Origin of the sequence: Geoalkalibacter ferrihydriticus DSM 17813 (genome assembly GCF_000820505.1) — a bacterium.
GTDB classification, from domain to species: domain Bacteria; phylum Desulfobacterota; class Desulfuromonadia; order Desulfuromonadales; family Geoalkalibacteraceae; genus Geoalkalibacter; species Geoalkalibacter ferrihydriticus.
Genome location: NZ_JWJD01000002.1, coordinates 1 through 56,960 on the forward strand (window position 1 = coordinate 1; position 56,960 = coordinate 56,960).

Annotated in this window: 56 protein-coding genes, 1 tRNA gene, 1 other RNA gene and 5 pseudogenes (1 of these 63 running past the window's edge); 15 read left to right on the forward strand and 48 right to left on the reverse strand. The window is 54.4% G+C overall.

What is annotated here, in order from left to right; genetic code table 11:
- Nucleotides 1-122 precede the first annotated feature (122 nt).
- Nucleotides 123-1,297 (reverse strand): IS3 family transposase gene (locus GFER_RS18160; protein ID WP_412171499.1). Its coding sequence is split into 2 segments (ribosomal slippage): nt 123-1,027 and nt 1,027-1,297, totalling 1,176 coding nucleotides; the frame shifts between segments, so codons are not numbered across the junction.
- Nucleotides 1,298-1,766: 469 nt separating this feature from the next.
- Between GFER_RS18160 and GFER_RS06240 the strand changes: the two genes are divergently transcribed.
- Entirely contained in the window at nt 1,767-2,438 is a 672-nt protein-coding gene (locus GFER_RS06240) for a recombinase family protein (RefSeq protein ID WP_235264023.1), read from the forward strand.
- Nucleotides 2,439-2,499: 61 nt separating this feature from the next.
- On the opposite strand, the pseudogene GFER_RS19715 reads toward GFER_RS06240, so the two are convergent.
- A pseudogene (locus GFER_RS19715) lies at nt 2,500-2,631 on the reverse strand (IS3 family transposase); the annotation flags it as partial.
- 117 nt (nt 2,632-2,748) lie between these two features.
- Between GFER_RS19715 and GFER_RS06245 the strand changes: the two are divergent.
- The 3 genes and pseudogenes from GFER_RS06245 to GFER_RS06250 all read left to right on the forward strand — a co-directional run.
- The gene (locus tag GFER_RS06245; RefSeq protein WP_040097627.1) at nt 2,749-3,006 is read left to right on the forward strand and encodes an AbrB/MazE/SpoVT family DNA-binding domain-containing protein; all 258 of its coding nucleotides are present in this window, start codon (nt 2,749-2,751) and stop codon (nt 3,004-3,006) included.
- Nucleotides 3,000-3,295 (forward strand): annotated as a pseudogene (locus GFER_RS19720) (type II toxin-antitoxin system PemK/MazF family toxin); the annotation flags it as partial. The gene GFER_RS06245 and the pseudogene GFER_RS19720, both read left to right, overlap by 7 nt.
- Before the next feature lie 74 nt (nt 3,296-3,369).
- Nucleotides 3,370-3,933 (forward strand): annotated as a pseudogene (locus tag GFER_RS06250) (IS91 family transposase); the annotation flags it as partial.
- Between the two features lie 439 nt (nt 3,934-4,372).
- Here GFER_RS06250 and GFER_RS06255 read toward each other — a convergent pair.
- On the reverse strand, nt 4,373-5,851 hold the full coding sequence (locus GFER_RS06255; protein WP_040097629.1) for a DNA/RNA helicase domain-containing protein: 1,479 nt from the start codon (nt 5,849-5,851) through the stop codon (nt 4,373-4,375).
- 341 nt (nt 5,852-6,192) lie between these two features.
- On the opposite strand from GFER_RS06255, the pseudogene GFER_RS19725 reads away from it, so the two are divergent.
- Both GFER_RS19725 and GFER_RS06265 read left to right on the forward strand, forming a co-directional pair.
- Nucleotides 6,193-7,015: pseudogene (locus tag GFER_RS19725) on the forward strand (tyrosine-type recombinase/integrase); the annotation flags it as partial.
- A 22-nt stretch (nt 7,016-7,037) separates the two neighbouring features.
- Complete coding sequence (locus GFER_RS06265; RefSeq protein ID WP_052446066.1) at nt 7,038-8,087, forward strand: IS91 family transposase; 1,050 nt, start codon at nt 7,038-7,040, stop codon at nt 8,085-8,087.
- Between the two features lie 264 nt (nt 8,088-8,351).
- Here GFER_RS06265 and GFER_RS06270 read toward each other — a convergent pair whose 3' ends face one another.
- The 6 genes and pseudogenes from GFER_RS06270 to GFER_RS18180 form a co-directional block, all read right to left on the reverse strand.
- Nucleotides 8,352-8,876, reverse strand: coding sequence for a hypothetical protein (locus GFER_RS06270; protein WP_040097634.1), 525 nt, complete (start codon nt 8,874-8,876; stop codon nt 8,352-8,354).
- A 55-nt stretch (nt 8,877-8,931) separates the two neighbouring features.
- On the reverse strand, nt 8,932-9,720 hold the full coding sequence (locus GFER_RS06275; RefSeq protein ID WP_040097636.1) for a hypothetical protein: 789 nt from the start codon (nt 9,718-9,720) through the stop codon (nt 8,932-8,934).
- 83 nt (nt 9,721-9,803) lie between these two features.
- Entirely contained in the window at nt 9,804-10,073 is a 270-nt protein-coding gene (locus GFER_RS19730; RefSeq protein WP_074669474.1) for a hypothetical protein, read from the reverse strand.
- Between the two features lie 193 nt (nt 10,074-10,266).
- Entirely contained in the window at nt 10,267-11,802 is a 1,536-nt protein-coding gene (locus GFER_RS06280) for an IS1182 family transposase (protein ID WP_040097638.1), read from the reverse strand.
- 166 nt (nt 11,803-11,968) lie between these two features.
- Nucleotides 11,969-12,688 (reverse strand): hypothetical protein, encoded by a 720-nt coding sequence (locus tag GFER_RS06285; RefSeq protein WP_040097640.1) that lies wholly within the window; start codon nt 12,686-12,688, stop codon nt 11,969-11,971.
- 180 nt (nt 12,689-12,868) lie between these two features.
- Nucleotides 12,869-12,985 (reverse strand): annotated as a pseudogene (locus tag GFER_RS18180) (tyrosine-type recombinase/integrase); the annotation flags it as partial.
- A gap of 63 nt (nt 12,986-13,048) precedes the next feature.
- Here GFER_RS18180 and GFER_RS18605 point away from each other — a divergent pair.
- Complete coding sequence (locus GFER_RS18605) at nt 13,049-13,612, forward strand: hypothetical protein (protein ID WP_139171987.1); 564 nt, start codon at nt 13,049-13,051, stop codon at nt 13,610-13,612.
- Nucleotides 13,613-13,835: 223 nt separating this feature from the next.
- A complete protein-coding gene (locus GFER_RS18185; protein WP_074669473.1) occupies nt 13,836-15,041 on the forward strand; it encodes a tyrosine-type recombinase/integrase in 1,206 nt (401 codons plus the stop codon).
- A 20-nt stretch (nt 15,042-15,061) separates the two neighbouring features.
- Here GFER_RS18185 and ssrA read toward each other — a convergent pair.
- From ssrA to GFER_RS06340, 12 genes are all read right to left on the reverse strand, one after another.
- Nucleotides 15,062-15,418, reverse strand: a transfer-messenger RNA (tmRNA) gene (ssrA, locus tag GFER_RS18190).
- A 114-nt stretch (nt 15,419-15,532) separates the two neighbouring features.
- On the reverse strand, nt 15,533-15,988 hold the full coding sequence (gene smpB, locus GFER_RS06290; protein WP_040097643.1) for an SsrA-binding protein SmpB: 456 nt from the start codon (nt 15,986-15,988) through the stop codon (nt 15,533-15,535).
- Nucleotides 15,978-16,454 (reverse strand): SoxR reducing system RseC family protein, encoded by a 477-nt coding sequence (locus GFER_RS06295; protein ID WP_052446068.1) that lies wholly within the window; start codon nt 16,452-16,454, stop codon nt 15,978-15,980. Before GFER_RS06295 ends, smpB begins: the two co-directional genes overlap by 11 nt.
- 300 nt (nt 16,455-16,754) lie before the next feature.
- Nucleotides 16,755-18,158: a glutamate--tRNA ligase gene (gene gltX / locus GFER_RS06300; protein ID WP_040097645.1), complete on the reverse strand. Its 1,404-nt coding sequence runs from the start codon at nt 18,156-18,158 to the stop codon at nt 16,755-16,757.
- Nucleotides 18,159-18,317: 159 nt separating this feature from the next.
- Nucleotides 18,318-19,118: an AmmeMemoRadiSam system protein B gene (gene amrB / locus GFER_RS06305; RefSeq protein ID WP_040097647.1), complete on the reverse strand. Its 801-nt coding sequence runs from the start codon at nt 19,116-19,118 to the stop codon at nt 18,318-18,320.
- A gap of 14 nt (nt 19,119-19,132) precedes the next feature.
- Nucleotides 19,133-19,954, reverse strand: a complete 822-nt coding sequence (locus tag GFER_RS06310; protein ID WP_040097649.1) for a sulfite exporter TauE/SafE family protein — start codon at nt 19,952-19,954, stop codon at nt 19,133-19,135.
- A gap of 74 nt (nt 19,955-20,028) precedes the next feature.
- A tRNA-Cys gene (locus GFER_RS06315) sits at nt 20,029-20,102 on the reverse strand.
- Between the two features lie 83 nt (nt 20,103-20,185).
- Nucleotides 20,186-20,413: a hypothetical protein gene (locus GFER_RS06320; RefSeq protein ID WP_040097651.1), complete on the reverse strand. Its 228-nt coding sequence runs from the start codon at nt 20,411-20,413 to the stop codon at nt 20,186-20,188.
- Nucleotides 20,414-20,448: 35 nt separating this feature from the next.
- Nucleotides 20,449-21,501 carry an RNA 3'-terminal phosphate cyclase gene (gene rtcA, locus GFER_RS06325; protein ID WP_040098516.1) on the reverse strand — a complete coding sequence of 351 codons (1,053 nt, stop codon included), beginning with the start codon at nt 21,499-21,501 and terminating at the stop codon, nt 20,449-20,451.
- An 84-nt stretch (nt 21,502-21,585) separates the two neighbouring features.
- The gene (locus GFER_RS06330) at nt 21,586-22,101 is read right to left on the reverse strand and encodes a ferritin-like domain-containing protein (RefSeq protein WP_040097653.1); all 516 of its coding nucleotides are present in this window, start codon (nt 22,099-22,101) and stop codon (nt 21,586-21,588) included.
- A 123-nt stretch (nt 22,102-22,224) separates the two neighbouring features.
- Nucleotides 22,225-24,612, reverse strand: coding sequence for a DUF748 domain-containing protein (locus tag GFER_RS06335; RefSeq protein ID WP_040097655.1), 2,388 nt, complete (start codon nt 24,610-24,612; stop codon nt 22,225-22,227).
- A 23-nt stretch (nt 24,613-24,635) separates the two neighbouring features.
- Entirely contained in the window at nt 24,636-25,100 is a 465-nt protein-coding gene (locus GFER_RS06340) for an EVE domain-containing protein (protein ID WP_040098518.1), read from the reverse strand.
- Nucleotides 25,101-25,368: 268 nt separating this feature from the next.
- Here GFER_RS06340 and hcp point away from each other — a divergent pair, with 268 nt between their 5' ends.
- A complete protein-coding gene (gene hcp, locus GFER_RS06345; RefSeq protein ID WP_139171999.1) occupies nt 25,369-27,000 on the forward strand; it encodes a hydroxylamine reductase in 1,632 nt (543 codons plus the stop codon).
- Between the two features lie 80 nt (nt 27,001-27,080).
- On the opposite strand, the gene GFER_RS06350 is transcribed toward hcp, so the two are convergent.
- Complete coding sequence (locus GFER_RS06350; protein WP_040097659.1) at nt 27,081-28,499, reverse strand: phosphoglucomutase/phosphomannomutase family protein; 1,419 nt, start codon at nt 28,497-28,499, stop codon at nt 27,081-27,083.
- Between the two features lie 249 nt (nt 28,500-28,748).
- Nucleotides 28,749-29,039 (reverse strand): CxxCxxCC domain-containing protein, encoded by a 291-nt coding sequence (locus GFER_RS06355; protein ID WP_052446069.1) that lies wholly within the window; start codon nt 29,037-29,039, stop codon nt 28,749-28,751.
- Between the two features lie 158 nt (nt 29,040-29,197).
- Between GFER_RS06355 and GFER_RS06360 the strand changes: the two genes are divergently transcribed.
- Nucleotides 29,198-29,485 (forward strand): PxxKW family cysteine-rich protein, encoded by a 288-nt coding sequence (locus tag GFER_RS06360; RefSeq protein ID WP_040097663.1) that lies wholly within the window; start codon nt 29,198-29,200, stop codon nt 29,483-29,485.
- Nucleotides 29,486-29,575: 90 nt separating this feature from the next.
- Here GFER_RS06360 and GFER_RS06365 read toward each other — a convergent pair whose 3' ends face one another.
- The 15 genes from GFER_RS06365 to rimI all read right to left on the reverse strand — a co-directional run bounded on the left by GFER_RS06365 (nt 29,576) and on the right by rimI (nt 45,756).
- On the reverse strand, nt 29,576-30,271 hold the full coding sequence (locus GFER_RS06365) for an LrgB family protein (protein ID WP_040097665.1): 696 nt from the start codon (nt 30,269-30,271) through the stop codon (nt 29,576-29,578).
- Nucleotides 30,264-30,614 (reverse strand): CidA/LrgA family protein, encoded by a 351-nt coding sequence (locus GFER_RS06370; RefSeq protein ID WP_040097667.1) that lies wholly within the window; start codon nt 30,612-30,614, stop codon nt 30,264-30,266. The genes GFER_RS06365 and GFER_RS06370 overlap by 8 nt, the downstream gene beginning before the upstream one ends.
- 18 nt (nt 30,615-30,632) lie before the next feature.
- Nucleotides 30,633-31,436 (reverse strand): tetratricopeptide repeat protein, encoded by an 804-nt coding sequence (locus GFER_RS06375; protein ID WP_052446072.1) that lies wholly within the window; start codon nt 31,434-31,436, stop codon nt 30,633-30,635.
- A gap of 45 nt (nt 31,437-31,481) precedes the next feature.
- Complete coding sequence (locus GFER_RS06380; RefSeq protein WP_052446074.1) at nt 31,482-32,795, reverse strand: DUF512 domain-containing protein; 1,314 nt, start codon at nt 32,793-32,795, stop codon at nt 31,482-31,484.
- 98 nt (nt 32,796-32,893) lie between these two features.
- The gene (hfq, locus tag GFER_RS06385; protein WP_040097669.1) at nt 32,894-33,127 is read right to left on the reverse strand and encodes an RNA chaperone Hfq; all 234 of its coding nucleotides are present in this window, start codon (nt 33,125-33,127) and stop codon (nt 32,894-32,896) included.
- A gap of 22 nt (nt 33,128-33,149) precedes the next feature.
- Nucleotides 33,150-34,079, reverse strand: a complete 930-nt coding sequence (miaA, locus tag GFER_RS06390) for a tRNA (adenosine(37)-N6)-dimethylallyltransferase MiaA (protein ID WP_040098525.1) — start codon at nt 34,077-34,079, stop codon at nt 33,150-33,152.
- Nucleotides 34,080-34,090: 11 nt separating this feature from the next.
- Complete coding sequence (mutL, locus tag GFER_RS06395) at nt 34,091-35,902, reverse strand: DNA mismatch repair endonuclease MutL (protein ID WP_040097670.1); 1,812 nt, start codon at nt 35,900-35,902, stop codon at nt 34,091-34,093.
- Between the two features lie 143 nt (nt 35,903-36,045).
- On the reverse strand, nt 36,046-36,948 hold the full coding sequence (locus GFER_RS06400; protein WP_040097671.1) for an ExeA family protein: 903 nt from the start codon (nt 36,946-36,948) through the stop codon (nt 36,046-36,048).
- A 28-nt stretch (nt 36,949-36,976) separates the two neighbouring features.
- On the reverse strand, nt 36,977-39,067 hold the full coding sequence (locus GFER_RS06405; RefSeq protein ID WP_040097672.1) for a tetratricopeptide repeat protein: 2,091 nt from the start codon (nt 39,065-39,067) through the stop codon (nt 36,977-36,979).
- 183 nt (nt 39,068-39,250) lie between these two features.
- Complete coding sequence (locus GFER_RS06410; RefSeq protein ID WP_040097673.1) at nt 39,251-39,961, reverse strand: pseudouridine synthase; 711 nt, start codon at nt 39,959-39,961, stop codon at nt 39,251-39,253.
- A gap of 26 nt (nt 39,962-39,987) precedes the next feature.
- Nucleotides 39,988-40,674, reverse strand: coding sequence for a site-2 protease family protein (locus GFER_RS06415; RefSeq protein ID WP_040097675.1), 687 nt, complete (start codon nt 40,672-40,674; stop codon nt 39,988-39,990).
- Nucleotides 40,675-40,711: 37 nt separating this feature from the next.
- Nucleotides 40,712-43,393, reverse strand: coding sequence for a CBS domain-containing protein (locus GFER_RS06420; RefSeq protein WP_040097677.1), 2,682 nt, complete (start codon nt 43,391-43,393; stop codon nt 40,712-40,714).
- Nucleotides 43,394-43,453: 60 nt separating this feature from the next.
- The gene (locus GFER_RS06425) at nt 43,454-44,356 is read right to left on the reverse strand and encodes a dihydroorotate dehydrogenase (protein WP_040098527.1); all 903 of its coding nucleotides are present in this window, start codon (nt 44,354-44,356) and stop codon (nt 43,454-43,456) included.
- A gap of 38 nt (nt 44,357-44,394) precedes the next feature.
- Entirely contained in the window at nt 44,395-45,252 is an 858-nt protein-coding gene (locus GFER_RS06430; protein ID WP_040097679.1) for a dihydroorotate dehydrogenase electron transfer subunit, read from the reverse strand.
- 42 nt (nt 45,253-45,294) lie between these two features.
- Nucleotides 45,295-45,756, reverse strand: a complete 462-nt coding sequence (gene rimI, locus GFER_RS06435) for a ribosomal protein S18-alanine N-acetyltransferase (RefSeq protein ID WP_139171985.1) — start codon at nt 45,754-45,756, stop codon at nt 45,295-45,297.
- A gap of 145 nt (nt 45,757-45,901) precedes the next feature.
- On the opposite strand from rimI, the gene purM reads away from it, so the two are divergent.
- The 4 genes from purM (at nt 45,902) to rpmB (ending at nt 48,410) form a co-directional block, all read left to right on the forward strand.
- On the forward strand, nt 45,902-46,987 hold the full coding sequence (gene purM / locus GFER_RS06440; protein WP_052446077.1) for a phosphoribosylformylglycinamidine cyclo-ligase: 1,086 nt from the start codon (nt 45,902-45,904) through the stop codon (nt 46,985-46,987).
- Nucleotides 46,988-47,002: 15 nt separating this feature from the next.
- Nucleotides 47,003-47,665, forward strand: a complete 663-nt coding sequence (gene purN / locus GFER_RS06445) for a phosphoribosylglycinamide formyltransferase (RefSeq protein WP_040097684.1) — start codon at nt 47,003-47,005, stop codon at nt 47,663-47,665.
- An 18-nt stretch (nt 47,666-47,683) separates the two neighbouring features.
- Nucleotides 47,684-48,148, forward strand: a complete 465-nt coding sequence (locus GFER_RS06450) for a 2-thiouracil desulfurase family protein (protein ID WP_200889299.1) — start codon at nt 47,684-47,686, stop codon at nt 48,146-48,148.
- A 70-nt stretch (nt 48,149-48,218) separates the two neighbouring features.
- Complete coding sequence (rpmB, locus tag GFER_RS06455; protein WP_040097689.1) at nt 48,219-48,410, forward strand: 50S ribosomal protein L28; 192 nt, start codon at nt 48,219-48,221, stop codon at nt 48,408-48,410.
- Nucleotides 48,411-48,474: 64 nt separating this feature from the next.
- Here rpmB and GFER_RS06460 read toward each other — a convergent pair whose 3' ends face one another.
- Together GFER_RS06460 and GFER_RS06465 are read right to left on the reverse strand one after the other, a co-directional pair.
- Nucleotides 48,475-48,861: a RidA family protein gene (locus GFER_RS06460; RefSeq protein ID WP_040097692.1), complete on the reverse strand. Its 387-nt coding sequence runs from the start codon at nt 48,859-48,861 to the stop codon at nt 48,475-48,477.
- 309 nt (nt 48,862-49,170) lie between these two features.
- The gene (locus GFER_RS06465) at nt 49,171-51,327 is read right to left on the reverse strand and encodes a RelA/SpoT family protein (protein WP_040097694.1); all 2,157 of its coding nucleotides are present in this window, start codon (nt 51,325-51,327) and stop codon (nt 49,171-49,173) included.
- On the opposite strand from GFER_RS06465, the gene GFER_RS18610 reads away from it, so the two are divergent.
- Nucleotides 51,326-51,598 carry a hypothetical protein gene (locus GFER_RS18610; RefSeq protein ID WP_139171983.1) on the forward strand — a complete coding sequence of 91 codons (273 nt, stop codon included), beginning with the start codon at nt 51,326-51,328 and terminating at the stop codon, nt 51,596-51,598. The two genes, GFER_RS06465 and GFER_RS18610, sit on opposite strands and share 2 nt — an antisense overlap.
- Nucleotides 51,599-51,604: 6 nt before the next feature.
- Here GFER_RS18610 and rpoZ read toward each other — a convergent pair whose 3' ends face one another.
- The 8 genes in view from rpoZ to GFER_RS06505 are tightly spaced (at most 40 nt apart) and all read right to left on the reverse strand, a layout consistent with a single transcriptional unit that may run on beyond the window.
- On the reverse strand, nt 51,605-51,811 hold the full coding sequence (gene rpoZ, locus GFER_RS06470; RefSeq protein WP_040097697.1) for a DNA-directed RNA polymerase subunit omega: 207 nt from the start codon (nt 51,809-51,811) through the stop codon (nt 51,605-51,607).
- Between the two features lie 40 nt (nt 51,812-51,851).
- Entirely contained in the window at nt 51,852-52,490 is a 639-nt protein-coding gene (gmk, locus tag GFER_RS06475) for a guanylate kinase (RefSeq protein ID WP_040097699.1), read from the reverse strand.
- Entirely contained in the window at nt 52,480-53,355 is an 876-nt protein-coding gene (locus tag GFER_RS06480; protein ID WP_040097701.1) for a YicC/YloC family endoribonuclease, read from the reverse strand. Before GFER_RS06480 ends, gmk begins: the two co-directional genes overlap by 11 nt.
- A 7-nt stretch (nt 53,356-53,362) precedes the next feature.
- The gene (gene rfbC, locus GFER_RS06485; protein ID WP_040097704.1) at nt 53,363-53,929 is read right to left on the reverse strand and encodes a dTDP-4-dehydrorhamnose 3,5-epimerase; all 567 of its coding nucleotides are present in this window, start codon (nt 53,927-53,929) and stop codon (nt 53,363-53,365) included.
- Nucleotides 53,930-53,943: 14 nt separating this feature from the next.
- A complete protein-coding gene (gene rfbA, locus GFER_RS06490; protein ID WP_040097707.1) occupies nt 53,944-54,813 on the reverse strand; it encodes a glucose-1-phosphate thymidylyltransferase RfbA in 870 nt (289 codons plus the stop codon).
- Nucleotides 54,810-55,733, reverse strand: a complete 924-nt coding sequence (gene rfbD, locus GFER_RS06495) for a dTDP-4-dehydrorhamnose reductase (RefSeq protein WP_074669472.1) — start codon at nt 55,731-55,733, stop codon at nt 54,810-54,812. The genes rfbA and rfbD overlap by 4 nt, the downstream gene beginning before the upstream one ends.
- The gene (gene rfbB / locus GFER_RS06500; protein WP_040097709.1) at nt 55,730-56,800 is read right to left on the reverse strand and encodes a dTDP-glucose 4,6-dehydratase; all 1,071 of its coding nucleotides are present in this window, start codon (nt 56,798-56,800) and stop codon (nt 55,730-55,732) included. Before rfbB ends, rfbD begins: the two co-directional genes overlap by 4 nt.
- A gap of 33 nt (nt 56,801-56,833) precedes the next feature.
- Nucleotides 56,834-56,960: the final stretch of a nucleotide sugar dehydrogenase gene (locus tag GFER_RS06505; RefSeq protein WP_052446079.1), read on the reverse strand. Its footprint extends 1,190 nt past the window's final position; only the last 127 of its 1,317 coding nucleotides appear in the window; its start codon lies beyond the right edge, outside the window; its stop codon occupies nt 56,834-56,836.

The window sequence follows — 56,960 nt, forward strand, 5'->3', positions numbered from 1 at the left end:
CTCTGATGCGCCTGGGGAATCTAAGCGGCACCTCCGAGCACGCTTTCGGCTGGCCTCATGTTGTTGTCTTTGCTCTGGTTTTGATGCTCTGGGGTCGGTCGTCAATAGCGGACACCAAACCTTTATGCTGCTCGTAGTTCTTTGAAATATTGCTGCTCGTAGGCGGCCGGTGACAGATAGCCCAGCCGCAACTGTCGTCTTTTACGGTTGTAGAAGATTTCGATGTACTCGGTGATCTCCCGAATTGCCTCTTGCTTGGTGGCATACCGGCGATGGTGCACCAACTCGTTTTTCAGCGCCCCCCAAAAGCTCTCGATCGGGGCATTGTCGTAGCAGTTGCCGCGGCGGCTCATGGAGACCTCCATGCCGAACTGCTCAAGTAATTTGCGGTACTCCAAGGCGCAATACTGGCTGCCCCGGTCGGAGTGGTGGATCAAGCCTGCCGCCGGCCGCTTGGCTGCGACAGCGCGGAAAAGGGATTGACTGACCAAATTCTTCGTCATTCTCTCGCCCATTGCGTAGCCTACGACCTCTCCGGTGAAGAGATCTTTGTGGCCGGCAAGATACAGCCACCCCTCGGCGGTTGGGATATAGGTGATATCGGTCACCCAGACCTGATTCGGGGCTTCGGCCACAAAGTTCTGGTCTAGAAGATTTTCGGCAACCGGCAGCGTGTGGTCGGAATTCGTCGTTGCCTTGAACTTCTTTACCTGCTTGCAGCGGATGCCATGAGCCCTGCGGATGCGTTTGATCCGGTGGACTCCGACCCGAATGCCATGCTCGGCGAGGTCGCTCTGGAGTCGTTCAGGACCATAAGTTTCTCGGTTTCTCTTGTGAGCCGCCTTGATTTCGATGACCAGCCGTGCCTCCTGTCTCTGGCGTGGTGAATCTGGTCGCTTCAGCCAGTCGTAATAACCGCTGGTTGATACTTCCAGGCTCCGGCAGAGCTGAGGAACAGGATAGTCGGATCGAAGCTCTTTGATTACCGCGTACCGGGCAGCGACTCCTTGGCAAAGTACGCGGCGGCTTTTTTTAAGATGTCGCGCTCCTGCTTAACCTGGGCCAACTCGCGCTTGACCCGGTCGAGTTCCAGCTCGACATCCGTCAATGGGCGCTGCTGTCCTCCAATATTGCTGAGTTTGCCGGCCTTGTAGGCTCTGACCCAGTTCTCCAAAGTGGACTTTGGCAGGCAAAGCTGGCGAGACGCCTCATAGACAGATACGCCGCTCTCAACGACCAGTTTCACGGCCTCGCTCCTGAACTCTTTGGAGTAGCGGCCATTCGATCTCTTGCTCATGTTGAACACCTCCGCTGATAGGGTACACGTTGGTGTCCGATTTTTTCAACTTACCCCANTGAACTCTTTGGAGTAGCGGCCATTCGATCTCTTGCTCATGTTGAACACCTCCGCTGATAGGGTACACGTTGGTGTCCGATTTTTTCAACTTACCCCAGCTTTAAGCGGCCCCATTTGGGGCCCATTTGAGGCCCATTTGGACCAAAGAGCACTTTTAATCGAAAGACATGCGAAGATATAATGTTTTTCCGGTTGCTGCGGCCCCCTCGGAAAGAATTTGGCTGCTGGTTGCGGGGATCTTTGCGTTTGCCTTGGATCTTCAGGGTGCTGCGATGGCGCTTTTGGTACTCCCGGATCTGCTTGCGTTCCATCTTGTTCTACGCAAGGCGGCGAGGTGTTGCTTGGCTGGCTTGTAAATGGCAGATCTGTGCCAGTGCAAAAAGTATAGTTTTGGCACTGCCGCTTCCAAGTGAATTTTCAGGCGACATTTTCTTCCAAACCAAGTGCATTAACCAATGCAAAAAACAAAGTGCAACAAATGCGTCTTTGTGATAAGTTTGTGCACATGAGAGAATCGCTATCACACAAAATCGGTTACGCTCGCGTCAGCACAATCGGCCAAAATCTTGATGGACAACTTGATTTATTGCGCCAGGCGGGGTGCGACAAAATTTTCTCCGATAAGGTTAGCGGTGTTGCCGTTTCTCGGCCCGAGTGGGACAAGGCGCTCGAATACCTGCGCCCCGGTGATGTTTTGGTGGTGACGGAACTCAGCCGCATGACCCGCTCATTGATGCATCTTCTGCAACTGGTCAAGGAATTTGAGGACCGCGGCGTCAATATCATCTCCCTGCGTGAGAATATCGACACTTCCACGGCGACCGGTCGCGCCTTCATGCACATCATCGGTGCCATCAACCAAATGGAACGCGAGCTCAAGGCCGAACGTGCCGCCGCCGGCAGGGCCGCCGCCAAAGCCAGAGGCAAAAGTGGCGGCAGACCCAGGACCGATCAGGCCAAATTGGAGCACGCGAGGGTGCTTTACGAAAATTCAGAGCAAAGCGCCCAGGCCATTTGCGACAGCCTGGGAATTGGACGCCGCACGTTTTTCAAGTATCTTGCGCAGTGCCGACCCGCCTAAGCGATGCATGCGCCTCCTCCGGTGCCCACAGTTAAATACCAAGGTTAATCCAGGCCCCCGCAAAGACCCAGACCCAGCCTTCGTCCAGCGTGAAAACGCGGGTGCCATCGGTGCCCCACATCAGATTGGGCGCCAAGGTGATGATCTTGCCATCATGCGCCTTGGCCCCCTTGGGTCGCCCCCGGTGCGGGGATCTCGGCCCTGGCCGCAGCCAAGCTCCAGCACCGAGCACACAGCCTGAAGGAAAATATTTTCCAGACTGATTAATAATGTTTATACTACGTTTAGACATCATTGCGGGAGGCTTACCATGTCACATGTCGAGGCGGTCGTTGGCATCAAAAAATGGGGGAACAGCCTGGGGGTCCGATTGCCAGCCAACGTGGCAAAGGCAGCTCATTTGGCCGTTGACCAGATGGTGCGCATCACGGTTGACGATGGCAACGTAACCATTTCTCCGATTGATGGTTTGGAGATGACCCTTGAGCAGCGGCTGGCCCTTTTTGATCCGACCAGGCATGGCGGCGAGGCAATGGCAACTGCGCCGGTTGGTGCGGAAAAATGGTGACGCGGCGTGGCGCGTCTTCAACCAGCGAACAGCCGTGGGCCCCGGACCGGCAGGAGGTCATCTGGATTAATTGCAATCCCCAGGCAGGCAATGAGATGCGGGACATCCATCCTTTTCTGGTGCTCTCGCCCCGCGTGTTCAACGAGCGTACATCACTGGTGATCGGGCTTCCCATGGCCACGGCGCCGTGCAATGCCGATAACCCCTTTGCCGTTGCCGTCGGTCTAGCCAAGGGGAAAAAAGCGGAAAAACCAGCTATGTCCTCTGCCATCAGCCCAGGTTATTCGACTGACGCACCCGCAACGGAGCACCGCACCCGCCTAAACTGCGGGGCATCGTCGAACTGGACGAAAAATATCTGGGTGGCGCCCCTCGCCGGTGCAGGCATTGTCAAAGATCGTCCGGGCCAAGTTTCGCGACCGCATGGCGAAAGAGGGACTGCTCTCCAAGATCCCCTCCGAGCTTTGGAAGATTGAGTGGAACGTCAACTCCCAGGCCGTGGGCAGCGCGGAGGCTTCGATCAAATATCTCAGCTCCTACGTCTTCCGGGTGGCGATCTCGAACAGCCGCATCGTCAAGGTCGAGGACGATAAGGTTTTCTTCCGCTACAGGAAGACCGGAAGCAACCGCCTGCGTACCCTGGGGCTCGACGCCCTGGAGTTCATTCGGCGCTTTCTCCAGCATGTGCTGCCCACGGGCTTTATGAAGGTGCGCTACTATGGCTTTCTCAGCCCCGGCTTCAGGATCTCCCTGGAGGGGGTGCGCGCCAGGATCGAGTTGGCCTTCGGGTTCGAGCTGACTGCCCCAGAGGTGGAACCGGAGCCGCCGCCCCAGATCCTCTGCCGCCACTGCGGGCACGAACTCGTCTACCGCTACTCGATCCTGCCGCACCGGCGGCGCAGTTTGACGGCGGCGCCATCGGGATAAGCCGGATCGAAAAATCGCAGCGTCACTCCGATGAGGATCGAAGCAGCCCGGCGGGTCGTACTCCCCGGGGCGGGACAGCAAGGGTGCGCCCAAAGCCCGAAAAAATGGCCTGATTCGACCATCTCAAATCCGAAAAGAGAGGCCATAACCCCGAAAAACTCACCAAAACGGGCCGCTGTTCGACCCATCTGTCGGCGACAGCCTCCGTTTCGTCCCTCTCAGAGCAAGATCTCACCTCGCCCCAGATTACCAATACCCTTATTTCAAAGATCGGTGCCCGATTGCCGGGCTTCATGAACAATGGATTGAAACGACCTTTCAGGTCGTGTCAATCCTTATGGGTTAGCTGTCTTTATAAGTTTACGCATTCCACTAAAGAAATTATTTGCGAACAGATTAAAGAGCATGATTTAAACAATATTATTCTTGATTGATATTGTTAATTTTTCAAGACCGATAAACACCTATCAAGGACGCACTTGTTGCTAATAATTACAATATTTAATTTTTTCCTTGTTCTAGTGATATTTTGAAAAAGCATTTTTACTGCATTATAGTATGTTTCACTTTTGTAGTATAGACTGCCGTCTTCGTTGTAACTGAAAAACTTGTCAATGACAATTGCTACCTTATCAAATTCTTGTCCAATGACACCATGGGAAGATTTGCAAAAAGATTCAAAATAAATTTCGTGATGCTCTTTGTTGTATTGCGAAGGTGTAAATCTGATAATTTCCCACTTATTTTCGCGTAGGCATTCAAGAAGACTTTTTGCATCGTCATTATTGTCAAAATAATTTATATAAATATTGTCTTTACTTTTAATTTCTAAATTTTTTCTGTTGTTAAAAAGAGTTTTTATGAACGAGGCTATTTCTTTATTAGTTCTTATTTTGTCAGTTAATCCATAATTTTTAATACATGGTAAATTTTTTATGTATTCTTCTACTGCGTTACTTTGTTCCCAGTTAGCTAAAGTCTGGTTTTTGTCATATGAAAATATACATTTAAATTTGTGTACTTTTGCCTTTTTGACTATTTCTTGTAGTTGGTCTAGCCTAATTCTTTGTGCTTCGTCTATTATTATTACATCGTAAGCTAAAAGGTATATGCTATTGATGCTTTTTATTGGTATTATATTCCATGAGTAGTCCGTTTTTAGCTTGTCTTGCCCATTGTTCAAATTTCCGCAATGTATCAATAAAGTCTTTTTTGAGCTTTCTATTGTCACTTTTGCAATATCATATACAAGTAGCGTTTTACCTGTTCCAGCACTACCAGTTACAGAGATGAATTCTGTGCCTGTGCTGACTTTTATTGTGTTTAGAATGTTATTTTTTAATTCTTCCTGATGGTTAGTTAGGAAATATTCATTGTTCATGAATTTTTTTGTTGAGTTGAATGGTGAGACTAAATAGCTTGATGGATCAAATAAGCTTTCAATTTCACTGAAATTTTGATCGTTTTGATCTTTTAGGTGTGCTTCTAAATATGAAAATTCAACTTTTTTTATTTTGTCATTTTCATAAAGAGCATATAAAGCGTTTTCTTCAGTAATATATGTAAATAATAATACCTTAATTCCAATATGGCTAAGGTAAAAATTATTTTTATGTAGTTGTCTTTGTACTTGTTCTTCCGTGCTTTTGAGCTTTAACTCTATATTTATGGCACAACTATTAGTTATTCTAAGAAGATCAAACTCTTTACTTATTTGTGGGATTTTATATCCTAAATAAAAATTGTCGAAAATATCTCTATTCTCTGTTGTTTCGTACAGTTTTTCTACTAAACATCTTAAATCTTCAACCTCTTTATCTTTGATATCAATCCCGTGGTATTTTTTGAAATTATTGTAGATTTCTCTTGGTAGGGACTTATGCGCCTGAATCAGTGATAAAATGTTTATTTTTTTCACGTTATTTCCTTATAAAAACAAGTGGAATAAATCGATTGATAATTTTCCATCTTTGACACCTACGGTTGGGATAAGCGGTGGCGACGCGAAGGAACGGCCTACAACCGCAACTTTTGATTTTGCTTTTTGGGAAGCACCCAACCCCATTCCATCCGCTTGATCTGCTGGTTGAACTAAGCCGCTATCGCGGCGGAAAAAAACAAAACACAATCCCTGTCCATAGAAACTTCAGGGTATAACTCCTTTGAATGGCCCAATTCCGGGCCTCCTGACCGAAGGAGTTTATCTTAGATTCATCGGAACAATCCCGCTTTAACGATCTGTACCAACGTCACCTGCGCATGCTGAAACTGCAGGGCAAGAGTGACAAGACCATCGATGTTTATGCGCGTGCGGTCCGCCGGGCGTCCCAACATTTCGATTGTTGCCCTGACCGGCTGACCCAGGAACAATTGGAGGTCTACTTTAGTCAACTGGTAGATTCCATTCCTGGAGCACGGTCAAGGTCGACCGTAATGGCCTGCAATTCTTTTGGAAGCATGTGCTCAAACGTGACTGGCAGTGGGTCAATATTATCAAGCCACCCAAGATCCGAACTATTCCTGATATTCTGACGCCAGCAGAGGTTGTCAAATTGATCGGAGCGACCCGTAAACTGCGCTTCCGTGTGTTTTTTTAGCCACCTAATCTTTGGGGCTGCGACTTGAAGAAACTTTGTCCCTTCAGGTCGGCGATATTGATGCCCAGCAGAAACGGGTTCATGTGCGGCGCGGGCAAGGGAACAAGGATCGCCTGGTTCCCTTGCCCGATCTGACCTACCACGCCTTGCGGGACTTGTGGCGCATGCATCGTCACCCGGTTTTGCTCTTCCCCAATGCGCAGGGCTCCCCGGAAACGATCCGCCAGGCGACTACCCATATGGACCGTGGAGGTGTCCAAAAAACCATCAAGATGCTCGTTGCAGAGTGTGGCATCAAAAAAAATTTAACCCACTCCCTGCGGCACAGCTTTGCTACCCATCTGCTCGAACGTGGCTTAAGCCTGCGCCATATCCAGAGCTTGCTCGGTCATTCCAGTCCGACCACGATCGCCCGCTATGCTCACCTGACCAATGTCACTGAAAAGGATTCCCTGACCACCATCAATCGCCTGATCAATTCCCTGCCTTTTGCTCTGGGAGGCGATGATGGATCTGATCTCTATCGTTGAACAATTTCATGATTCCTTTATCGCCCAATATGCCGACCGGCTGCTCCCCGGTTACCACAACGCGCTTCGTGCCACCAGACGCTGTCGAACGCCCGACTCGGGTGAACTCCATGTGCGCTGTACGGAATGCGAGCAAACCGAATGGCGCCCTCTCTCCTGTGGGCATCGCAATTGCCCCAAGTGTCAGAACCATGAAGCGAGCCAGTGGCTGGATCGACAACAAGCCAAGTTGTTGCCCGTGCCCTACTTTATGGTGACCTTTACCCTGCCTGCTGAACTGCGACCGCTGGCCTGGTCTTTTCAAGAACAGATCTACGCGATGCTCTTCGTCTGTGCCGTCAGCACCCTGAAGGATTTCGGCCTGAATCCCAAGCATCTGGGCGCAGATATGGGCATGACAGCGGTGCTGCATACCCAGACCCGTCGGCTTGATTATCACCCGCATATCCATGTCATCGTGCCCGGTGGCGGCCTTGATAAGCGCCGACGACAATGGAAAAAGATCAAAGGCAAGTTCCTGTTTAACGAGCGCAACCTGGCCCGTGTCTTTCGCGCCCGTTTTCTGGCGGCGGTCAAAAAGGCACAGCTGAAAATCCCGGTCGGTGCGCCCGACACATGGGTCGTTGACTGTCAGCATGTGGGCACGGGTCTACCGGCCCTGAAATATCTGTCCCGTTATCTCTATCGCGGGGTCATTGCCGAGAAAAACATCCTCTCCTGTCAGGATGGCAAGGTGACCTTCAGCTATCTGGACAGCGGCACTGGCCAAACATGTACCCGCACCCTGAAGGCGGAAGATTTTCTGTGGCTGGTGCTGCAACATGTCTTAGCCAAAGGGTTTCGCCGCGTCCGGGATTATGGCTTTTTGCACGGCAACGCCAAAAGGCTCTTGTTGCTGGTGCAACTCATTCTGCGCGTTATGATCGAGTCAAATCCCCTGCGACCAAGACCGGTTTTTAAATGCCCTCGCTGCAAAGCGGTTATGGAAATTACGGCCTTTCGACGACCGGCGTGGCTATCGGGTTAGTTTGCACAAAACGGCATCGTATTGCTTTATGGCCATTCAAACAGGAGGATCAATAGTTCCAGAGGGGGACGTGAGCACCAGCGATTTTTTTAGCCTGTTCGCAGGCGACGGCCCCCGCTCGCCTTGAAAAAAGCGCCTAAAAAACAGAACCTTACCACCCTCAACATCAAACCGATATATTTGCTTTATATGTATTTGTGGCCGGGCTTGTTCAACCACAGGATAAGATCGCGGCTCGTTCCTCGCGCTATCTATCCTTATTCGTTAGGTTTTAATGTTTATTTTCATTTTTCTGGTGAATAAACTTTTTATATGGAAACCGATACTTTGTGTCGTGAAAGCAATATTGGCTGAAAGAAAATTTTGTAAAGACCTAATTTTTAGGCTTAATGTCTGTATGTTTTTGTAGCATTCTGCTGCTTTGAAATTTTTATTTGATTCGTTATGTTTGTTGAAATAATCGACGTACTGTCTTACGTGAGTTACGATTAATTCTTCCCATGGGGTTTTCATATAAGGGAAATATAAAAGTACAAGTGTTCTCGGTTTGTATAGTGCTTTGTTTATTTCAATTATTTTTCCACTTATTTCTTCAAAATTCCCGTTTTGTTCATATTTCTGAGCTCCGTAGTATGTGTCTCCTATTATTTCTGAAAGGTTGTTCATTGCGTCGAAAAGCTCTTCTAATTTTTGACGCAAGAACGTTTGCCTGTCTCTCATGTGTATAAAAAGCTGAGAGAGGGCAAATAATAAAATTGCAATTGCGGCACTGAAAATTGCTTTTTCCATTTTTAAAACCTAACGTGAAGTTCAGCCTCTGCGAAGCAGTCGGCTGCAGCGATTGTTAGCCGTCGATCGGCCCATTGCGTGCCTGTACCTTCAAGACCAAGGCTTCAGCTTTGGTGCGCGCAATTTCTTCGCGACGAAAGCTCTCAGCCTTTAGGCGTTCGAATCCTTCGGGATTGCGTTCGCAGTGATAATGGTGGTGCCTCATCCTCAGTTCTTGAGCTTCCTTTTCACGCTCTCGATCAGACTTGGGAAGGTGGCCCATGAGGCGCAGTGCGTGAATTATGGCTTTTACGAAGGCGTATAAGAGGACCACGAGCCCTAAGAGGTCACTCCACCATTCGAGGACGGCCACACCGAGTGGCACTACAACGGCCCAGACGAAAACGAGCCACCACCCGACCTTTCGCGCCGCAACGTCTTTCACTACTTCATTCTGGATCTCAGCACCAGTCTTGGATGGTACGTCTGCGAAGGTCTTCTGAAGAAAATTCCGATCCAGAGCAATGTCGGGTAGAGCATCTTTGACCAGTTCCCAACGAAAGACCACTTGTGAGCTTTCAGAGTCGCGCCACGCGACCATATGGTCGATTGGACGAACGCCCTTCAGTGAGAAGATACCTCCGTCTGCAGAAAAGGCCGTCGCCATCAGGGGCGCCTGATATCGCATTAGCCAATCCCTTGCTTCCTTTTCTATCGCGAACGCGACGGCCTGGGCGTCGTGCCCCTCAACGATACAAACACAGAGCGTCGAGAAGCGGTAGTTCGGGATCGGTGGCGTGTACTCGACAAAGTACCAGCCACGATCTTCCTTCAGCGAACCGAAGCGGATGTCGTCAGGTTCCATAACGGCGTATCTCTCGACGGCTAACGTGAAGCTAAGCCGCGCGAGCTTGCGAGCGTCGGCTTGAGCACCGTGTTAGGCAATGCTTAGTCGTCAAACTCTTCATCGGTCCTGGGAAGGTCTGGACCTTGTTCCTCCAACGACTGCCGGAACCTTACGCATCCGCGCATGAATTGAGGCCATTTAGGCACAGCGGGGACGGGATCAGATTTTTCCGGAAGTAGCGACCATAATGCAGGATGATACCAACACAAATCATGGCCCGAACTGTCTCTATGCTCACGAATGCCGGCTCGAAGTTTCTTCGCCTCGGCAATGAGCTCTTCTCGCGACATAGAATCAAGATCTTCATCCATAGGACACCTCATTGACTAACGAGTCTGTAGAAAAACCCCAATCCAAGATTGCCGAGTCTCCCGACGATGCAAATCTTTAACATTTAGGGCTTGGATTCGGTTTCAACCAACCAGTACCAGCACTCGGGTCATTCTGCCTGATTGACCGGCTGATTTCCTCTTTTTTCGCGCCCTTTTTCTCTTTTACACGCGCTTATGCCGCCCATCCGTAGCGGTGGATCTTGAAAATGTTGTGCAGCATGGTCATCAGCTTCCACTGGCCATCGACCTTCTTTTTGCCCCGCAGTGTGAAGCGCTTGATTCCAATTGTCTCGCGAATATTGCCGAAGACCGGTTCGACGATGCCGAGGCGCTGACTGTAGATGTGTCGGCCGAGGCCAGAGTCGATCTTTTCTCGCATCCGCTCAATCGGACCGTTTTTTCGCTGGCTTTTGGGCAGGGTTTCGAGCAGGACATTGACCTGCCGAGCGCCTTTCTGACTGGCGCTGCGCAGGCATTTGCTGCGCTGCTCGCAGCTGTCGCAGTCGGCCTGGCGCCCCATGAACTGCATGAAAATGTGATTGCCTATCTTGGCTCTGGCGCACTTGAGCCACATCGACTTGCCGGCTGGACAGATGCAACTCTGTTGCTCGGTATCAATGCTGAAGGCGGCAACCGCGTGGCGCCCTTTGCGCGACCGCGAAGGCGGCTCTTTGTCCTTGTGGCGTGAGGCGGTGGCAAAACGCGGGTCACGGGAGCGAAAGCCGTGGTCGGCCAGGTAGCCGTCAATACCCTTTTCTTCGAGATGCTCCAGGGTCTTCTGGTTATGATAGCCGCTGTCGGCCAGCACCTTGGCTTGCTTGAGGAGATCTTCGCCTGCTTCGAGGTTCTGCGCGATCTGCTCCAGCATCGGCTCCAACAAACCGTGCTCCTGACCGCTGCCAAAGGCTTCGGCGGCGACCACGATCTGGTGTTTGCCATCGACGGCGGCCACGCCGTTGTAGCCCTGGATAACGCCGTGGCCGCTCTTCATCTTGGCGCTGTCGTTGTCGGTGATGTTGCTTTTGACCACGTTGCCGCCGCGGCCGGTTTTCTCTTCGTTCTGCGCAAGAAACGTTTCGATTTTCTCGCTGGCGGCCAGTAGCGTCTCGATCTGTTTGCGTTCACGTTGCCGAATCGACTCCTCGGCCTGCCCTTTTTTGTCTTCGTCGCGATGCTTTTTCAGCAGATAGCGCACAGCACCGTCGATCTTGCGGGACTTCTTCTTTAGCTCAGTCTTGGTGCCGCTCCATTCTTTGGACGCATTGGAAGGCATTTTGCAACCGTCAACGGCGAACATCTCCTTGCCGATCAGACCCAACTCGTCGCAGATCAACAAGACCTGCTGAAACAACTTGGCGATCTCGTCATGGCAGCGAGAAATAAAGTCGGCGATCGTGGTGAAATGCGGGCGACTGTCGGCGGAGATGGCCATGAAGACAACATTCTCCCGACACAGCGACTCGATTTTGCGGCTGCTGGTGAAGCCTCGGGAATAGCCTAGCAAGACGATTTTGAGGAGAATCGCAGGATCGTAGGCGGGGCGGCCTCCGTCATCGTTTTTGAAGCGATGATGGAAGATAATCAGATCGAGTTTTTTGTCGATGAGGTAGTTGAGGGAATACTCGAAAGTGCCGGGCAGAATCTGTTGATCAAAAACCACCGGCACCATGACGGTTTGCTGGTAATCGTAATCAATGAAACGGGGCATGCCATTCCCTCCCAGACTTCATAAAATTGCAGGCACTTTAGCACGTTTCAGGGTTTTTCTACAGCCTCAACAGACTGATTTAAGCGGCAGGGTAGAGGCATTTGCGTCCCACTGACGTTTTCGAGAAGCACCGCGGTTGACCTGTCCGCTTGAAATATTTGTTAGGTTACCAAGCGTCAAATTTACGATAATTGAAATTATTTCTTTCGAGCTCAATGTAGATTTTATTTAGTACATTTACATAGTCTTCTTTTCTATTTATTTGGGCAAACTCTGACTCAATTAAAATATATCTTTCAGTTGGAATGTATGGTTTGATTATTTGCATCCCCTGCTTGTAATGAGAAATTGCGCTATTTATATAACTTGTTTTAGCAAAATTCATGTATCTTGCTGATGTTGAAATAACAACTATTAAAATAAAAATATATAAAAGAATTGTTGTGCTCTTTGTATTTAAGTTAGAGAGTATTTCTCTTAGTTCTTTAATGTGCTCCCTTTGGCATTTCTGCTCAAAGTTTCCGTCTAATTCTTTTTCTAGCTCTACAAGATTCCCAAGTATTTCTTTTTTGTCCTTTTTGATATCTTTGATCTTAGTATATGCCCACAGGCAAAAAATTATTGAAAAAGTAAAATAAAGCTGATTGATTTCACCTAAAATATTTAAGGAGGTGTTCTCTGTATAGCCTCTTGAAATGTCAAGATAAACTTCATTTTTAAATTTTTCTATTCCGAGTGTGGTGACATTAAGAATAAAATCTCTGCTTAACAAAATAATTGGTTTGAAAATATATTCCCATGTGCCACTTCCTATAGCACCAAGCACAATCGCGGCAAAAACAGTGAATATTTTTCTTCTTTTCAAAAATTCGATAATCGTATTCATGATTTTTATAACCTAACAATAAATGGACAGTTCTGCATAAAAATGCAAACACAGAAAGTCCGAACTGTATATAATTTCCGACTAAAATACTGACAAATACGCTTTCCCCATATACTTCGGCAATTTACAATTATATTGAGCCCCGTACTTCCCAGAATAGGCAGGTCTGCCTAAACTAGTTCAAAGTCCGTCCAAAGGGCTGCTGACTCCCTTGCCACCCTTATTCAATACATGCGTGTAAATCATGGTCGTACTCACATCCTTGTGCCCCATCAACTCCTGAATTGTCCGGATATCGTCTGATCCAGCAGCTTTGGTGGTCTATTGGCGTTATCAGCTTGAGCTGATGGTTCCCCCCTGGTGATCATGCCCCCCCTCACAAAATACCAAGGCTTGAAAACAAAAAACGCCACCGGCCGGCATAATGCCGACGCGGTGGCGTTTGACAATCAGTGTGATGATTCCCTCATCTTCAGCCCCCCCCTGAAAATGCAGTTTTGTCTTGATACCTCATTAGTAATTTATTGTCAATCAGCAGAATCCTTCAATCCAGATCTCGAAGACCTGCTGCGCCTCCAGAAAATCTTTTCCTGCTTTAGCAATAATGCCACTGCCATCGCCATTCTGTCGAGACGCTGGACAGGCTTGCATTTTGTCACTGTATTAAATTTGAGGGCGTATCTGCGGTCAACGATACTTTCTTACAACCTCTGCAATAAAGGAATGCAAAAAGCATCCTGTCAGTCGGGACTTAGGCTACAGGGGCCACGGATCTGGCGATTTGGTGAGAAAATAGCTTTGTGCTTCCTGAAAATTCAGCAGATTCATTTTCCCCCGCCTTTGCAAAAAACAATAGCCCGATACGCACAGTCGAGTACCCATTATCAATGGCGAGGCCGACAAAGCATTAACGGCAAAGATTAAAAAAAGTATCTTTTAAGACTATTCTAACGTTTATGGAAAAAAAGCAGAAAAAATAAGGCAGTTTTTTCGTCTTTTTCGGCAGCAGTAGTTAAATCTATTCATTTTATCATTTGGCCATCTAAAAAATCTTTAAAGTGGTGGCCAAATTCCAGTGAAAAAGTTGACCCAAAAAGACAAATTTTCATATTCTCGCAGAAACACTTGTGGGAATGGAGGATTGTCTATGAAGGGTAATATTTACAGTGATCAGAAATGCCCAATTTGTGGTGGCCGTTTTCATCATGATGAGCGCAAAGGGGGTCTATTCTGCGCTGCACATCTGAACCAGAGAGCGTCGGGACGTTTTCGCGTGGCTTTTGGCCGTGGCGTTATCAGAAGAGCAAAGACATACGAGGAAGCAGTGCGTTTTCTCAATGGAATGCGTTATGAGGAAGACCGAGGGACTTTTGACCCCCAAGATTATGCATCAGGACAACCCCTGGCCATGTGTAATGCGCTAAATGCATGGTTGGAAGAAAAATCATACGAAATACAAAAAGGGACTTTAAAAAGTTATAGGCCAGCGATCCGAAGATTTTCAGAGTTTTTCCAATATACAAACATAAAACTTATTAGATTGCCAGGATTGAAAAAATATGTTTTATGGGCAAAACAACAAGGTTTGTCCGAAAAAACAATCTTTAATGATATTAACTGCCTACGTCACTTCTATAGAACACAGGTTTCTGGAAAAATTATATCTTCAGATGATTTGCCAGAATTCCCAAAAATTTCTTACGAAATGAAAATGAGAAAAATAGTAACTATAGATACGCAGGATTTAATTCTTAAAAAAGTCAAAGAACTAACCTACGATCTCAATCCAAGAATATGGATCGGAATAAAGATTCTTTGCAGATACCCATCTCTTCGCCCTGGTGGGCTATTAGGTTTAGATGAAAAGGATGTGGATTACGAACAGGGGAAAATTATCATAGAAAGATCGAAAACTAGAAGGCATGGCGTTCAAACGGTTGTTTTATTCGATGATGATTTGGATCTTCTTCGTTCACTTCCCACAAGATTTCAAAATTCCCCCGTGTTCCGCCACGAAGGCGGCGTTCAAGGCACTATTCCAGGTCAAAGGTTTGGAAAACGCTACTTTTACATAAAATGGAAAGAAGCATGTTCAGACCTTGGGATCGAAGGAGTGGATCTTTATGGCGGAACCAAACACTCCACAGCGACAGCCATTGCAGACAATTCGTCCCCTGAGCAAGCGATGAGAGTGACGGGCCACACCACGAATAAGGCATTCAAACGGTATATTTCCACCGAAAGAAACAAGCAACTAGACATTCTTTCCCTCAGAGAAGGGGAGGTCAAACCCGGTCCAAAAAGTGTCAAACAAGTGTCAAACATAAACGAAGCCCGGAACCGCCGTAAGTAGGCGATATTCCGGGCTTTTTTTGGTGGAGGTGGCGGGAATCGAACCCGCGTCCGAAAATCTTTCACGTAAGGCTTCTACATGCTTAGTCCATGTATTGAATTTAACCGGTTACGGCTCCCATGGACAGGATAAGTAAGCGGCGAGTCTGCTTTGGTTTCGCCTCGGCACCACAGACACTTGCTTCGGCTATCCCACTAAATTGACGTCTCTAAACCCACATGGGCGATGAGAGAAGAGACGTGACAGCAATTAAGCTGCCAGTGCGTACGAAACGTCGTTGTCGGCGTTTGTATGTGTGCCAGTTTTTTAACGAGGCCAACTGGCGTCCCCGGCATGCAACCTTCGCTTCCAATCCCCGTCGAAACCTGGGCACCCCCTTGCAAAGCTGTTATCGTTTAGCGGATTCTATCGACCCGCGATGAGCTGATTAGCAAGTGCAGTATCTCACACTTACAGCGAAAAGCCAAGCCCCCTGCCCTTTCTCTTCAGGTCTATCGCTGATGATCGCGAATGGCGCGGGCGGTCTCCCGGCTGTGTTGTTTTTCCTTGAGGGTCTCGCGCTTGTCATAGAGCTTTTTGCCGCGACCGATACCGATTTCGAGTTTGGCGCGACTGTCTTTGAAGTAGATCTTGGTCGGCACCAGGGACAAACCGCGTTCATCGACTTTGCGTGCCAATTTGACGATCTCTTCGTGGTGCAGAAGCAGTTTGCGCATTCGGGTCGGGTCATGATTTTCGCTGCTGGCCTGCTCATAGGGGCTGATGTTCATGTTGCTGATGAACACTTCGCCGTCCTTGATGCGGCAAAAGGCTTCCTTGAGATTGACCTTGCCTTGCCGCAGGGATTTGACCTCGGTGCCGGTCAGCACCAGTCCGGCTTCATAGACTTCATCGATGAAGTAGTCGTGATAAGCCTTTTTGTTGGTGGCGATGATTTTAATTCCCATGATTTTTATCTTTATTGAATGCCGTTGCGTCGGAAAGGACTTCGGTTATCCATGGCATAAAATTCTCTGCGGGGATAGTCCGCGACCACAGCCTGATGCCGAGAAAACTCAGAATCAGACAGGCCACACCGAACAGAGCGGACAGCAGGTTGGGGTCAATACCAGCGTCAATGCGTTCAGCCAAAAGTTGCCCGACAATGGCGCCAGTAACCAGAAAAACGAGAGGCAACATATAAAGGACAAAAGAACTTTGCAAGAAACTTCGCGTGCTGGTGGCTATTCTAACATGATCACCAATAACAGCATTTAAAAGATTGCGGGCTTCGACCAATCTTTCGCCACTGTCGTCTCCTATGCGGCAGCTATCCATGGCCGCGCAGCTCTCGCACATGCTGCTCTTGCTGCAAAGAACCACAGCCGTTTGTCCGTCTTTAATTTCGATAACGGTTCCGGTTTCCTCAAGCATTGAACTTCTCTGGGTTCCCCGCCGGCTCAGACTATGGCGGGCTTTTTGGGGCAAGTGGCCCTGCACCTGCCAACAACCTTTTTAACAATGCGGACGAAAACCCCTTGGCAAATAATGAGATTTCCTGCTTCGGCCTGCAAACCCGCAAAGTGTCGACACTTTTACATAAGTTGCCGATTTTTAACAACAATTTATGCGGTCAAAATTTATGCAGTTTGCCAAGAGGCAGTCATTCAGGGCAATAAAGAGTCTCATCCCGGGATTTTCCCAAGGCTTATCCACAATGTCTGTGGATAAGTTTCAGGCGCCACACAGGGGCAAAACATTCCGCAGGCGACGCAGAGAGGTTTCCCGGCCGAGAACGACAACCACGTCGAAAATGCTGGGGCTGCTCGTCCCTCCGGTTAAGGCAACGCGCACCGGCTGGGCAATGGCCGGAAGCTTGAGTTTATGCTGGTCCATCAGCTTTTTGAAGACATCTCCGACCGTTTCTTCGTTCCAGTCTTCAAGAGACTCCAGACCTTCGATGAGTTCATTGAAAAGTGCTATCTTGTCTTCGGTAAGGAATTTGGCCACCGCTTTGCCGTCAAACTCAAGTTCTTTTTTGAAATAAAAGGCTGCACCCTCAGCCATTTCGACCAGAGTCTTGGCACGATCCTGAAGGGTACGCACCACCTCCGGCAAAGCCGGTCCGGAACTTGGATCCAGTCCTTTTTCTTGAAGAAAGGGAACCAGGCAATCGCCGAGGCGCACCGGGTCGCCAGTCTTGATATAGTGTTCGTTGAGCCACAGAAGTTTTCCAGGATTGAAGACGCCGGCGGATTTGCCGACATTTTCGAGGGAGAATTTTTCGATCAACTCATCCATGGAAAAGATTTCCTGATCCCCATGGGACCAGCCAAGACGCACCAGGTAATTCACCATGGCTTCCGGCAGATAGCCCATTTCCTTGTAGGCCATGACCGAAGTGGCTCCATGACGCTTGGACAACCGGGCTTTGTCGGCACCGAGAATCATGGGTACATGGGCAAATTGCGGCACCTCGTACCCCAGGGCCTGATAAAGTTGACTCTGACGCGGGGTGTTGTTGATGTGATCGTCTCCGCGAATTACCAGGTTGATGTCCATGGTAGCATCATCCACCACAACGACGAAATTATAGGTGGGGCTGCCGTCGCTGCGCTGGATGATGAGATCATCGAGTTCTTCGTTGCGAAAGGTAATCGTGCCCTTGATGCGGTCGGCAAAGGTCGTCTCACCTGCTTCCGGAGCTTGAAAGCGAATCACGAAAGGTTTGTCGGCAGGCGCCTCTCCCGTCAGCCTGCGACAGGTGCCGTCATATTTGGGTTTGCGTCCTTCAGACTGGGCGCGTTGGCGTTTTTCTTCAAGAATTTCAGCCGTGCAGTAGCAGCGGTAGGCTTTTCCGTTCGCCAGAAGCTGGTCGATTTTTTCACGATAAATTTCTGTACGCTGCGACTGATAGTAGGGGCCTTCGTCATAACTAAGACCCAACCAGTCCATGGCCTGCAGAATGGCATCGACGGATTCCTGGGTGGAGCGGGCCACATCGGTGTCTTCAACGCGCAGGACAAAGGTACCCTCTTCCTTGCGTGCAATCAAAAAGTTAAACAGTGCGGTACGCGCGCCGCCGATATGCAGATAGCCGGTCGGACTGGGCGCAAAACGGACTCGCAGGTTTTTCATGATTGACTCCTCTTGAATTCTTTTCGCTAACCTTGATCCGTGAGATCCAGGTATCAATAAAAAGAGGCCGCCAGCATTGCGGCGACCCCGTCCTATATACTGTAAAACCTCAAAATTGCCAAGGATTTTCTGGAAAAACGGAGGAGACGCGCGCCTACACTACTCAATTACCAAACCGGCATAACCGACCACTTCGCGTGTGTCTCCGGTGATCTCGCCGCTGTTGGCATAGCGGACCAGAGTAGCGCTACGGGCACCCAATTCTGTGCATGCGGCAAGCATGGCCACCGTTGGGATTACCCCGCACATGCTGATGCGACGTGCGGCCACCACCTGATAAAGACCTTCGGGGTCCAAAGCCAGGATTTTCTCGACGGCCGCCGTATCTTTTTCCCGCGCCTGCGCCGCCGATTCATAATGGGTCATATCGGAACTGGCGACCAGCAGGATATCTTCCCTTATATCCTTTAAGCAAGTGCCCAGCTCGCGGCCAAAGGCCATCAGCTCAGCGAGGTTGATCCGACCAAGGCAGATCGGCACGATGCGGACCTGAGGATTGAGAAATTGCAGAAACGGCACCTGCACCTCCAATGAGTGCTCAAAACGATGTGCCGCGGGATCTTCGGTCAACAAAGAGCAGCGTTCCAGAAGTGTTCGCGCCAGTGGCTCATCAATAACAACCTCCCCTAAGGGGGTTTTCCAACAGCCGGCCGGATAGAGCGCGGCACGGTGTCCGATGCCGTGATGATTGGGGCCGAGAATCACGACGCGATCGGGAATCCGTGCCTGGGCCAGGGTTTGCCCGGCAACGGCGCCGGAATAAACATATCCTGCATGGGGCGAAACAACGCCCATAACCTTGCGGGACTCACCCTGGGGAATGAATCCGGCGATCAGGTCCCGCAATTTATCCTTGTTCGCCGGGTAAAACTGCCCGGCAACGGCAGGTTCACGATGCATGGGTTGACCTCGTCTCAGATCCAGAAACTGATAAACATACGCAGCCCGATGACAATCAGAAAAACGGCAAATATTCTCATCAGTCTATCATTGCGCACGCGTGACGCAAGGCGCACACCAAGTCGGGCGCAGAGAATGCTGAGCGGCGCAACCAGGGTGGCCACAAGCACGTTGACATAACCAAAACAATATGGCGGCAGATCAGGCACATTGCGCCCAAGCAAAATATAAAAGATGGTCGCCGCAAAGGCAGAGACAACGATCAGGGCGCTGGAATTGCCCACGGCCAGATGAATAGGCTGTCGCAGGGCAATGACCAGCAGGGGAACCGTGATCACTCCGCCGCCGATGCCGAAAAACGCGGAAAAAGCGCCCCCGGCAAATCCCACTGAGAGCAAATTCAGGCGGGGGATTCTTCCATGCTCCTCGGGCGGCAGGCGAGGCCGGAAGAGAAACATTTTAAGACCGACGCCGATCTGCATAAGACCGAACAAGGCCTTGAGAACATCTCCCGACAAACCAGTGGCCAGCCATGAGCCAAAGGCGGCGCCGAGCAAGGAGCCGCCGGCCAGGAACAGAACCTGCCGGTTTCTGACATTGCCGCGTTTGCGATGTCCCAACGTAGCGCTGAAAGCGGTGGGGATGATAATTGCCAGGCTGGTGCCGAAGGCGATATGCACGATGAGTTCGGGAGGAAACTCGGCAACGGTGAAGGCCCAGAGAAACAGCGGCACGAGAATAACGCCGCCGCCAATGCCAAACAACCCGGCAAGGATCCCCGCAAAGGCACCGAGCAAAAGAAAAAGGCCGACAACCTGAAAGGAGAGAAAATCCATGTCCGGCAGTCTAGCGGAAAAATCGACGAGGATGGAAACAAAAAAGCCGGCATAATGCCGGCTTTTCTTTTAGATGGAGGCCCCGACCAGATTCGAACTGGTGATGGAGGTTTTGCAGACCTCTGCCTTACCACTTGGCGACGGGGCCGAACTTGATGAAGCGTATGAATATCAAATCACTTGCCTGAGTGTCAAGGTTTAAAAAAGCCATCCTCCCTCAAGGTGCCTGCTCTAATTTATCCACCCGCACCAGGTCTGGCACCGGGCATCCTCGCCTTGAGTGCGCCAGGAGCGCCCGACTTGGCTGCCGGCCCGCAAATGTTCGCCCAGATCGAAGCAAACTCCCAGAGGTATCAGTAAACGGCTCACCGCCTCCTGAAAAATCAGGGCTCTGGCTTCTCCCACCGCCGGAGAGGCACCGGCGGAAAAATCCTGCAAAAAGGGATTTTCCCATAGCAAGATCTCCCATCGGCATTATCTTTTACCGCACGTTGTTAAAAAAGGTGCCCGGCACCGCGGATACGCACCCGGCCGACCTCCCCCAGGGTACCGTCGACATTGATTTCAACGGGCAAAAACGCTTTCACCGTCTGAATGTTGGTCAACAGATGCGATGTAACCTTCACCGTGGTGAATTCGGATTTTCCTTCAGCAAGAGCCAGCGGCACCAGCAATTGATCCGCCAGGTGCTCATCAATGGCGGCCTTGCTTGCCAGAAACCGCTCCAGTGCATCCACGGCCTCATCCGCCACGGCCTCGGCCGGCTTGCCGCGCTGCCCCAGAGCATAGTAGCAGCAGCGCGCCCCTTCAAATTCAGCCAGGAGGAAAAGCAGGCAACCTTGCCCGAGCCCTGGCAGCCTTCCGATCTCCACCTCCAGTACTCCCTTGAATCGGGCCAATCGCCGCTGCGTCTGCTCGACCTGGCGGCGCGCCACATCGCTGGGCAGCCCCGTAGACAGGGAAAGACAGGTAAGTTTCTCCAGATTGCCGCGCTGGCTGAGGTCGAGGCCACTGAGGCGACGCAGCGGCTGAACCAGAGCGCGCACCTGCCCGCCACCTTTGGGGTAATAACCGGCCTGCTCCAATGTCAGATCAATTCGACAACCCATCTGACGAATCCAGGGGAGCCAGTGACGCTCAAGGTAATGAAAACAGGGGCTCCAGGGCACGTGGGTACCGCCTCGCACCCCCAGAAGTGAGGCCGCCGGGGCAAAGGATAGCGGCATAAGCAGGGTCTGCAACACCAGGCTGACCGAGCCGGCGGTGCCAATGTCGAGCTGATATTTGCCAGGGAAAATCCCCTGGGGAATAAATTCAATGGCCTGGGAGCCCTTGCTTGCTCCCGCGCAGGAGGCGCCACCAATCATGACCGCGGCCTCGAGCGCCTTGAGATGCTGCGCGGCCAGACCCGGTACACGGCGCCCGCTGCGTATTTTCCACATGTGCAGGGGACGCCCGGTAAGCAGGGACAACGTCAGGGCGGTGCGCAGAATCTGTCCGCCACCTTCGCCCTGAGAACCGTCTATATAAATGGGGGAATAAGGCATTTCGGCAACTTCAAACAAGCGCGGGGCGAACCCCGCTGGATCCGCCCCGCTACAAATTTCAAGATTTTTTCGCGTGCTCTGCCCTTAGGCGCCGACATCGCGGCCGAAATTACGGAACTCTTCCAGATTGCTGAATTCACGCCAAGCGAGAAATTCGTTGGGAGCATTCACAAAATCGTAGACATTCCTAATAATATTGAAATGCTTGTGTTCCTCTTCGATGACGCGTTTGAGCAGAGCCTTGACTTCGGGATTGGTTTCCCGCTCCAACGCCTGCTCGTACACACGGGCACCTTCGGCTTCCATTTTCATGGCATGCTCATAGGCTTCCACATCGCCCTGGATATCTCCAGAGGAAGGCCGCTGCTCGATCATTTTTACAAAGGCGTTTTTGGCATTGTCGAGCGCCTGGCTGTCTTCCATGGTCGTCACATCGGTGCGCGCTTTCATGGCCTGGAAAATTTCGAAATGTTTTTTTTCGTCGGCGGCCAGATCAAGAAAAATATTGCGAATGCCCTCAGCATTGGTTTCTTGCGCCAGTTTCTTGTAATAGGCCTCCGCATCGTTTTCCATTTTCATGGCAAATTCAAACACATTCATCGTTTCACCTCGCAGGATGGATTTATTTGCATAAAAGTCTACCCGCGACAGAAGTTCTGTCAAGATTAGGGCTGTTTTCCGATCAGGAAATGTACACAAAATCTTTAAAACCCGACCCAGTTCTCAGCGCCCGAAAATCCCCCGGACCGCATCGTCGAGCAGCTTGCGGGCAGGTTCTTGCGGCTGTTCTTCCTCCCCTTCGGGCTTTGCAGGCAGGATACGATCAATCACCCGCCGTTGCAATTCTTCGCGTGCCTTTTCTTCGACCTGCTCACGCACCCCGGTGGCGTCCAGGGCAAATCGTGGATTATCGTAGCTGCCGGCCACACGTAAGGGCAGTTGCCCCCAGCCTTGCTGATCGGTGAGAAAACGGGTCACTTGACCGCGCCGATCAAGCTTCTGCATGAGCGCCGGCGCCAAGCTGGCATTGAGGTTGAGATCCAGGGAGCCATCGAGCCCGACCGTACCTTGAGGTTTCATGCGCACCTCGCTTCCCTCCAGTTCGGTGTTGAGGCGCACCCGCCCCTGTTCGATGGTGAAACGGCCGCCGAATTTACTGAAGCGCAGTACGCGCAGTTCCTCAAGGTTGAGATAATCGGCGAAATCCTCTGCCAGACCAGCACCGGTGATGCGGCCCTCCGCCAGATTCACATTTCCCTTGCCGCTGAGGTTCTTCTTGAGAGTTTCGGCAAGAGTGCCGCGACCGCTGAGATCAAGGTCGAGGTTGAGGTTGCCGAACAGGGTTCCGGCGGCTTGGGGCATAAAAGCCGTCACAAAGGGATCAGCCTGAAGCGATTGCAGATTGACCTTGGTCTGATAGGCCAGTCCTTCGCGGCCCAGATCGACGCGGGCACTCTGGTTGAATGTTCCCCCCACCACGCGACCGGTCATTTTTTCCACCGTCAGCACATTGTCGACCAGCCGATAGGCCAGGTCGAAGTCGTCGACGGCCAGCCCTTTGTAGACAGTCTTGGCGATTTTCACCGTGCCGTCGGCCCTCACGGGAATATCAAAGGGGCCGATTTCTTCCGCGGGTCCGGTGGCTGCCGGCGCAGGTTGGCGCGCGGTCGACGCAGCGGGCGCCGCACTGGCCTGCAACAGGGCGTCAAGATCAAACCGCTCGGAGCTGAGGTGTTGACTGACCACAATGGTTTCACCAAAAAGATTACTTGCCTTGAGATCGATACGGGCCTGATTGGCTCCCTCCCGCATAATCAGATCCTGAGAGGTAAGCTGGTCGCCATTGAGAATAAGTCGCCCGTCCAGAGCAGGCCGCAGGCCCGCGACTGTGGCCTGCACATTCTGCAGGTGGACTTCGGCGCCCTTGAGCAGCGCGGCGCCCTGGTCAACGGATCCTTCAAGGCGCGCCCGAACATCGACGACTCCTGCCGGATTCATGTCAAGAGCATCCGCGACCAGATTCTGGGGCAGCGCCGCCAGCGCCTTGCGCAGGTCCAAGGCGGGCACCCTTAGATCTAATGCGACGCGCGGCTCAGTATCGAACTGCTCGACGCGGCCCGAAGCTTCAGCGACGATACCGTTGAAATCAAGTCGTGTACTGCGCAATTGAAGTGTCGATCCCTCAAGATCGGCCTCCAGGTCGTAATCCAGGTGTAGATTGGCCCCGCGAATCGGTGCATCGGCCAGATCGTCAAGGGTCAGGTTAATGTCTCGCAGAGCCACCTTGCCGCTTGAAACAACCTGCTTTACACCCCCTTCGGCGCGCACATCGAGATCCACCTTGAGCCCCGTGAGGCGGCCGGGCACCTGCTCACGAAAATAAGGAGAAAAGGCCGTCACGTCGAAATTCTCCAAGGTGATCCGGGCATTACCAGTCTGCCGGAGTATGTCGGCACGCCCGTCAACTGAAAAGGGAGCGTCATTGATGCGGGATGTCAGCTCAAAAGGAAAGGCGCGATTAAGGGCGATATCACGGGCGGAAAAATTCAATTGGCTGAGCTGGTAACGCAAGGGGGCGTCGGGATTGATCATCTGATCGACAAATACCAGTTCGCCGTCAGTTAAGCGAACGGTAGCGATGGTCAGGTTGATGGGCGGCGGCCCGGCCGATTTTTCCGCTGCTGGTTCCGGGGGGGCGCCTGTATCACCCGCGTCCGCCACATCCGCGATCAGGTCACTGAAATTGAACGTTCCGTCGGCCAAGCGAACCACGCGAATCCGGGGTTCTTCCAGGCGCACTTCATCAACCACCACCTGAAGAAAGAACAGCGGCCAGAAGCGATAGCGCAGCACCACCTGCCCGGCACTGACGAAAATCTCATCCTGATCCTTTTCCTTGATTTTGAGATCATGCAGGGCAATGCCTGAAAAGATGCTGACCTCAATCTCACCCAGTTGCACTTCACGCTGCAACGCGTCTTCGGCCATGGGCAACACGGTGGCCCGGACACGCTCGGGGGTGATGAGTACCTTGGCCAGAATAGCCACAGCCACGACAAGAACCATTACCACGGCGGCGACAATGGCGCCGATTTTTACAAATTTGTTCATTTTCTTTCCCCGATTATTTGTTGTTAATGGGACTTTTTATCAGTTGCGCTGAATTCCAAAATCGCCTCCCATTGCTCGCCGGTCACCGGTTGCACAGAGAGACGATTGCCCTTCTTGAGAACATCCATGCCCTCAAGGACAGGATGATGACGCAGCATTTCCCGAGTAAGGGGCTGATAAAGCTCTCCCTCATACTTGACATCCACGGCGCACCAGATAGGGTTCTGTTCGGTGGCCCGAGGGTCAAAATGATCCGAGAGGGGATCCAGAGCACTCGCATCCGCGTATCCCTCACGCACCACCCGGGCAAAACCCACAATGGCCGGCGCAGGGATATTGCTGTGATAAAACAGCACACCGTCACCGACCTTCAACGCGTCGCGCAGCAGGTTGCGCGCCTGATAATTGCGCACCCCATCCCAGCAAGTTGTCTGTTCGGGCGCATGTTTCAAATCATCAAGAGAAAAACAGTGCGGCTCGGATTTCATCAGCCAGTAGCGCCGTTTGTTAAGGGTCAAAACCTGTGCTCCTGATTTTTTTACTTTTTTTGACTTCCGTCAAAGCCGAAAAAAATGCCGGGGCTTATGGTAGGCATCAGGTTACGGCAAGAATTACTCTCTGATTATACCTCATGGCGCATAAAGCGCGAGGAAATTGCTCTCACCCCCAACAAGGAGAACCATCGTGAAAAAAATTCTCGAACTTTTCGGAATTAAAAAAGACGAAGCCCACCCCGTCACGCAGAAGGAACTCGACATGTTTTGTTACCAGTGTGAGCAGGCGGCCCAGGGCACGGGCTGTACCAAAGTCGGCGTTTGCGGCAAGCAGCCCGACGTGGCCGCGCTGCAGGATCTCCTTGTTCACAGCCTCAAGGGTATCGCTTTCTGGAGCAACCTCGCCCGCGAGAAAAATGCCAAGGATGCCAAAATTGATCGCTTCATGATCGAGGGGCTGTTCACCACGGTCACCAACGTGGATTTTGATCCTGAAGAAGTTGCGAAGTTTGTACGCAAAAGCGTTGAATTGCGGCGGCAGGCCCAAGCCCTGTTTGAAAAAGCCAATGGCGGCTCCTACACGGGTGCCGTACCCGAGGCCGCCGGCGACTGGAAACCCGCCGCCACCACCGCCGAAATGGTTGTTCAGGGCGCTCAGCATGGGGTGCAGGATACGAGCATCGACCCTGATGTCAAGTCGGTCCAGGAAATCCTCATCTACGGCATCAAAGGTTATGCCGCTTACGCCGACCATGCCTTTATTCTCGGTTACGAGGACGATGCGATCTATGCCTTTACCCACAAAGCACTCGCCGCGACCCTCGACAAAAGCCTGGGCTTGATGGATTTCGTCAATCTTGCCCTGGAGTGCGGCAAGACCAACCTCATCACCATGGAACTGCTCAACAAAGCCCACACGGACACTTACGGCCACCCGGTGCCGACCCCGGTGCAACTGGGCACGAAAAAGGGCAAGGCGATTCTCGTCTCGGGCCATGACCTCAAAATGCTCGAAGAGCTGCTCAAACAGACCGAGGGCAAGGGCATCAACATCTACACCCATGGCGAGATGATTCCCGCCCACGGCTATCCCGCGCTTAAAAAGTACACGCATCTCGCCGGCAACTTCGGCGGAGCCTGGCAGGACCAGTACAAGGAATTTCAGGACTTTCCCGGTGCCATCATTTTCAACACCAACTGCATCCAGCGCCCGGCCGACAATTACAAAGACCGTCTCTTCACCTGGGGCCTGGTGCAGTGGCCGGACGTCAAGCACGTTGACGGATGGGACTTCTCCGAGGTCATCAACAAGGCGCAGGAACTGGCCGGGTTCGAGGACAAGCCAGGCAAGGAAATTCTCGTCGGGTTCGGTCACAATGCGGTTCTTGGCGTTGCCGACAAAGTGATCTCGGCGGTCAAGAGCGGCGATATCCGCCACTTCTTCCTGATCGGCGGCTGCGACGGGGCCAAAAGCGGGCGCAACTACTACACCGAGTTCGCCGAAAACCTGCCCAAGGACACTGTGATTCTGACCCTGGCCTGCGGCAAGTACCGCTTCAACAAGCTGGATTTCGGCGATATCGGCGGCATTCCGCGCCTGCTCGACGTCGGCCAGTGCAACGATGCCTACTCAGCGGTCAAGATCGCCCTGGCCCTGGCCGATGCCTTCGAGTGCGGAGTCAACGATCTGCCTTTGTCGATGATCCTCTCCTGGTACGAGCAGAAGGCGGTGGCAATTCTGCTGACTCTGCTGCATCTGGGCATCAAGGACATCAAGATCGGCCCGAGCCTGCCGGCGTTCATCACGCCCAACGTGCTAAACTTTCTGGTCGAAAATTACAACATCAGCCCCATCGGCAACGCCCAGGACGACATCAAGGCGATCCTCGGTTAACCAAACCAAGCCATCAATCAAAAAAAGCGCCGGGAATTGTCCCGGCGCTTTTTTTATTCTCTGCAGAAGTCTTTTCAGCGTTAAACGCCGATAAACTGCGCCGCCGCCTTCATCAGACGGTCCAGCTCGGCTTCCGTGTTCGCCTCGCCGTAAACGCGCACCACAGGCTCTGTACCTGATTTACGAAACAGCACCCAGGTGCCGTCGTCAAAGAGAAACTTAGAGCCGTCAAGAGTAATGACCTCGGCAATTTTTTTGCCCGCCAGTTCCTTGGGCGGCGTAGCGAGTTTTTCCGCAAAAGACATTTCCAACTCGGGCGAAAGTTTCACGTTATCGCGCCGGGTATAGAACTCGCCGACCCGATCGTAGAGGTCGCAGAGCAGATCCTTCATGGATTTGCCTTCCACCGCCACCATTTCCGCCACCAGCAGACATGCGAGAATCCCATCCTTGTCGGGGACATGACCGCGCACGGTAAGCCCTGCGCTCTCCTCTCCGCCGATAAGAATCTTATCGTCGCGAATAAACTCGCCGATGAATTTAAAGCCGACGGGGGTTTCAAGAACCTTCACCCCATGGTGGCGCGCTACCGCATCGATAAAATGCGAGGTCGCCACGGAGCGGGCGGCATTGCCCGTTTTACCATGCCGCAGCAGATAATCAAAAAGCAGAGCCAGCACATAGTTGGCTTCTATGAAGGTGCCGTCACCATCCACAATGCCGTAGCGGTCGGCGTCACCGTCGGTCGCCAAACCCAGGCGAATTTCGGGGTTGCCGGCCACCAGTTTGATGAAATCGGGGATATGGCTTTGCGAAGGCTCGGGCGGCAAGCCGCCGAAATAGGGATCTCGGTGGTCGTTCATGGTCACCACCTTGACGCCGACCTCCTGCAGAAGCGTGTCGAGATAGCCGCGGGCGGTCCCGTAGAGAGGATTGACTGCCACCACCAGGCCGGAATCGGCGATCGCCTTAAGGTTGACCAGCTTGCGGATGGCCTCGAAGTAAGCGGGTTTCGGCTCGATTTCTTCCACCAATCCCGCGCGCACGGCCTGATCCAGGGGCATTTCCTTGTAGCAGATATGGCCCAGCATGGCATTGGCCCGCTTTTCAATGTCGAGTGTCGTTTCAGGCAGAGCCGGTCCCCCCCAGGACGGAGAGAATTTGAGTCCGTTGTATTCCGGGGGATTGTGGCTTGCGGTAAAATTAATTCCTCCCGCCGTGGCGCGGCGCAGAATTTCAAAGGCAATAACCGGAGTGGGCGTATCGCGATTGCAGACAAAAGAGGGAATTCCCGCCCCTGCCAGCACCCGCGCCGCCTCGTGGGCAAAGCGCTCACCCATGAAGCGGGCGTCATAACCGATGACCAGGCCTTTTTCGGCCTCACCCGCCTCACGCAAATGATCGGCGATGGCCTGGGTGACGACTTTGACGTTTTCGAAGATAAAATCCTCGCAGAGAATTCCCCTCCAACCAGATGTTCCAAATTTGATGCGACCCATGGCAGCAGTCCTCCAGAAAAATTATGTTGAAAATAATGTAACCGTTCAGCCTAAATCTTGGGCCTCAGCAATATCTAATGCAGCAAAAGCTCGCTTGCGACTCAGAGAATCACCGCAGCACTCAAGCATCTCGTTCTGCGCCGCGATGAGGTGCTGCAGTTGAATAGAGTTACAGAAAAAAATTTCCCTTACGCAATAGAATACCACGTCCGCGACAAAAACCCATGCTGCCGGCGAAGGACGGCAAAATCACTCGGAGGGTTCCTCGTCCCACAACTGGGGCGCCACATACCCGGCTATCCCCGCGACATAAGGGCAATCCTTGGGCAGAACACCCAGTCGCACGATCTCTTCCGTAAGCAAGGTGCAGCCGGGTCGGTGCGTCTGGCGCTGCGCATAAACCGTACACAGCCTGGTTTCCAGATCCAGCTTTTCGCAGGGACGGTCAGTGTAATAAATCCGTCCCTCGTAATCAATTTTTTCAAAGCAGCAGCGGCCGCAGCGGCGACAACGGGCTTCCCAATCGGTGTTTGCAGTCACCTCATCTCCTATCTTTTTTAAAAAAACTCTAAAAGATCTCGGGCTCCCTCGTCAAGTCGAGGAAAAAACCATTTCTTCATTGACTCCCCTCCGAATAGTCATTAGAATGTCGAATTCTGAGTACAAAAGCACAAGAAGACATTAAGGAGGAAACACCCATGCAGTGCCAGACTGTTCTCCCCGGTACCGAATGCACCTTTTGGGCGAAATCGGGTTGCACATTTGAAGGACATTCCTGCCAAGTGGTCATCGCCGACTGTGAAGGCTGCGATCGCATCGTCGAAGGAACCATCGGCAACGTCTGCTCCGCCTACCCGTCCCCGGAAAAAAAGTGGGCCGGTGGCCTGTGCAACTTCGCCACCCACCGCAAAATCGAAATCAAAACGGTCGACACCAAGGTCAATCCCCTCAAGGCCTCGAAAAAAGCCTCGGCCAAAAAGAAGTAGCCCTGTCTCCTGGAATGCTACACGGGCAGGTAACCCCTGGGTTGCCTGCCTATTTTTTTGTCCATCGATGCCAAACCCCAGGCATCCAGGTCAGATAAAAAGAACAACGATAAAGGGCAGAATAAAGGCCGTAATCAAACCATTAAGACCGATGGCCAGGCCGGACACGGCGCCGCCCAATCGATCGACCTCGAGCATGCGGGCGGTGCCGATGCCGTGGGAAGCCGTGCCGACGGCCAGCCCCATGGCGGCGGGATCGCGCACTCCGATCAAACGGCAGAATTCGGGGCCGCAAATTGCACCCAGACACCCGGTCAACACCACCAGGGCCGCCGTCAGGGGCGGCAGACCGCCGATTTTTTCCACGATGCCGATGGCGATGGGCGCGGTCACGGATTTGGGCGACAGAGACAAAATCAACTCTCGGCTGCCTCCCAGCAACCAGGCCAGGCCGCAGACCGAAACGATGGAAACCACAGCCCCGGCAGTCACCCCAAGGAGAATGGGAGCTTTTTTAGCCAGGATCTCCTGTCGGCGCGTATAGAGCGGCACCGCCAGTGCCACCACCGAGGGTCCGAGCAGAAACAGAATATAGCGCCCGCCTTGGGCATAGGCGTCATAAGGGATGCGGAAAAGCAGTAGAAAACCAACGATGGCTAGAATAGAGAGCGCCACGGGGTTGAAAAAGACGCTGGCCGCACGCTGATAGATTTTTTGCGCCAAGGCATAAACCGCCAGCGTCAAGCCAACACCGAACAGGGGCGAAAAAAGCAAGTCATCAATCATCGGCGGGCCTTTTGCGCTCAAGCGCCATGGCCACCCGACCAGTGACGGCCATGACGACGAAGGTGCTGACGACCATGGCGACCACGATGGGCAGCCATTCAGCGGCGATCAGATCAAAATAAACCATCACTCCCACACCGGCGGGCACAAAGAACAGGGCCAGGTGCGAAAGGAGCAACTCAGTTGCGTCCTGCAACCACTGCACCTTGATCCAGCCAAGCCACAAGGCGCCCAGTAACAATCCCATGCCGATCACATTGCCGGGGATTGGAATCCGCAGGCCGCGCGAAATCATTTCGCCCAGAAACTGCATAATCAGCAATATCGCCATTCCCCGCACCATGGGCCACCTCCTCTTGTGTTAGCCTTCGCGCCCCAACTCTTCCTTAAGTCCGGCGACCACCGCGGCCACCTCGTCACGGATATCCTTGGCACTGGAAGAACGCTCATGCAAGAGAAATTTTTGAAACCAGTCAAGAGCCTGACGCGGTTGTTCGCGGTCGAGGCTGAGGTTACCCAGCGTCATATAGACGAAGGAAAAAGTCGGATCAAGGCGCAGCACCTCGCGACACTCGCTCTCGGCCAAAGCGAGATCCCCGATGTCATAACATATTTCCGCCAGATTATAGTGCGCCTGGGCATCCTCGGGATCGATCTCAACCACCCGCCGGTATTGCGCCACCGCCTCCTCAGCCCGGTCCTGGGCATAGTAGACATCGCCCAGCGAGTTGAGGGCGAAGACCGACTCGGAATCAATGGCCAGTGCCTTTAGGTAGCAACTCTCCGCGCGCTCCATATCTTCTTGATGAAAATGAACCAGTCCGCAACTGACCCAGGCATCAGCCTCTTCGGGAGCACGATCAAGGATTGCCTGATAGATGCTCAGGGCTTTTTTCGCCTGTCCTTCCTCAAAACACAGATCTCCCAGGGCATAGCGTGCATCGAGATTCTCCGGATCAAGCGCCACGGCTTTTTCCAGATGGCGGCGCGCTTCGGCGGCCCTGCCCAGCTCGGCGAGCGCCTCGCCGAGGACTTCATGAATTTCGGCCAGGTCGGGACTGACCTCCTCGGCCTGACGGAACAGGCGTACGGCCTCGGCAAATTCCCCCGTCTCCAGAGCTTCGCGGCCCTTTATCAGCAATTGCTCAATATCCTGCATAATCATACCCTTTCACCCTTCTTCATTCACCTTGCTTGTGTACATCCATGATCAGGGCTCCTCTCCATGGAGAATTTCATCCATCACCTCCAGGCCGGCCACCAAGCCCAAAGGCGTCGCCGCGACCTTTTCCACCGGCACGCCCAATTCCCGCTCCATCTCGGTCAGGCTCAGATCATCGAGGAGCAGATCTTCTCCCTCTTTGATCATCACAGCGGGCAGCAGCAACGCCTCGCCCAGAGGCTTGTCCCGCAACTGCTCGAGAATATCGCGACCGGTGAGCAATCCGGTGACACTGACCTGACCGCCGAAAAAAGTATTGCGCACCACATGTACGCGGATATGCACCCCGGTTCTGTCACGCAGATTTTCGGCAAAGCGCCTCAACTCCTCGGCTGCCGATTCGCCGGTTACCAGGCTGACTTCCTCGAGCGCCAGAGGCTGTGCGGCAGCCAGGGCCTCGCCGGCCTCCTGGCGAAACATGGCGACCATGCCGACGCCGTTTTCCCACTGGGGAAAGTCCTCATAGAAAGGCGCGAGAGGAAACTCCCGCTGGGCCTTGAGATAGAGTTCATCGGCGGCAAAGACAAAACGGCTGCCACTGCGAACCAGAAAGGAGTTTTGCAAACCGTCGATGGTGTCAAGAATAGCTGCGGCTTCTTCACGGCTGGGCACGCGCAATGCGGGAAGATGCCGGCGATAACCGGTCAACCCCACGGGCACGACAGCAAGCGAGCGCACTCCGGGATAAAACGTCTGAAGATCGATGATGGATTTTCTCAATTGCTCGCCGTCATTGATCCCCGGGCAAACCACGATCTGGGTATGAAGTTCAATCCCGGCATCGATCAACCGTTTAAGCAATGGCAGGATGGCGGGGGTCTTCTGTCCCAGCAGGCGGGCGCGCAACTGATCATCGGTGGCATGCACGGACACGTACAGAGGGGAGAGTTTCTGCGAAATGATCCGCGCGATTTCGGCTTCACCGACATTGGTCAGAGTGATGTAGCTGCCGTAAAGATAAGAGAAGCGGTAATCCTCATCCTTGACATAGAGGGTGCGGCGCATGCCGCGCGGCAACTGGTGAACAAAGCAGAACAGGCAGTTGTTGCCGCACTGTGTGGGTTCGGGATGCTCGAATTCGATACCGAGATCCTCGTCGAGTCCGCGCTCGATGTGCAGGTCCCAGAGTTCTCCCTGCTTCTTCTGCACCTCAAGGAGAAAATCAACGGCATCGCCGCTGTACAGATGAAAATCGAGCAGGTCGCGCACCGGTTGCCCGTTGACGGCCAGAACCGCATCTCCTGCTTCGAGTTCGAGTTCGTCGCCGATGCTGTCAGGATGGATATGAAGGATTTTCAGCATGGGAATGGTCGTGCCCCGCCCAAAAGACAAGGATCCCCGTCGGACGCGAAACGTCTTCGGACGGGGATCCCTGGTTACTGCGACAACTGCGGAAAGGGTTAGTCCTTGCCCCCATGCAGACGGAAATTGCCGTCCGAGGAGGTGATGGAGGAAATCGCGTGCTTGTAGAGCAGAATGTCGCCGCTGCTGTCCACCAGTACGCAAAAGCTGTCGAATGACTTGATGTAGCCGACAAGCTTCTCTCCCGACATCATGGTGAGGTTCACGTGCACCCGCTCTTTACGGGCCTGATTGAGGTACTGATCCTGAATATTGAACGGGGTCTTTGCCATGTCCACTCCTTTTCAGCGCACATTAAGAATAAAATTTTTCAATCAACTGGAGGATTGTAGCAAACTCTCTCAAGGAATCAACCCAAATTATTTCAGGATCTTTGCGAAACCAAGTCAACTGGCGTTTGGCGAATTGCCGGGTATGGAGCTGAATCATCTCGACGGCGCGCTCGCAGCTGATTTCACCACGCAGGCAGGCCGCCGCCTCCTGGTAGCCAAGGGTGCGCATGGACTTTAATTCAGATCCATAACCGCGCCTGAGAAGTTCGGCGGTTTCTTCGAAAAGACCAGCGGCAACCATGGCCTCGACCCGCTGATCTATGCGCCGAAAGAGTTCTTCGCGCGGGGGCATGACGGCGATCTTGAGCAGGGCATAGGGTCGGTCGTCAAAACCATGTTGGGCCTGCAATTGCGAAATAGGCTTCCCGGTGAGGCTGAAGACCTCAAGAGCGCGCACCACCCGCACCAGATTGTTGGGATGAATCTGCGCGGCGGCTTCAGGATCGACCGTTTGCAAGCGCCGCCACAAGGCCTGCGGCCCCTGCGCCTCGGCGAAGGCATGCAGTTCCTGCCGCAGAGCAGCGTCCCCGGCGGGCGCATCAAGCAGGCCCTGGGTCAGGGCACGGATATAGAATCCGGTGCCGCCCACCAGCAGGGGACGATGTCCGCGCGCGACAATCTGCGCCACCGCGTCCCGACCCCTTTCGGCGAAGTCCGCCGCCGAAAAATCCTGATCGGGATCGACCAGATCGATGAGATGATGGGGAACGCATGCCCGCTCTTCAGGAGTCGCCTTGGCGGTGCCGATATCCATCCCACGAAAAACCTGACGACTGTCGGCAGAGATAACCTCCATCGGCCAGGTTTCTGCAAGACGCACGGCAAGGGCGGTTTTGCCCGAACCAGTGGGTCCGCACAGCACCAGCAGGGGAATTTTCCGGTGTTCCCTCATCCCCTCACCCATCAGCTTCGCCGGAACAAGCGTTCCACCTCTCCCAGAGTCAGGCGCACCTGCACCGGTCGGCCGTGAGGGCAGTGAGCCTTGAAAACAACCTGGTCAAGGGCCTGTAGCAGCGCCTGCGCCTCGGCTGGAGCCAAGCTCTGGTTGGCGCGCACCACGCCATGGCAAGCCAGGCGCATGAGAAAGCCGTCCAAAACATCCTCGGCCGCGCCGCTCTGACCGACCAGTTCCAGATCGCCGACTATGTCGCGCAACAAACGCTCCACATCGGCCTGGGCCAAAATTTCGGGCACCTCTTTGACGGCAAAAGCCTTGCCACCGAAAGGCTCGATGTCGAAACCAAATCCGCGCACCAGATCGAGATGCTCAGCCAAGAGCGCCGCCCCCTTGAAATCAAACTCAACCACCTGGGGAAACAGAAGTGCCTGACGGGCCGGCGACCCGCGCCGGTAGCCTTGGCGCAGGCTCTCGAAGCGAATGCGTTCGTGAGCGGCGTGTTGATCGACTAACACCAGATCATCGCCGTCCTGGCACAGCAGATAACTGTTGTGATACTGCCCGAGATAACGCAGCGTTTGAAAAAAGCCGCGCGGCTCGCAGGGAGCAGCGGCTGCGGGCGGTGGCGCACTTGTGAAAGGACTGGGCGCGCTGGCCTCACGCGGCATGCGCCGCTCATAATTGACCAGAGCTTCATGGACCCGCTGCCGTGCCGACTCAGCGACCCCGTCACCGGCAACGGGCTCCTCGGAGCCCGTGCGCAACTCCGGGACAGAATCCACTGGGGGGGAAGAAACCGAATAAGCAGGGCGGCCAAGTCCCGGCGACGCCTTGAGTACCTGCCGCAACCCCTCGGCGATGAAATCGTGGACCTTTCCCTGGTCGCGAAAGCGAACTTCGTGCTTTGTGGGGTGCACGTTGACATCGACCTGAGCGGGATCGATCTCGAGAAACAGAACCACCACGGGATAGCGCCCCTTCATGAGCAGGTTGCGATAGCCCTCGAGAACGCCGTGCTGAACCACCCGGTCACGGACATAGCGACCGTTGATAAAGGTATAAATGGCGCCCGTGGATGACCGAGTGATCTCGGGCGGACAGAGAAACCCGTGCAAACGAAGTTCGCCCGGTTCGCCGACCTCAACCGGCACCAGTTGCCTGACCAGGGGACGGCCGAGGAACGCACCGATACGCTCTTCGAGTAGACTGCCGCGACGCACCTCGAAAAGCTCACGTCCGTTGTGCACCAGACGGAAGCGCACCTGCGGATGAGCCAGAGCCTGCTTGGTAACCACATCGGCAATATGACCGATTTCAGTTTCGTCGCGGCGCAAAAATTTGCGGCGCGCGGGCGTATTGAAAAAAAGGCTGCGCACCTCAATGCTCGTGCCGCGCGGCAGGCCCATATCCTGGCTTTTGCGCACCGTGCCGCCTTCGAGATAGATCTCCAGGCCCTCGCCCGCGTCGTTGCCGCAGGTCCGCAAAGTCAGGCGGCTCACCGAAGCGATGGCCGGCAGGGCCTCGCCACGAAATCCCAAGGTCGTAAGGGCGGCCAGATCCTGTGACGCGCGAATCTTGCTGGTGGCGTGGCGCTCAAGACAGAGGAAGGCATCGTCGCGCGACATCCCCTCACCGTCATCGCTGACACGCATAAGTTTCTTGCCGCCACCTTCGACCTCGACGGAGATGTCGCTCGCTCCGGCATCAAGGGCGTTTTCCACCAACTCCTTGATCACAGAGGCCGGCCGCTCAACCACCTCGCCGGCAGCGATCATGTTGCACAGATTTTCGGGGAGAATGCTGACTTTAGAGGTCATGGATCTTCCGTACAAACGCCCGAAAACATCTCAGCCGGAGGTGCTGAGTTTTCGGGCAATGAAATGGCTTTTGCAGCGGTTCGGCATGCGCCGCAGGTCACCGCGCGAGGGGGTGTTGCAGATAAAAAGTTCGTGGATTGTTTTCAGTATTTCATTTCCAGGCGCTCAAGCATCGCTTCAATATGCGCCAAACCATTATCAAGGTCAATTTCCTCGCGCAGAGCGGACGATTCGTTTTGCAAGTCCAGCGCCTGAGCCATGCTGATGACGATCTGCTCATCGACCTGATCGGCTTTGAGGCTTGCCCCTTCAAACAGGCAGTTGTCGCACAGGGTGTTGATTAGTCGCGGTACCCCGCGGGAGAATTGATGAACAGCGGCCACGGCATCGGCCTCAAAAACCATGCGCCCCCCCCCGGCGATCTGCAGCCGGTGCCAGATGTAAGAGGCTGTGGTCCGCGGGGTCAGAGGCGAGAGGCGACAGCGCACCGCCACCCGCTGGGCGAGGGGGGGATCAAGACGCAGATTTTCTTCCAATTCCGGCAATCCGAAAAAAAGGATGTTCAATAGCTTGCGGCCGGGGATTTCAAGATTCAACAACCCCCGGAACTCTTCCATCAGTTCGCGGGTTTGGAGCATTTGCGCCTCATCGATGAGAACCACGGCGCGGCGTCCTTCAGCATCGATTTCCAGGAGTCGCTCATAAAGCTGGCGCAGCATGACAAGGCGATCTGCGGCGGGAGAACTCACCCCCATCTGCACGGCTATATGCGACAGCAGCCATTCAGGAGTGATACCCGAATGGACCATGATCAGCAGACTCGACTGGTACCGATCCGGGTCAAGATAATCGAGCATGCGCCTGGCCAGCGTCGTTTTGCCGGTGCCGATATCGCCCACCACCACACCGAGACCCTTGTTGGAATCCACGGCAAAACGCAAACGGCGCAAGGCCTGTACATGCTGCTCGCTGTCAAAATAAAAACGTGCATCGGGGGCATTGGAAAAGGGCTCGTGTTCCAGCCCAAAATGTTCAAGATACCCCATGATTCAAGCCCTTAGAGACCCCTGAAATTCAAAGATAAGAGACCCGCCCCTGATCGTCGCCGCCCTTGACGCCGAGTCGTCCGCGCAGTTGCGTAATGCGCTTGCTCACCTCGCGGAAGGAAGGATCCTGATGCGCAACCTGTTCGAAGTAGTGCAGGGCCTCCTCAGGCTGGTCACGATTTTCCTGCAAAAGTCCCAATTCGAAATAAAGGTTGCACAGATCACTCTCAACGATATCGGGGAGCAACAAGGCAGATTTAAACGCTTCTTCGGCACCGTCGAAATCGCCCTTTTCCTTCAGACAGATTCCCTTGAGAGCCAGGGAGCTCAAGCGCCGCGCGAGATTTCCCGTGGCTTGGTCAAATTCGGCGATGGCATCATCGAGCAACCCCATTTCCTTAAAAGCAATGCCCAGATTGAAATGAGTTTCAGCATCGCCTTCGTCGATCTGACTTTCGAGGCTTTTTTTAAAACGGGTAAAATCGCCATCAAGGCGCTCCTGCTCCACCTGGCTCAAGGTCGAAGACGCTGCGGGAGGCGCTGATGCAGGCAAAGAGGCGGTATCCTCGACATCGCCGAATTCAATGTCGAGATCAGGCAATTCGTCGGTAAAAAAGTCCTGAGTTTCCTCAGCTTCAACGGCAGATTCCGTCACAGCGGAGGCGCAAGGGGCAGGCTCCGGTTCTCCCGCGGCGCCCACAGGCGTAAAATCCGGCAACTCGATCAGCTCAAGCTCCCCGAGGTCGGCATCGTCGAAGTCCGGTTCCTCGCCGGTCTCTTCTTCGGCAGTTCCCGACGGCGCCAAATCGGCCAACAGATCGCCGTCGAATTCCAACTCCAATTCAGGCTCGGTGTCCTGCTTTTCGCTTTGCTCAAGAGAGGGTCCAGGATCCTGAGCCGGCAAATTTTCCTCAAGCAACTCCAAAGGCAATTCTTCAACAGTATCAGCATCCGCGAAATCCGCGCCGTCCTGGTCGTCGGCAAGATCCAGGTGGGCCTCGGCCAACACAGACCCCTCAAGCATTTCCTGATCCTGCCGACCACTCAAGGAAGTTTCAGCGAGGGCATCATCTTCTCCAAAAGACATAAGATCGAGGAGCTTTTCGCCTTCGCCACAGGCCTGATACACAGCTTGAAGGTTTTTGATCACGCGCGGGTCATCGGGAAGCACGGCGTGCAGCTTTTCATAAAGATCTTTGAGCAGCTCGGTACGCTGCGCGCCAAACAGATCCTCCTGCCAGAGTTCAAGCTTCTGTACGGCCTCTTCATAGTGTTCAGCCTTGAGGCAGGCCCGCAGAAAACCTTCGCGTACGTCCAGGTCGGCGGGTTCCTGCTCAAGCAAACTGCGCCAGGCCTGGCACTCGCCGGTGAAGTCGCCCAGACGATGCAGGCCGAAGGCCAAGGTACGCAACAATGCGGAATCCTCAGGCTGATCGCGCAGCATTTTGTTAACCCGCTCGACTCCTGCGGCCACTTGTCCGGCATCGATCAGCGCTCGGGCATGGCCTTTGCGGATTTCAGGTTCCGCCGGAAACAGGGGTTGGAAAATCGTATAAAGTTTAAGAGTTTTTCCCGGATCGCGCTTGGCGCGCAGCACTTTGAGAATATCGCGAAACTCGGCCAGTCCCTTGTCGCGCAACCCGGCCCTGGCGTAGCTTTCTGCAATTTTTACGCGAATATTGAGGTTTTCCGAATCAATATCCTTCATTTTATGCAGGATGTTGATGGCCTCAGGCAACAGCCCCTGTTTTTCGTAGTGGTTCACCAGGCTTTTGTATTCAGCCAGTGCGTTGCCGACCAGCCCCTGCCGGGCATTGAGTTCGGCCAATCGATGATAGACCTCGACACGCCCAGGATCGATTCTCTGAATCTGTTTATAAACGGCTATGGCCTTTAGAAAAAAGCCATTTTCCGCGAAATAACGAGCGACTCCTTCGTACTGCTCCTGAGCTTCTTTGGGCATTTTCGCGCGCAGGAACAGATCGGCCAGCTTCTGCCGACTGCGGATATCCCGCGGGTCAAGCTCGACCACCTTCTGATAGTCTTTAATCGCCTTGGCGATCTGCCCTTTGAGGAGATTTTTCTGGGCCGCTGCAATCAGCTTTTCTTTATTTGACAAACCAGGCCCCCTCTTGCGTTTCTAAGCACTTCTTAACGATAGATAACGAGCCTCACCCTGTCAAGGGCTAAGATAGGCATTATAGGTTTAAAAACCAGGGTCTACAAGCAAGTCTCGACCCTCTGCCGAAATCGCTGTGGGCTCTCAGATTAATAGAAGCACGAAGAGGAAATCAAGAGGTCCCTATAAATCCTTCAAGCGAGCCACCTCAGCCCGAGTCAACGGGCGATAATGGCCCGCCGCCAGGCTGCCCAGCTCAAGAAATCCGATGCGCAGTCGCTTGAGACGTACAACGGGGAAACCCACGGCTTCGCACATGCGCCGCACCTGGCGGTTGCGCCCCTCGCGCAAGGTCAGCTCAAACCAGGTGTTGCCGGTGGTAAATCGCAATTGGCTCAAAATGGCAGGCAGTGTCGGACCGTCGTCAAGATCGACGCCCTGTTGCAATCGTTCGCGAGCTTGTTCGTTAAGGCGCCCTCTGACCTTGACCAGGTAAGTTTTGTCGACTTTGTGACGCGGATGAGCCAGGTGCTGCGCCAGAGCACCGTCATTGGTAAGCAGCAGCAGCCCCTCGGTGCCGGCATCGAGGCGTCCAACCGGAAAAACCCGCGCGGCGCAATTCTTGATGAGATCCGTGACGATGGGCCGGCCTTGAGGATCACGCAGCGTGGTGACATACCCAGCGGGTTTGTGCAGCAGCAGATAAACTTTGTCTTCGCTGCGCGGCAGCAGCCGCCCGTTGACCTGAATACGGTCTGACCCAGGGTCGGCCTTGTCGCCCAGGGCAGCCACATGATCATTGACCAGAACCCGTCCTGCGGCAATCCATTCCTCGGCCTGGCGCCGAGAGGCCAAGCCTGCGGCGGCAATGAGTTTTTGCAGACGCTCCTTCATGAATCCTCAGGCAAAAAACATCCAGATCAACGGCCGAAAAGAAACTCGATGGCGCGAAACACCATATATTCTTGACTGCCCGCCATGAAGCTGACCATGCCAAAAACGATGGGCGCCAGAAACAGTCGATAGATGTCGGTAAAGAAAATGAGAAAGATGATGAGAATGAACCCGAACGGTTCGATGCGCGCCAGCATGTCCGCCTGCCGGGGAGGCAAAATGCCAACCATGACGCGCCCCCCGTCCAAGGGGGGGACCGGCAATAAATTAAACACCGCCAAAATGATATTAATGTAGAGGCTGAAGCCGGCCATCAGCGCCAAGGGTTCCAGAAATTGGTAAGCCATTTGCTGGTCGGCGGGAAGCAGCTCAGCCACAAGGATGACACTATGCAGCACGAAGGCGGAAACCATGGCCAGGAACAGGTTAGCCAGGGGCCCGGCGAGGGCGACCCAGATCATATCCGTTTTGGGTTTGCGCAGATTATGGAAGTTGACCGGCACCGGCCGCGCCCAGCCGAAGCCGAAGATGAGCAGGGCCAGGGTACCGACCGGGTCAAGATGTTTGACCGGATTAGGGGTTAAACGCCCAAGCAGGCGTGCGGTCGGATCGCCGAAACGGTCCGCAAAAAAACCATGCGCGACTTCATGGATGGTCACCGCCATGAGGGCCGGAACCAGCATAATCGAAATTTTGGCAAGAATATTTTCCATAGAGAGCCAGATTAGGGGAAAAGGGCCGCGCGGTCAATCAATTGCGGGATTGGGGAAGTCCTGAAGAGTGCACGTTTTTCATATATTTGCGCTGTACCAGATCGATTTCCTGCTCACGCGTCACAACCTCGCCGTCGAGTCGCCTCAGGAGCAACTGCTCAAGAATCTCACGATATAGAGGCCCTGGCGGGACACCGAGGACTTTAAGGTCTTCGCCGCTGAGAAGGGGTTTCTGGTCGCGCAGGCGGGTAACGAAAACCGAAATCCAGCTGCGGGCTTCTTCGCTCTCCAGTCGTGCCATAAGATAGAGCAGGACCTCGGTGTCCAGCGGCAGCAGCCATTGATAAATTTCACTGTTTCGCGGCCGCTTCATTTTGCGCCGCGCAAAGGCCTGAAAACGCTGCAGCACGCCCTGGGCCAGATGACGCTGCTCGGTAAACAGGGGATGCAGGCGCCCGGGAATCCCCAGCCTTTCACAAATGCCCTGAAAAGCATCCGCATCCAGATCGCGGATCAGGCAGAGAAAATAAACCACCCATTCGCTGCAAGGTTTCCCGGTGTAGAGCAACTCGTACCAGTGGAGGGCGCGCGTGGCGCGCTCGAATACGGCGCCGGTTTCCTCGCCGATTTTCAGGGCGGGGTGCAGAAACTTCACCAGGTCGAGTTCTTCGAGCCGCGCCATGGCGGGAAAGGGGCGCACTTCTTCGAGAATATGAATGATTTCGTTGAGCAGGCGTGGTCCGCCGATGCGATCGAGAAACCCCATGCGCACGGCACTGCGAATCAGATGTTCGGTCTGCTTGCCGATGTCGAAGCCAAGGCGCTGCTCAAAGCGTACCGCGCGAAACACGCGGGTCGGGTCTTCGACAAAGCTCAAATTATGCAGCACGCGGATTGCTTTTTCCCGCAGGTCGCGCAAGCCTCCGAAAAAATCGAGCAACTCACCGAAGCTCCCATGGTTGAGCACAATTGCCAGGGTATTGATGGTAAAGTCGCGCCGGTAGAGATCGAGTTTAAGCGATGCGGTCTCCACGGTCGGCAGGGCGGCGGGCTCAAGGTAATATTCGACGCGGGTCGAGGCCACATCAACCTTGAAATCATCCGGAAACACGATGACCGCCGTACCAAATTTCTCGTGACTGCGCACCCGGCACTCATGGTCGCGGGCGAAAGCCTCGGCAAAGGCGATGCCATCGCCCTCAACGACTATATCGAGGTCCAGGTTGGGCTCATCCAGCAGCAGATCGCGCACAAACCCGCCCACGGCAAAAACCTTAAGTCCCAGGGCATCGGCGGTCCGGCCGAAATCCTCGAACAGTTCGCGCACCGGTGGCGGCAACTGTTCGCGAATCATGCGCACCACTTCACGCCGTTTCAGATCGGTCGTTCCCTGCCCGGTTTCGGGTTCGTGGCCGCGCTCGCCGCGTGGTCCGCGATCCACCATGTAACGCAACAAATCGGTGCGGGTAATCGCACCGGCCAGGCGACCATCCTTCAACACCGGCACGAAACGCTGGTTACGCCCGACGATCAACTCCTGAAGCTCATCAACGGGTACCGTCGGCGTAACCGTGGCGAAGTCAGCTTCCATGTACTCCTCGGCGCTGACCTCGCCCAAACCATGATGGGCTGCTTTCTCAACCATCTGGCGGGTGATGATGCCGACAACCTGGCCGTCGTCCACCACCGGCGCCGCGTTAATATTGTAGCGGGTAAGAAAACTGCGAACCTCCTCAATGCTTGTATCCCGACTGACAGTCTTGACCGGATAAGACATGAGGTGTCGCGCCTCGACCCGCGGATTGACATGGCGCGGCAACACGGCGTTGAGACGTTCAAGCACCTGTACCAGGGTCTGCCCGCGCACCGCCGCAGAAGCCGCAAAGGCATGGCCGCCGCCGCCGAACTCGCTGAGAATTCCGCCGACATGGACTTCGGGCAAACGCGAGCGCCCAACCATGAACACCCGATCACCCATGCGCACCGCCACAATCAGCGCGCGCAGGTTTTCCATATCGCGCAGCTTGTGGGTGAGCACCGCCAGATCCCCGATAAAATGCTCCACCGAAGCATGAGCGATGCTGACATCAAACCCATGCACATTAAGAACCGTGCGGCTGGCCAGCAACTCATGGAGCAGGGAGACTTGCTCGGGTGTCATTTCATAGGTGAGAAAATCGGCCACGGCGTCGAGATTGGCCCCGTGTTCCAGCAGAAAGGCGGCCGCGTGGAAATCCTCAGAGGTGGTGGAACTGAACATGAGGTTGCCGGTGTCCTCATAGAGGCCCAGCATCATCAGGGTAGCTTCGTCGGCGGTGGGATGGATGCCGCGTTGCTTGAACAACCGGCAGAAAACCGTCACCGTTGAACCGACGGGCTCGACAACCTCAACGTTGCCCTTGAGATTGCCCTCCCCGCCCGGATGGTGATCATATACATGCAGTTCGACCCCCTCGCGCTGAGCAACCTCACCAAAAGGCCCGATGCGCTCGGCCTGGCGCACATCGACAAGAATCAGCCGCCTGATCGCCGTCAGATCGATATCCCTGATGCGTTTAAACGCATAAGCGTAGCTGGCGCTTTTCAAAAAAAACTCGCGCAGGCTACGCTCCTGGGCCCCGGCAAAGACCATCTCGGCCTTAGGATAAAGCTTCTTTGCCGCGATCATACTGCCAAGGCAGTCGAAATCAGCATTGATGTGGGTCGTAATGACGTCCATAAATTCCGCAGTCAGGGCATGTCAACGACTTGAAAAAACCGGTTCCCTCACCACTGAGCTTTACAGTTCGAGACTGCCGATGAGTTGATGAATATCCGCAAGTCCTTCTTCAATGAGAAACTGCTCGATGCCGTCGATAATCGTGATCATCGAGGCCGGATCAACGAAATTGGCGGTGCCGACCTGTACCGCCTTGGCACCGACGATGAGAAATTCGATGGCATCCATGGGTCGCACAATGCCGCCGACGCCGATCACGGGGATTTTCACCGCCTGCACCACCTGATGCACCATGCGCAGGGCCACGGGACGGATGGCGGGCCCGGAAAGGCCGCCGGTGCGGTTGGCCAGGCGCGGTCGACGGGTTTTTATATCCACCGCCATGCCGGTAATGGTGTTGATGCAACTGATGGAATCCGCCCCCGCTTCTTCCACCGCCCGCGCAATGACCGTAATGTCGGTGACATTGGGAGTGAGCTTGACCATGAGCGGCTTGGTGAGATTTTTCCGCACCACGCTCACGGCCTCGAAAGCGGCCTTGGGATCGGTACCGAAGACAATTCCGCCTTTTTTTACGTTGGGACAGGAAATATTGAGTTCAACCGCCGCCACTTCGGGGATATCGCAGAGGCGTGCGGCCACCTCGCCGTATTCATCAAGAGTATTGCCGAAAAAGTTGACGATCACTGGGGCGGTGAGTTCGCGCAGAAAGGGCAGCTTGAACTTGATGAAATCATCCACGCCAACATTCTGCAGACCGATGGCATTGAGCATGCCGCTGATGGTTTCGGCAATGCGCGGCGTGGGATTGCCGGCCTTGGGCTTTAGCGAGAGCCCTTTGGTCACGATCGCTCCGAGGCGGTTGAGATCGAGAAAGGGCGCATATTCCTCGCCATAGCCGAAGGTTCCGGAAGCCGGCATCACCGGATTTTTCAGGGTCAATCCACCAATGTCCACCGCCATGTTCGGACGGTTGTTGGTCCCATTTACTTTGCAGCTCGTCACGATTTGCACCCTTCGCAATAGCCCGGCTCCTCGCCGAGACGACTCCAATCCAATTGCTCCGCGCGAAACACCGGCCCCTGCTTGCAGGCGCACAGGTAACGCGGATTGTCCTCGGCATGTCCCACGCCCTTGACGACACAACCCAGGCAGGCACCAACCCCGCAGGCCATCAAGGCTTCCAGCGAAACCTGCAGGGGTACCTTGCGCCGGTGACAGATGCGATAGACCGCATCGAGCATGGGCATGGGACCGCAAGCATACACCGATGAGCGCGGATACTTGGTGAGCTTGCGCTCCAGCACTTGGGTTACCATGCCCTCCTCGCCAAGACTGCCGTCATCGGTGGACACATAGGTTTCCACGCCCAGGCGCTCGAATTCGGTGACTGCAAGAATATCGTCGCGGTTACGCCCCCCCATGAGCAAGCGCACCTTGCTACGCGCACTGAGGGATTCGGCCAGCATATACAGGGGCACCAGGCCGATGCCGCCGCCCACCAGAATTTTCTCCTCGCCCGGATCGCCGACATCGAAGCCGCGGCCCAGGGGTCCGAGGACTTCAACTTTGTCGCCACGGTGCAGATCGGCCATGATATTGGTGCCGCGCCCCACCACCTTGTAGAGAATTTCGGTGTATTCTTTGGGTGGCATTTCCTCACAGTCACCCGGAAGAAATCCCATCCGGAAAATACCAAAAGGTCGGCGCAGCAACGGCGGCAACGACTGCTGCACGCGCATCATGATGAATTGCCCGGGACGGGCGTTCTCGCTGAAGCCCGGCGTCAGCAGACGCATGCGGAAATATCCGGGCGAGATCTCCTGATTGGACAGGATGATAGTCTTGTAATTTTTCATAATCAGCCTTCAATTCAGAAAAGATGATTGATCGAAACAAGATCAGTCGCAGGGCGGGACATAATTGATCGACAAGGACATCAGCAGAGCGTCTTCACCATCGGGGTAGTAGCCTTTGCGCACGCCGTCGCGGAGAAAACCGAAGCTCTCGTAAAGGCCGATCGCCGCGGCGTTGCTTACCCGCACCTCCAGAAGCACGCGCTCCAGACCCTGGCAACGGCAGCGCTCGATGGCATTTTCCAGAAGGCGCCGGGCCACTCCCAGCCTGCGGAATTCAAGGCCGGTCACCACATTTAGAATGTGCAGTTCACCACACAGAAACCAGGAGCAGAGATAACCGGCCAAGTGGCCATCGAGACGCAGCAAATCGATGCGCGCCTGGGGCTTATCCAACTCGGCGAGGATCATCGCCTCGCTCCAGGGATGAATAAAACCGGCTCGCTCAACCTCCAGGACCTCGGCCAGATCGGCGCGGGTCATCGCGCTTATGACAATATCATTCACGGCAAATTGTGAGTCAAATCAGGTTCGTGCAAGAAGCGGACTGCCCGGAATGATAATGCAGGGGGGCGCCGGCTGTAAAGGAAAGAATGTTTACGGCATGGCCGGGGGAAATTGCCGTTGACAAGGGGCAAAGGCTGTTTTACAAATGGTTCGTTTTCCCCTTTGCCAGGAGTTTGCACCCTTGAATAAAAACAGTCCGAGTACCTACAAAGAAGCCGGTGTGGATATTGAGGCCGGAAATCGCTTCGTGCAGATGATCAAGCCTTTGGTCAAGGCGACCAGCCGTCCCGAAGTGCTGACGGACATCGGCGGCTTCGGCGGGCTCTTTTCGCTGCACGCGGACAAGTATGAGAAACCAACCCTGGTGGCTTCCACCGACGGCGTGGGGACCAAGCTCAAACTGGCCTTCATGATGGACAAGCATGACACGGTGGGCATCGACCTGGTGGCCATGTGCGTCAACGACATCGTGGTGCAGGGCGCGGAGCCGCTGTTTTTTCTCGACTATCTGGCAACGGGCAAACTGGCCCCGGAAAAGGCGGTGGAAATCGTCAAGGGCATTTCGGCCGGCTGCGTGCAGGCGGGCTGTGCCCTCATCGGCGGAGAAACCGCCGAGATGCCCGGTTTTTATGCCGAGGGCGAGTACGACTTGGCGGGCTTTACCGTGGGTGTTGTCGACAACAGCAAAATCATTGATGGCTCGTCAATCACCGTCGGCGATCAGATCATCGGCATTGCATCCAATGGCCTGCACTCCAACGGCTACTCCCTGGCGCGCAAGGTCTTTTTCGAAAAAATGGGGCTGCAACTTGACGCGCGTCTCGATGGTGTTGACCTGCCCCTGGGCGAGGCCCTCCTGGCACCCACGCGCATTTACGTCAAAACCATTCTCAACCTGCTGCGCGATTTTAACATCAAAGGCATGGCTCATATTACCGGCGGCGGCATTACGGAAAACGTTCCGCGGGTTCTACCCCGCCACTGCCGGGCAGTCATCGAAGGCAACAGCTGGCCCAAGCCCGCCCTGTTCGAAGCCCTGCGCACCGGTGGCGATATTGAACAAGCGGAAATGTATCGCACCTTCAACTACGGCATCGGCATGGTGCTGATCGTTCCGGCTGAAGAAACCGACGACATCATGGTGCGCCTCTCGGGCCTTAAGGAAACAGCTTATATTATCGGCGAGGTCATCAAATCCGGCGCGGAAGCCGGGGACGTCGAGTTAAGATAACCCAAGGAGATCCTGATTTTGGCGAAATTGCGTGTGGGCGTTCTGGCCAGCGGTCGTGGCTCCAACCTTCAATCGTTGATCGATCAAAGCCTGGCAGGAAAAATCGACGCGCAGATCGTGCTGGTTGCAAGCAACAAGGCCGATGCCGGAGCCCTGGACAAGGCGCGTGAAGCGGGTATTGCCACGCGGGTTCTGGATCATCGCAACTTTGGCAGTCGCGAGGAATTCGATGGCGCCATGGTCGCCGCCCTGCGCGAGGCCGGCGTGGAGCTGGTGCTGCTCGCCGGCTTTATGCGCCTGCTCTCTCCGGTTTTTCTCGACGCCTTCCCGCAACGCATCATGAACATTCATCCTGCGCTGCTGCCTGCATTTCCCGGGCTCAATGTGCAGCGTCAAGCTCTGGAGTATGGCGCACGTTTTTCCGGCTGCACGGTGCATTTCGTCGATGGCGGCCTGGACACCGGCCCCATCATCATTCAGGCGGCAGTACCGATCCTGGAAAATGACACGGAAGAATCTCTTGCTGCGCGTATCCTCGTGGAGGAACACCGCATCTACCCTCGCGCGGTCCAACTGTTTGCCGAGAAGCGCCTACGTATCGAAGGGCGGCGGGTGCGCATAGAACCGGAGGCTGATCCTGTGGAGTCCGCCCTGGTCAATCCTGCGCTCGCCGAATAAATCCCTGGGAGTATGGTCTTGCCGGATCCAATTCTTGTCAGCGCCTGCCTTCTGGGCTTGCAGACCCGCTACGACAATGCCTGCAAAGGCCACCACGGAGTGCTGGACTGGTTGCACCGTCACCGCAAGATCCCCGTTCCCGTGTGCCCGGAACAGCTGGCCGGCCTGCCTACCCCGAGATCGCGTACCTTCTTCTGCGGTGGCGACGGCGAGGCGGTTCTTGACGCCAAGGCGCAGGTCGTCAGCGATGAGGGAGAGAATCGGAGCGCCATCTTCTTACACGGTGCCCGGGAGACTCTCAAGGTTGCCCGGTTGAGCGGGTGCCGGCAAGCCCTGCTCAAGGAACGCAGTCCCTCCTGCGGCGTACATCAGGTCTATTGCGCAGAGAAAATAATTGCCGGCCGGGGCGTTGCCACCGCACTGTTACGGCGCAACGGCCTTGAAGTTTTCAGCGAAGAGGATCTGTCGGGAATGAATTCCTGACAAATTCCTTGCCTTTGCCTTAATTACATGCTAATTACTGGCGTTCTAAATTTTCAGGAGGTCTGGTCCCATGGCTAAGATTTGTGAAATCTGCGGTAAGAAACCCACGACTGGCAACAACGTCAGTCATGCCCATAACAAAACCAAAAAAGTCTGGTATCCCAACCTGCAGAAGGTTAAGGCTCTGCGCGGGGGCGCAGTGCGCTCCGTCAAGGTTTGCACACGCTGTATCCGCTCCGGCGCGGTCACCAAAGCCGTCTAAGCCTTTTATGCCGTTAAGCAAAAAGGCCGCTTCCCGCAGGAAGCGGCCTTTTTGTTCGACGCAATCAGCGCCCGCCATAAGCGATCCACTCAATTTCCACTGCCGCGCCGCGCGGCAATGCGGCAACCTGGACGGTCGCCCGCGCCGGAGGCGGGTCGCCGAAATAACGGCCATAGATCTCATTGACCAGAGAAAACTGGCTGAGATCGGTCAAATAAATGGTGGTCTTGACCACTTGGGCGAAGCTGAGATCCGCTGCCCCAAGCACGGCTTTCATGTTGTTCATGACCTGCTCGGTCTGCTCTTTGATCCCTCCGGACACCACCTCTCCAGTTTGCGGGTCCAAGGGAATCTGTCCAGAAAAAAACACGAAGTCTCCCGCTTTGATACCCTGTGAATAAGGTCCGATAGCGGCAGGTGCCCGGTCGCCGGCAATTCTTTCAATCGGCATGGGTGATCCATCCTTTCTGTTTGTTTTTCGCCTCACCGGAAACACTAGTGTCGCGTGTGGTTAGTCGTGTCAAATAATTCTGAGGTATTTTTGGTGCTGTCAAGGCGTCGCCAACGCAGGCAGCGCCGAAAAGAGCCAGAATTAGAAGGCAGGACTAACCGCACGNGTGTCAAATAATTCTGAGGTATTTTTGGTGCTGTCAAGGCGTCGCCAACGCAGGCAGCGCCGAAAAGAGCCAGAATTAGAAGGCAGGACTAACCGCACGGGGCACCAGGCATCCGGCCTTCCTCGCCCCTCCCCCGCACGCTTTTAACTGCGCAGTCTCTCGACCTTGTACACGCCCTTGACCTTGAGCAGGGCATTGACCACTTTGTTGAAATGTTCAAGGTTCTGCACATCGACGACAAAGTTATTGACCCCTTTTCCGTCGATGCTGGAATGAACGCTGGCACTGATAATGTTGGCCTCGCAGTTGGTAATGGCCCCGGTGATACCGGCCAGCATGCCCTTCTGATCGAAGCAGTAGACGCGCATTTTGACCGGTCGCGAGGCCTTTTTCTTCATGTCCCATTCGATGTCGACACGCCGCTCAGGATCGGCTTCCAACACATGGGGGCAATCAGAGGTATGCACTGTGACACCGCGACCGCGGGTGATAAACCCGACCACGGAATCTCCGGGTAGCGGCCCGCAGCATTTGGCAAAACGCACCATGATATCTTCAATGCCCTGAATCTTGATCGCATTTGAGGGTTTTTTACGAATCTTGTCAAGCACCTGGCCGATCCGACCGGGCTTCTGTGCGTCATTGGCGCGCAGCTTTTCCTCGGGAACCACCCGTGCGATGACCTGCCCGGCCGAGAGCTTACCGTAACCAATGGCGGCCAGGACTTCCTCGATCTGATCAAATCCCAGCTCTTTCATGCCACGCGCCATATCCGGAGAGGTGGCAGCGCGATTAAAGCTCATACCGTGCTTGCGTAATTCTTTTTCAAGTACGTCGCGCCCAATTTCGATGCTCTTTTCCCGCTGCTCCGACTTGATCCATTGGCGAATCTTGTTGCGCGCCTTTGAAGTCCGGACAAATTTTATCCAATCCTTGCTCGGCGTGTGCTTGGCCGCGGTCATGACCTCAATGACATCGCCATTGTGCAACTCGGTCTTAAGAGGTACCAGGCGCCCGTTGATGCGTGCCCCGACACAGGTATGGCCGACATCCGTATGAACGCTGTAGGCAAAGTCGACGGGCGTTGAGCCCTTGGGCAACTCTTTCACCTCGCCTTTAGGCGTAAAGACAAAGACCTCTTCGGGGAAGAGATCGATTTTGACCGTATCCATGAACTCGCGTGAGTCCTTGAGTTCCTGCTGCCATTCAAGCAACTGACGCAACCAGCCGAAACCGCGCTCCTCGCGCTCTTCCGCGGATGAGGTTCTGCCTTCTTTGTACTTCCAATGAGCGGCAATCCCCTCTTCGGCGATACGGTGCATATCCCAGGTGCGGATCTGCACCTCAATGCGCTCGCTGAAGGGTCCGATGACCGTGGTATGCAACGACTGATACATATTGGCCTTGGGCATGGCGATGTAATCTTTAAAACGACCGGGAATCGGCTTCCAGGTGGAATGAACGATACCCAGGACCTCGTAACATTCGCGCACCGATTCCACCAGGACGCGAAATGCGATTAAATCGTAAACCTGCTCGAAATCAATGCCCTGCCGCTCCATTTTGAGATAGACGGAATAAAGGTGCTTGGAGCGACCTGATACTTCGCCGCGAATACCCTGCTCTTCGAGCTTGCTACGGATTTTTTCCCTGACCTGATCGACATAGGCTTCGCGCTCCTTGATTCTCCTGGCAACCTTGGCGGCGAGATCGTTATAGATGGCCGGCTCAAGATACATGAAGGACAGATCCTCAAGCTCGCTCTTGATCCAACTGATACCCAGGCGGTTGGCAAGGGGGGCGTAAATATCCAGGGTTTCCCGGGCAATGCGCTGCCGGCGCTCCGCCGCCTGATAGCCCAGGGTGCGCATGTTGTGCAGTCGATCCGCCAGTTTGACGAGAATCACCCGGATATCTCGGGCCATGGCAATGAGCATCTTGCGAAAATTTTCCGCCTGACGTTCCTCACTGGAACGCAGAAACATCTTGCTGATCTTGGTCACCCCGTCGACCAGCGAAGCCACCTCGTTACCAAAAATCGTGCGGATTTCCTCCAGGGTGGTCAAGGTGTCCTCGAGGGTGTCATGCAACAATCCGGTGACAACCGTGTCCACATCCATGCGCAATTGCGCAAGGATATAAGCCACTTCCATGGGATGGGTCAGGTAGGGCTCACCGGATAGGCGGGTTTGTCCCTGGTGAACTTTTGCACTGAAGACGTAGGCCTTGCGTACGGCATCGAGGTCCGCGGCGGGATTATAGGCAAGAATTTTTTCAAGTATGTCGTCGAGGCGAACCATGAATCATCCAAAGCTCCACACCGGTTTCGCAAGGTGCGGACAAGACGTAAAAAAGGCAGCCGGCTTTATGCCGCCCGCCGGTATGGCGTCTGTCGCCCCAAAAGATCCAGGGCAAAGAACCACAAAGGTGAAGATTATTTGCAACGGTTCAGAATGCACCGCAGGATACGGCGGCATCGCGTGCGGCAAAAAACTCACCTACGACTCAAATATTTGCCGCACCACTCAACCGCCGCACCCTGCGGTGCTGTCGGACGTTGCGGCTGAATAGTTACGATTATTTTTTACGGCCCGGCAGATCGTATTCGATCCTTCCGGCCGCGACCTCACGCAGCGCCAGCACGGTTTTTTTATTGTTCTGTTTATTTTCGATCAGCGGCGAGCCGCCCTTGTAGAGTTGCTTGGTGCGCTTGGCTGCGACCATGGTCAAAAGGAACCGGTTGGGAATCTGCACCAGACAGTCTTCAACGGTAACACGTGCCATATCGGAAAATCTCCTGTAAAAGATACGACAAAAACGCCGATCAGATATTGATGTCAAAGCCGGTCGCCAAGGCGGGAAGCACCCGCGAGGAGCGGCACCCCTCGGCGACAATGATGGACTTAAGCTGAGTTAATGCCATTTCGAAATCGTCGTTGATCACGATATAATCATAATCCGTGGATGCTTGGATTTCGCCACGGGCGTTACTGATGCGGCGTTCGATCACCTCGGGAGCATCCGTGCCCCGCCCTTCCAGGCGGCGCCTTAGTTCGGTCAGGTCGGGAGGGAGGATGAATATAAAAACGGCCTCGCTCTGCCCGTAACTTTTCCGCAACTGATTTGCGCCCTGAATATCGATGTCGAGCAGAACGTCATGGCCGCAATTGCGCCATTGCTCAAGAGTGTCGATCGCCGTGCCATAGCGATTGCCGTGAACCTCGGCCCATTCGGCAAAAGAACCGGCAGCGATCATTTGCGCAAAAACCTCAGGATCGACGAAAAAGTAATCGACGCCCTCGCGCTCACCTGGCCGCATTGAGCGCGTGGTAAAAGAGACAGAATGCCGCAGGTTAGGGAAAATGTCAATAATCCGCCTGCACAAGGTGGTTTTTCCGGCGCCCGAGGGTGCCGAAACGACAAACAGGGAACCACGGGTGGAGGCGGTGCGATCATTCGACATTCTGCACTTGCTCCCTGATCTTTTCCAGTTCGGCTTTGACTTGCACCACCATGCGGGTCAGTTCGGCATCGTTGGACTTTGACCCCATGGTGTTGGTTTCCCGATTGAGTTCCTGGGCAAGAAAATCAAGCTGACGGCCTACGGGCTCATCTTTTTGCAACAAATCCCGAAACTGCCCCAGATGGCTGGCAAAGCGAACCACTTCTTCACTGATATCGCAACGGTCGGCAAAAAGCGCCACCTCCTGGGCAAGCCTCTGGGGATCGACCTCGAGTTCGCCGCCGAATCGCTCCAGGCGCTGGTGCAGCTTCTGCCGCCACTCCTCGACAACCAGCGGAGCCCGGTCCCTGATCAGAGCGAGCATTTGCTCCACCTGCGTCAAGCGCGACTCCATGTCCTCGCGGGTCGCCCGGCCTTCAACAGCGCGCATCTGTTCCACCGCGATCAAAGCCTGATCCAGGGCCTCGTAAAGACACTCTGCCATGCCCTGCGCGTCCGGGGCGGCTTCTTGCATCAGAATCACGTCGCGCTGTTGGGCCAGCAGAGTCAAGGGCACCCCATCGCGCAGATCAAACAAGGCTTCCATCTTGCGAAACAAATCCATATAGGATTCGGCCAAGGGCTGGTTTAGCACCGGCACGGTGGTAAGCGCTTCGGAAGCTTCCTGGGAAATAAACACATCAATCTTGCCGCGTCGCAACCGCTCGCCAACCCGCTTCTTGATATCGTTGTCGAAAGAGATAAGAAATCGCGGGGCCTTGATGCTGATATCGCCGAAGCGGTGATTGACGGTCTTGATTTCCACCGTCAGTGCTATCCCGCCGTGGCGCGCCTGACCCTTGCCGTAGCCGGTCATACTTTTCATCTTTGCCTCATTCTTGATCTGGAAGGGGTTGGGAAAACACGGGGGCATCGGCAAAGGCGATGCCCTGGCGGTCCTTGGCCGAAAGCAGCGGCGCGCCTTTCAGCGGCCAATCCACGGCTAGTTGCGGATCGTCCCAGCAGATGGTGCGTTCATGCTCGAGAGCATAGTAGTCAGTGGTTTTATAGAGAAATTCCGCCGCCTCTGACAAAACCAGAAATCCGTGGGCGAACCCGGCGGGTATCCAGAGTTGCCGCTTGTTCTGCGCCGAAAGCCGCACTCCGACCCACCGTCCGAAGGTTGGGGAGTAACGGCGCAGGTCAACCGCGACATCAAACACCTCCCCCGCGGTGCAGCGCACCAGCTTGCCCTGGGGTTGCCGAATCTGGTAATGCAGACCCCGCAGAACGCCCTGGACCGAGCGCGAATGGTTGTCCTGTACGAACACGCCGGGCAATCCGGTTGCCTGCTGCCAGGCACGCTGGTTGAAGCTTTCATAAAAAAAGCCACGGTCATCGCCGAACACCTGGGGCTCGACGATCAAGACTTCGGGAATCGCTGTTGCGCTGAGATTCATCGGCAATCCAGACCTCACAGATCCCGCAGGACCATCTCCAGATAATCCCGGTAGCTCGACTTAGGGGTTTGCTCAATAATTTGCGCCATCTGCTCAGCATCAACAAAGTTTTTGCGCAGGGCAATCTCTTCCAGGCAGGCAATTTTCAAGCCCTGGCGGGCTTCCAAGGTACCGATGAAGTGGCTTGCTTCGAGAAGGCTCATGTGGGTTCCCGTGTCAAGCCAGGCGATGCCGCGCCCCAGCTTTTCCACGCGCAGTTCACCGCGGCTCAGATATTCCAGGTTGAGATCGGTGATCTCAAGCTCGCCCCGGGCCGAAGGTTTGAGCTGCCGCGCCAGTTCAACGACTTTTCCGTCATACAGATATAGCCCCGGCACGGCATAGTGGCTTTTGGGTTTCCGAGGTTTTTCCTCCAGGCTCAGCACCCGACCTTCACGATCGAATTCAACCACCCCGTAGCGCTCGGGATCGGCGACCGGATAACCAAAGACCGTGGCGCCGGAGGAAAACTCTGAGACCAGGCGATCCAGCCCCATCCTGCCGTAAAAAAGATTGTCGCCCAGGATCATACAGACGGATTGGTCACCGATAAACTCAGACCCGACCAGAAAAGCCTGGGCGATACCCCGAGGTTCGGGCTGCACTACGTAGGAAAGACGAATGCCCCAACGGCTGCCGTCGCCGAGGAGCGCTTCGAAGCGGGGTGTATCCTGGGGGGTTGAAATGATCAGAATGTCGCGAATTCCGGCCATCATCAGGGTGGCCAGGGGATAATAAATCATCGGTTTGTCATAAACCGGCATCAACTGCTTGCTGGCCACCAGAGTCAGGGGGTAGAGGCGTGAACCTGCACCGCCCGCGAGAATGATGCCTTTTTTAATCATGTGAACCTCGCTTCGAAATAGTCCTTGAGACTTTCCCGCCAATGGGACACGCGCGCCCCGGTCACCTGCCGGTACTTGGCTTTGGACAAAACCGACCAGGACGGCCGTGCCGCCGGCAGAGGATAATCCTCGGTGCGGATCGGCAGGATGCGTTTTACCGCCGGCTCGCTGCCATGCTGCCGCAGCAACGCAACGATGACTTCGGCAAATTCAAACCAACTGCACTGCCCGTCATCGGAAAAATGATAGGTTCCATAGGGACTTTTACCAGGGACCGGATCAAGGCGTCGCGGCGCGTCGAGCAAACGATATATCGCCAGCACCAGGTCGCGGGTATAGGTGGGACAACCGATCTGATCGGCGACAATGCGCAGTTCTTCGCGCTCCTGCGCCAGACGGATGATGGTTTCGACAAAATTCCCGCCGCCGGGGCCATAGAGCCAACTGGTCCGCACGATGAAATAGCGCTCCAGGCCGCTCTCGCGGATCGCCTGCTCGCCGCGCAGTTTACTGAGGCCGTAAACCGAAAGGGGCGCGGTGTCATCGTCCTCGACATAAGGCTGCTTTTTGCAACCGTCGAACACATAGTCGGTGGAAATATGCACCAGAACAGCGCCTGCCTCGCGCGCCGCCCGCGCCAGGATTCCCGGACCCTCGCCGTTAACAAGAAACGCCAGGTCGCGGCTTGTTTCGCACGCATCGACGCGCGCAAAGGCGGCACAGTTTACAATCACCTGCGGCCGCAGACGCAAAACCACCTCACCCACCTGCTCGGCATTGGTAATATCGAGGGCATCGTGGTCGCAGGCATGCATGTCATAAATGCTCGGCATCCGCTGACGGAACATGGTTCCCAGCATGCCTCCGGCACCGGTGAGAAGCAGAACCGGGCGCCGTTCGGGGTGAAATGTCGAGCTCACTCGCGCTCTCCGTACATGCGGTGATAGTAGGCCTGATATTCGCCGCTGACAACACCTTCCACCCACTCCGGATTGTCCAGATACCACTGAACGGTGCGGCGCATACCTTCCTCGAACCTGACGCGCGGCTGCCAACCCAGATCGCGCGCGATTTTACCGGCATCAATGGCGTAGCGCCGATCATGACCGGGGCGATCCTTAACAAAGGTTATCAAGCTGCGCCGCGTGCGACCCTCAACCAACAGGCCGATCTTCTCATCGAGCAGGTCACAGATGAGATGCACGATTTCAATATTCTGTTTCTCGTTATTGCCACCGATGTTGTAGGTTTCGCCAAGCTTTCCCCCTGCGAGAACGGCAAGAACCGCCTCGCAGTGATCCTCGACATAAAGCCAGTCACGCACGTTTTTGCCGTCGCCATAGACCGGCAAAGCCTGCCCCCTGAGGGCATTATGCACCACGAGGGGGATGAGTTTTTCCGGAAACTGAAAGGGACCATAATTGTTGGAACAGTTGGTGATCAATACGGGCAGGCCGTAGGTGTGAAAATAGGCACTGGCCAGATGATCCGAGGCCGCCTTACTCGCCGAGTAGGGAGAACGCGGATCGTAGGGAGTCGCCTCGGTAAAATAGCCGGTTTCCCCCAGAGAGCCATAAACTTCGTCGGTGCTTACATGCAGAAAACGCGGTGCGACAGGCGCTGAAGGATCGCTAAGCCAGTGCTTGCGCGCGGCCTCGAGCAGCGTGAAGGTGCCGACAATGTTGGCCTGAATGAAAGCCCCGGGCCCCTCGATGCTGCGATCCACATGAGACTCGGCGGCAAAATGAACCACCGTATCAATCCCTTCCTCGGCAAACAACTCTTCGACCAGCGCCTGGTCGCAGATATCTCCCTTGACGAAGCGGTAGCGAGGATCGTCTGCGACAGCTTCGAGGTTGCGTAAATTGCCTGCATAAGTCAGCTTGTCGAGGTTCACCAGGCGCAGGTCCTCAAAACGACGCAGGACCATATGGATAAAATTTGCTCCGATAAAACCGCAGCCACCGGTCACGAGAACTTTTTTCATCGATGATTACCACTCCGTAAAAAACCTAAAAATCTACAGCCGCCAGTACACCATTTCTTGTTCGCGAATGGCTTGGGGCTCAAGCACCGATTTGACATCGATGATCACGCCGCGGCCATTGCCGTTGCCGGTCATCTCTTTGAGTTTTTGTGGTGTCAGA

Coding starts and splice junctions, on each gene's coding strand:
- GFER_RS06245 (WP_040097627.1), top strand. CDS start 2,749: ATGTCACATGTCGAGGCGGTCGTTGGCATCAAAAAATGGGGGAACAGC.
- GFER_RS06265 (WP_052446066.1), top strand. CDS start 7,038: ATGGATCTGATCTCTATCGTTGAACAATTTCATGATTCCTTTATCGCC.
- GFER_RS06270 (WP_040097634.1), bottom strand. CDS start 8,876: ATGGAAAAAGCAATTTTCAGTGCCGCAATTGCAATTTTATTATTTGCC.
- GFER_RS06275 (WP_040097636.1), bottom strand. CDS start 9,720: ATGGAACCTGACGACATCCGCTTCGGTTCGCTGAAGGAAGATCGTGGC.
- GFER_RS19730 (WP_074669474.1), bottom strand. CDS start 10,073: ATGGATGAAGATCTTGATTCTATGTCGCGAGAAGAGCTCATTGCCGAG.
- GFER_RS06280 (WP_040097638.1), bottom strand. CDS start 11,802: ATGCCCCGTTTCATTGATTACGATTACCAGCAAACCGTCATGGTGCCG.
- GFER_RS06285 (WP_040097640.1), bottom strand. CDS start 12,688: ATGAATACGATTATCGAATTTTTGAAAAGAAGAAAAATATTCACTGTT.
- GFER_RS18185 (WP_074669473.1), top strand. CDS start 13,836: ATGAAGGGTAATATTTACAGTGATCAGAAATGCCCAATTTGTGGTGGC.
- smpB (WP_040097643.1), bottom strand. CDS start 15,988: ATGGGAATTAAAATCATCGCCACCAACAAAAAGGCTTATCACGACTAC.
- GFER_RS06295 (WP_052446068.1), bottom strand. CDS start 16,454: ATGCTTGAGGAAACCGGAACCGTTATCGAAATTAAAGACGGACAAACG.
- gltX (WP_040097645.1), bottom strand. CDS start 18,158: ATGAAAAACCTGCGAGTCCGTTTTGCGCCCAGTCCGACCGGCTATCTG.
- amrB (WP_040097647.1), bottom strand. CDS start 19,118: ATGCATCGTGAACCTGCCGTTGCCGGGCAGTTTTACCCGGCGAACAAG.
- GFER_RS06310 (WP_040097649.1), bottom strand. CDS start 19,954: ATGGATTTTCTCTCCTTTCAGGTTGTCGGCCTTTTTCTTTTGCTCGGT.
- rtcA (WP_040098516.1), bottom strand. CDS start 21,501: ATGCCTTATTCCCCCATTTATATAGACGGTTCTCAGGGCGAAGGTGGC.
- GFER_RS06330 (WP_040097653.1), bottom strand. CDS start 22,101: ATGAATGTGTTTGAATTTGCCATGAAAATGGAAAACGATGCGGAGGCC.
- GFER_RS06335 (WP_040097655.1), bottom strand. CDS start 24,612: ATGAACAAATTTGTAAAAATCGGCGCCATTGTCGCCGCCGTGGTAATG.
- GFER_RS06340 (WP_040098518.1), bottom strand. CDS start 25,100: ATGAAATCCGAGCCGCACTGTTTTTCTCTTGATGATTTGAAACATGCG.
- hcp (WP_139171999.1), top strand. CDS start 25,369: ATGTTTTGTTACCAGTGTGAGCAGGCGGCCCAGGGCACGGGCTGTACC.
- GFER_RS06350 (WP_040097659.1), bottom strand. CDS start 28,499: ATGGGTCGCATCAAATTTGGAACATCTGGTTGGAGGGGAATTCTCTGC.
- GFER_RS06360 (WP_040097663.1), top strand. CDS start 29,198: ATGCAGTGCCAGACTGTTCTCCCCGGTACCGAATGCACCTTTTGGGCG.
- GFER_RS06365 (WP_040097665.1), bottom strand. CDS start 30,271: ATGATTGATGACTTGCTTTTTTCGCCCCTGTTCGGTGTTGGCTTGACG.
- GFER_RS06370 (WP_040097667.1), bottom strand. CDS start 30,614: ATGGTGCGGGGAATGGCGATATTGCTGATTATGCAGTTTCTGGGCGAA.
- GFER_RS06375 (WP_052446072.1), bottom strand. CDS start 31,436: ATGATTATGCAGGATATTGAGCAATTGCTGATAAAGGGCCGCGAAGCT.
- GFER_RS06380 (WP_052446074.1), bottom strand. CDS start 32,795: ATGCTGAAAATCCTTCATATCCATCCTGACAGCATCGGCGACGAACTC.
- hfq (WP_040097669.1), bottom strand. CDS start 33,127: ATGGCAAAGACCCCGTTCAATATTCAGGATCAGTACCTCAATCAGGCC.
- miaA (WP_040098525.1), bottom strand. CDS start 34,079: ATGAGGGAACACCGGAAAATTCCCCTGCTGGTGCTGTGCGGACCCACT.
- mutL (WP_040097670.1), bottom strand. CDS start 35,902: ATGACCTCTAAAGTCAGCATTCTCCCCGAAAATCTGTGCAACATGATC.
- GFER_RS06400 (WP_040097671.1), bottom strand. CDS start 36,948: ATGGGGTATCTTGAACATTTTGGGCTGGAACACGAGCCCTTTTCCAAT.
- GFER_RS06410 (WP_040097673.1), bottom strand. CDS start 39,961: ATGAAGGAGCGTCTGCAAAAACTCATTGCCGCCGCAGGCTTGGCCTCT.
- GFER_RS06415 (WP_040097675.1), bottom strand. CDS start 40,674: ATGGAAAATATTCTTGCCAAAATTTCGATTATGCTGGTTCCGGCCCTC.
- GFER_RS06420 (WP_040097677.1), bottom strand. CDS start 43,393: ATGGACGTCATTACGACCCACATCAATGCTGATTTCGACTGCCTTGGC.
- GFER_RS06425 (WP_040098527.1), bottom strand. CDS start 44,356: ATGGCGGTGGACATTGGTGGATTGACCCTGAAAAATCCGGTGATGCCG.
- GFER_RS06430 (WP_040097679.1), bottom strand. CDS start 45,252: ATGAAAAATTACAAGACTATCATCCTGTCCAATCAGGAGATCTCGCCC.
- purM (WP_052446077.1), top strand. CDS start 45,902: ATGGTTCGTTTTCCCCTTTGCCAGGAGTTTGCACCCTTGAATAAAAAC.
- rpmB (WP_040097689.1), top strand. CDS start 48,219: ATGGCTAAGATTTGTGAAATCTGCGGTAAGAAACCCACGACTGGCAAC.
- GFER_RS06460 (WP_040097692.1), bottom strand. CDS start 48,861: ATGCCGATTGAAAGAATTGCCGGCGACCGGGCACCTGCCGCTATCGGA.
- GFER_RS18610 (WP_139171983.1), top strand. CDS start 51,326: ATGAATCATCCAAAGCTCCACACCGGTTTCGCAAGGTGCGGACAAGAC.
- GFER_RS06465 (WP_040097694.1), bottom strand. CDS start 51,327: ATGGTTCGCCTCGACGACATACTTGAAAAAATTCTTGCCTATAATCCC.
- rpoZ (WP_040097697.1), bottom strand. CDS start 51,811: ATGGCACGTGTTACCGTTGAAGACTGTCTGGTGCAGATTCCCAACCGG.
- gmk (WP_040097699.1), bottom strand. CDS start 52,490: ATGTCGAATGATCGCACCGCCTCCACCCGTGGTTCCCTGTTTGTCGTT.
- GFER_RS06480 (WP_040097701.1), bottom strand. CDS start 53,355: ATGAAAAGTATGACCGGCTACGGCAAGGGTCAGGCGCGCCACGGCGGG.
- rfbC (WP_040097704.1), bottom strand. CDS start 53,929: ATGAATCTCAGCGCAACAGCGATTCCCGAAGTCTTGATCGTCGAGCCC.
- rfbA (WP_040097707.1), bottom strand. CDS start 54,813: ATGATTAAAAAAGGCATCATTCTCGCGGGCGGTGCAGGTTCACGCCTC.
- rfbB (WP_040097709.1), bottom strand. CDS start 56,800: ATGAAAAAAGTTCTCGTGACCGGTGGCTGCGGTTTTATCGGAGCAAAT.